Below are 55,658 nucleotides of genomic sequence, written 5' to 3'. Positions count from 1 at the left end.
GCAGCGAATTTCTCGTAATAGAAGTTCGCAGGCGCGACGCCTTGCTCGCGAATGAATTGACTGACCGCTTCGACCATCGGCGGCGGGCCGCACAGGTAGATGTCGACGTCGCCCTCGTTCAAATGTCGTGGCTCGATATGCTGGGTCACGTAGCCTTTGAGCGGATGCTGGCTGTCGGGGTTGGCGACGCAGGCACTGAAGCTGAAATTCGGGATGCGCGCGGCAAACGCTTCGAGCCGGTCCATTTCCACCAAGTCAAAATCGTTGGTCACGCCATAGATCAGATGCAGCGGATGCTCGCTGCCCTGCTCGGCTATTTTCTCCAGCATCGCGGTGAACGGCGCCAGACCGGTTCCACCCGCCAGCAGCAACAACGGCCGGCGAATGTCGCGCAGATAAAAGCTGCCCAACGGCCCGGCCAGACACATGCTATCGCCGGCCTTGGCCATGCCGGTGAGGAAGCTGCTCATCAAGCCGCCGGGCACGTTGCGGATCAGGAAACTCACTTCGCCGTCACGCTGCAACGAGCTGAAGGAGTAAGCGCGGGTCTGCTCGCTGCCGGGAACTCCCAGGTTCACATACTGACCCGGCAGAAACGCCAGTTTGCTCAGCGCTTCGCCCTTGATCGACAGCGCGATGGTGCTGTCGGACAACTGCCGCACGGCGCTGATGGTGGCGTCGTAACTGGCCTGCTGGGTACGGCAAACCTGCGATGAAGTCGGCACGCGCACCACGCAATCGCTCTGGGCGCGCATCTGGCAGGTCAGGACAAAACCCTGCTGCGCTTCATCGGCGCTGAGCGCGTCTTCGATGTATTCCTCGCCCAAGTCATAACGACCGGCCTCGGCGAAACACTTGCAGGTGCCGCACGCGCCGTCGCGGCAATCGAGCGGAATATTGATGCCTTGACGGTACGCGGCATCGGCCACGGTTTCGCCCACGTTGGCGTCGATGAACCGGGTGACGCCGTCTTCAAAATTGAATGCAATGGAATGAGTCATGACGGCCGCCTCAGAGGTGGTAGACATCGATGACCTGGCGAACGTAATCGTTCTTCAGGATCACTTTCTTGGCCTTGATCAGCAGGTTTTCACCGCGCCCATCAAGGATGTAGAAACTGCTGCCGAAATAGCTGTCGACGGTCTTGTAGCGAAAGCTCAGGGTGTGCCAGTTGAAGCGCACCTTGCACAGGCCGTCGGCCTGCTCAAGCAGTTCGATGTTGCTGATGTTGTGCGATGTGCGGGTGTCCGGAACACTGGCGCTGGAGCGCTCGGTCTTGATGCGGAAGATGCGGTCTTCCAGGCCGGTGCGGTTGCCGTACCAGATCAGCGAGATTTCCCGTTGCGGGTCTTCGGTCAACTCGTCGTTGTCGTCCCAGGAAGGCATCCAGAACGAGGCATCGGCGGCGTACATCTCCAGCCAGTCGTCCCATTGCTTGTCGTCGAGGTAGCGTGCTTCGCGGTAGAGGAAATCGCGCACTGCATCATAAGTGAGGGTCATTGCACGGCCTCCACAGCAATCAATTCGGGCTGTTCGGCAGCCAGAGCCTTGAGCATGGTTTGCTGCCAGTACTTGTGTTGCAGCACGAACAAGCCTTCGTCTTCGGTGCGCACGCCGCTGAGCAAGGGATGCAGGTCGATTTCCCTGGCCGCCTCATCGGCGCCCTCGACCCAGTGTTCGGCACCGCGGGACATGTCATTCCACGTCGTGACGCTGCCCTGATAGCTGGTCTGGCACGAGCGAAACTCTTCCAGATCATCCGGGGTGGCCATGCCGCTGACGTTGAAGAAATCCTCGTACTGACGAATCCGGCTCGAACGGGCGTGGTCGCTTTCGCCTTTGGGGGCGATGCAATAGATGGTGATTTCCGTGCGGTCGACCGAGATCGGGCGGGCGATGCGGATCTGCGAGCTGAACTGGTCCATCAGGTAGACGTTCGGGTACAGGCACAGGTTGCGCGAATTCTCGATCATCCAGTCGGCACGGGCCTGGCCGAAGTCCCGGGACAGCTCGTCGCGGCGTTCGTAGAGCGGGCGATCCTCGGGGTTGGACCAGCGGGTCCAGAGCAGCATGTGGCCCTTGTCGAACGAGTAGAACCCCCCGCCCTGCTTGGCCCAGGTCCCGGCGCTCATGGTCGGATTGCTGTCACCGGCTTCACGCTGTTTGCGCTGGTTCTGGGTAGCGGCGTAGTTCCAGTGCACGGAGCTGACGTGGTAGCCGTCGGCGCCGTTTTCGGCGGTGAGTTTCCAGTTGCCTTCATAGATATAACTTGAGGAACCGCGCAGCACTTCGAGGCCATCGGCGGACTGGTCGACGATCATGTCGATGATCTTTGCCGACTCGCCCAGGTGCTCGACCAGCGGCACCACATCGGCGTTGAGGCTGCCGAACAGGAAGCCGCGGTACGACTCGAATCTCGCGACTTTGGTCAGGTCGTGGGAGCCTTCGCAGTTGAAGCTCGCCGGGTAACCCGCAGCCGCCGGGTCTTTGACTTTGAGCAGTTTGCCGGAGTTGTTGAAGGTCCAGCCGTGGAATGGGCAAGTGTAGGAGCTCTTGTTGCCGGTCTTGTGCCGGCACAGCGTCGCGCCGCGATGGCTGCAGGCGTTGATGAAGGCGTTGAGCACACCTTCCTTGTTGCGCGCGATGAAGATCGACTGGCGCCCCATGGTGGTGGTGTAGAAATCGTTGATGTTGGGGATCTGGCTTTCGTGCGCCAGGTACAGCCAGTTGCCTTCGAAGATGTGTTTCATCTCCAGGTCGAACAGCCGTGGATCAGTGAACATCTCGCGCTTGCAGCGGTAGATGCCCTGTTCTTTGTCATCTTCAAGCAGGGAGTGAAGGTATTCGGGTCGCAGGGACATGGCCGCCGCCTCCATTGTTTTTATTCAGGCAGGGCCATGCTAGGACGGGGGGATGCGAGGGACTATCCGATGGGTGCAGACGTGTATCCGTTTACTGCAACGTGCGGTGAATCATTGATGCCCACCCATCAGGACCGACAGGAACCTGTGGCGAGGGAGCTTGCTCCCGCTCGACTGCGCAGCAGTCGCAAACCTGTGCCCCCCGGTTTTGCAGAATAATCGCGGTCGCAGGTTTTGGCGCTGCTTCGCAGCCCGGCGGGAGCAAGCTCCCTCGCCACAAGTTGCATGTCGCCTGGGGTCAGTGCCGGCGCTTGAGGGTGTCGGACGGTAACTCGCCGAACTGTTTGCGGTAGTTGTCGGAGAACCGCCCCAGGTGCAGGAAGCCGTAATCCATGGCCACTTCCGTGACGTTTCGCACGTTGCAGGTCGGGTCGCTCAGGCACTGGTTGATGCGTTCGAGTTTCTTCTGCCGGATGTAGTTTTGCGGCGAAGTCCCTGCGTTGCGTTCGAACAAACCATACAGCGAACGCAGGCTCATCCGCGCCTGACGCGCCAGTTCTTCACTGTCGATGTCCTGCTTGAGGTTGCGCGCGATGTAATCGGCAATCCCCTCGAACGTCGTCGCCGGCGAGCCAAGGCTGCTGCGGATGACGTTGGTTTTCATCAGGCTGAGCATCTTGCTGACGATGATCTGCGCGTAGTGTTCCTGAACCCGGGGAATCTGCTGGATGGCCTCGGCTTCCTGGCAAATCATCGCCAGCAGGCCGACAAAGCCTTCCAGCTCATCAAGCTGATAACGATTCTCCAGAAACCGCACGCCCTGCCCCGGATAGCGCCAGCGCTGCTCCTCACACACCGACTCGAACAGCCGGGTAGGTACTTTGAGGATGAATTTTTCGCAATCGTCGGAGTACGTCAAGTCCACCGGGTCGTCGGGGTTGATCAGCAGCAATTCACCTGGCGCAAAGTAATGCTCCTTACCGTGACCGCGCCACAGGCAGTTGCCACGCAGTAGCACTTGCAGGTGATAGATCGTTTCCAGCGCGCCCGAGGTCACCCGCACGCTGGCGCCGTAGCTGATGCGGCACAGGTCAAGGCTGGCGAATTTGCGATGATCGAGGCTGGCCAGAGGACGGCCGGCCCTGGGCATGAGGATGCAATGATTGCCGACATGCTGATTGACGTAACCCGACACCGCGTAAGGGTCGGCGTGGTCGAATACTCTGCTGCGCGGACTCAACAGTTGCGCCTGCATCATCGGGTTACTCTCGTTGTTGTTATTGATTGCGTCGGGTCATTCTAAGGCCATATTTGCAGCGGTGTGTCAGTGGGCTGACCTGTGGAAGGTTCTGGCCCTATCGCGAGCTGGCTCGCTCCCACAGTTGACCGCGTTCGCCCTGATGTAACTTGGTCAATGTGGGAGCGAACCTGTTCGCGATAGGGCCATCAGTCTCAACATCAACGTTGACGGACACCCCGCATTCGCAAGCAGGCTCGTTCCCACAAAGATTCGACGATCGAGGCGATCAATCCTCGAGCGCGCGAACCCGTTCGTGGCGCTGCTGCTCGTCAGGTTGCGCGGAGGTCTGCAAGGTAAAATCGAAGTCAATCTCGGCAAACCGGCCGCTGACACCATGGGCCGCCGCGCGCTGCGGGTCGTCGCTGAAGGTGATGTGGGCGATCAGCTCGTCGCGGGTGGCGTAGGCAAAATCGTCATGCAGGTACTGATCGCCATCGAGGTTGATCTGGGTGGTCAGGTGACGATGGTCCGGCGCGGAGATAAAGAAGTGAATGTGCGCCGGACGCTGGCCATGACGGCCCAGTTGATCGAGCAATTGCTGGGTCGGACCGTCCGGCGGGCAACCGTAGCCCGACGGCACGATGCTGCGGAAACGGTAGCGGCCCTCGGCATCGGTGACGATGCGGCGGCGCAGGTTGAATTCCGATTGCGTGGTATCGAAGTAGGAATAAGTGCCGCCCGTGTTGGCGTGCCAGACATCCACCACTGCGCCGGCCAAAGGTTCGCCAGCGGTGTTGCGTACCTGGCCCTGCATGAACAGAACCACGCCCGGATCGACGCCATCGTCCAGTCGTGCCTCAGCCTCGGACAACGGCGCGCCCGCCACATACAACGGGCCTTCGATGGTCCGCGGCGTACCGCCCGCCTTCCCCGCCTGCTCGTCTTCGGCGTCCATCAGCAAGTCCAGGTAGTGTTCCAGGCCGAGGCCGGCCACCAGCAAACCGGCCTCCTGGCGCGCGCCCAGCACGTTGAGGTAATTGACCGCTTTCCAGAACTCTTCCGGGGTCACGGCGAGGTCTTCGATGATGTTTACCGAATCACGCAAAATACGGTAAACCAAGGCTTTGACCCGCGGGTCGCCAGCGTCGTTGAGCAAGCCGCTGGCGTCTTCGAGAAACTTCTGGGCACTGGCAGTGTGGGAAATCTTGACGTTCATTTTTTGGGGTTCCTCATCTTGTAATTATGGGCGTAGCGAACTGAACAGGCTGGGTTCAGCGGTCATCCTCGCGAATGGAAGAAGGATGCCGGCACATCGCATCGACCTCGATCGCCATGTACGGAAACAGCGGCAATTGCATCAGCAGGTCGTGCAGTTCCTGAACGCTGTCGACGTCGAAAACGCTGTAATTGGCATAGTGCCCGGCGATGCGCCACAGGTGACGCCATTTGCCTTGCTCTTGCAGGCGCTGGGCCAGGGCTTTTTCATCGGACTTGAGCTGGGTGGCGAGATCCGGGTTGATGTCGACCGGCAGATTCACGGTCATTTTTACGTGAAATAGCATGATGCTCTCCTCAGGCTTGATGAACGGAAGTGGATGTTTTGTCGCGCCGGAAAAACGCCAGGCGTTCCTCATCCAGGCTCAGGCCAAGGCCTGGTGTTTGCGGCACGTGCAGCGCAAAGTCGCGATAGACCAGCGGCTCGCTGAGCACGTCTTCCGTCAGCAGCAACGGGCCGAACAGCTCGGTGTCCCAGGCCAGTTTATTCAGGGTGATAAAGGCATGGGCCGAGGCCAGCGTGCCGACCCCTCCTTCAAGCATAGTGCCGCCGTACAGACCGATACCGGCAGCTTCGGCGATGGCGGCGGTCCGCAGCACGGCCCGTGGCCCGCCGTTCTTGGCGATTTTCAGGGCGAACACCGAAGCGGCCCCTTCGCGTGCCAGATTGAAAGCGTCTTCCACGCACTCGATCGATTCATCGGCCATGATCGGCGCCGGGCTCATGGCGTTCAGTCGCACCATGCCCGCGCGGTTGGTGCGTGAGATCGGCTGTTCGATCAAGTCGATGCCGTTGCTGCCCAGTATCCGGCAGGCGCGCAGTGCGACCGCCTCGTCCCAGGCCTGATTGACATCGACCCGCACGCTGGCGCGATCGCCCAGGGCTTTCTTGATGGCAATAACGTGGGCCAGGTCATGATTGACTTCTCCGGCACCGATTTTCAGTTTGAAGATCCGGTGGCGCCGCAGGTCGAGCATTTTTTCCGCTTCGGCGATGTCCTTGTCGGTGTCGCCGCTGGCCAGGGTCCAGGCCACCGGCAGCGCATCACGAACGCGACCGCCCAGCAACTCACTGACCGGCAGGCCAAGGCGTTTGCCCTGGGCGTCGAGCAAGGCGCTTTCGATACCTGATTTGGCAAACGTGTTACCTCGAATGCTGCGCTCCAGGCGCAACATCGCCGCATTGATGTTGCCGCTGTTCTCACCGATCAGCAGTGGCGCGAAGTGTTTGTCGATATTGGTCTTGATGCTGTCCGGGCTTTCATTGCCATAGGCCAGGCCACCGATGGTGGTGGACTCACCAATGCCTTCGATGCCATCGGCGCAGCGCACGCGGATGATCACCAGAGTCTGGTTCTGCATGGTGTGCATGGCCAGTTTGTGCGGGCGAATGGTCGGCAGATCGACGATGATCGTCTCGATCGATTCAATGGCAGTTGCACGCATGTCGATACCCGTCAGGTTCTTTAAGTTCTGAAATGGATTCTCATACGGCTTTTTGCCGACGGCCAATATAGAATTGGTCTGGATCGATACCTTAAAGGTATTCAGCCGCTCAATGCCTGGAGGCACCATGGAATTGCGTCACCTGCGGTATTTTCAGGTGTTGGCTCAAACCCTCAATTTCACCCGCGCCGCCGAACTGCTGCACATTGCCCAGCCCCCGTTGAGCCGACAGATCCAGCAACTGGAAGATGAACTCGGGGTGTTATTGCTCGAGCGTGGCCGTCCGCTGAAGCTGACCGACGCCGGGCGCTTCTTCCATGAACACTCCACCGCCTTGCTCGAACAGCTGGCCAAGGTCTGCGACAACACCAAGCGCATCGGCCTGGGGGAAAAGACCTGGCTGGGCATCGGTTTTGCGCCATCGACGCTGTATGGCGTGCTGCCGGAACTGATTCGTCGCTTGCGCAGTGGCGAGCCTCTGGAGCTTGAGCTCGGGCTTTCGGAAATGACCACGCTGCAACAGGTGCAGGCGCTCAAGGCCGGGCGCATAGACATCGGTTTCGGGCGGATCCGCATCGACGACCCGGCGATCATCCAGACGGTATTGACCGAAGACCGGCTGGTCGCCGCCCTGCCTGCCGGCCACCCACTGCTGGCCGGGCCGATCAGTCTGCGCCAACTGGCGAAAGAGCCTTTTGTGCTGTACCCCGGCAATCCACGCCCCAGCTACGCCGACCACGTTATTGCGCTGTTCGAATCCTACGGCGTGAGCATCCACGTGGCGCAATGGACCAACGAACTGCAAACAGCAATCGGTCTGGTAGGGGCCGGTATCGGGGTCACACTGGTGCCCGCGTCGGTGCAGTTGCTGCACCGCGACGACATTGGTTTCACCCCGTTGCTGGAAGACAACGCGACGTCACCGATCATTCTCAGTCGGCGCGTGGGCGATGTGACGCCGGGGTTGAACCATTGCTTGAAGATAATTGATGAACTGCTGCCCCGCTAACCGGCGAAGGCCCGGCGCCCGGCACGCAGTTCGGTGCGTAATTCGCCAATAAGGTCGGAGATCGCGCGAACGGTGGTCAGCCTGGCGGGCGTTACACAGGGAATCAGCAAATCGATGCGCCCGGTGGCCCGGTCGTACACCTTGATCCGCAACAATCCATTGGGATTCACTGTGCACTCGCAGGAAAGCGGCTTAAAACCGGACTCTACAATGATGCAAAGGACTGAAATAGAAACCATGACTGACGCCTCCTTGGCGGCTCATCGGATTCGACCCGCTGAGGATAGATCCATTTTCGCCCGTCTGCGCCCGCCGGCCTCACATTAAGTGTTAGCTGTTTCTCATTTTGCTGAAGTTCTAATGAGAATCCCCGTCCCACAACCAATTCCAGATCCCCGGCAACTTCACTGCCTCTGAACCGCTTCTGACGGTGCGCGCCAAAGCCGCCCGTTGCAGCGCCGCCCTGTCGTCGTAAAACGGCTTCTGCGCCAACGTCACCCCCGTGGCACGGGCGCTGTCGAGGAGAATTTGCAGGTATTCGCGGGCATGCCGGGCGGTGTAGCGATTCAGGTCGTGGAAGGTCACCACCACCGGAATCACACCGTCCACCGTCGGCAATTCGCCCAGTGCAATGCGCTCACGCACTTCGGACAGTTGCCGCAACATGTTGGCCCGTCTCCGCGGGCTGGCGTTGAAGCCCCAGATCTTGCCGTCGTTGGCGCTCAGGTCGGTCAGCAGCAGGTGCAGACCATGTCGCTGATAGGCGGCGAACACACGTGTGTCGTAGTTCCAGAACGGCGGACGCACCAGGGTGGGCGGTGCGCCGGTGATTGCGGCAATGTCGGCACTGCCCTTGCTCAATGATTGCTCCAGCTCTTGCGGGCTCAGCGAGCGGTGATTGGTGTGCGAGTGGGTCGCCGTGTGGAAACCCAGCACATGCCCTTCAGCCTGCTCCCGGTGCATGACCCCGCGCCCGATGTCGCTGTCGCCGGCCCGTGGCGCGCCGGTCTGCACGAAGAACACCGCTTTGATCCCCGGTTGCACCGGGTTCTGCGCGAGGCTGTCGAGCACCGTCATGCTCGGGTTCCAGAAACTTGACGCGCTGGGACCGTCGTCGAAGGTCAGCACAAAGCGGATCGGTGGCTGCGCGCGCAGACGCTGTTCGGTCTGCGGGGTCAGCTCGATCGGTGAAGCGATGCAGCCAGCGAGCCCGACAGCGATGGCTAGCGTAGTGAGAGCCTTGAACAACTGTTTCATGGTTTGCCTTGGGCCAGACCGTAATGGTCATCACGTTAAAACGGCAAAAACCCTTCGCCCATTGATCCCTTGTCAGCCCGCAGGTCGCTGCAGGCCGAGGTTGGATCAGGGTACACAGTGTTTGGTTCCAGCGCTCACCCTCGTGGCTTACCGCGCCAACGACTGCTGGAACCATCGCCAGAGCTACATTCGTCAGGAATTGGCCGTTCAACCACAGCATCCTCGCGAAGGACGGTACCCGTGCTCCTACACTAAAAGCTCAAGCCTGAGGATTAACCGATGTGCGGACGACTCTCGCAGTACCGTGGCATTCACGACTTTGTCGCGGTGCTGAGCATTCCCGACGCGCTGATCAACCATGTCGGTAATGAACCGCTGGCCCGCTACAACGCTGCGCCCACCACTCAACTCGCCCTCCTGCACCTTGAGCCTGACGGGTTGCACGCCGATTCGTTGCGCTGGGGATGGCGGCCACACTGGGCGAAGGACCGGTCGGCGCCAATCAATGCCCGGGTCGAGAAAGTCGCTCATGGCCCGTTCTTCCGGGCGATCTGGCCGCACCGTGCGATTGTGCCGATCGACAACTGGTTCGAATGGGTGGATGCCGGCGACACGACGCGGCAGCCGTGGCTGATTCGTCGACGGGATCGGGCGCCGATCTACTGCGCGGCGATCGGCCAGTTCCCTCACGGTGGCAGCGAGCCGCGCGGCGACGACGGTTTCGTCATCATCACGGCGGACAGCGCTGGCGGCATGCTCGACATTCATGACCGGCGGCCAGTGGTGTTGTCTGTGCAACTGGCACATGAATGGCTGGACCCGGCTACGCCTAAAGAGCGTGCCGAGCAGATGGTGCTCATGCAAGGTGAAGTCAGTGAAGTGTTCGAGTGGTACAGGGTCGATAAGGCAGTGGGAAATGTCAGGAACCAGAGTGCAATGTTGATTGATAAGCTGACTTGAATTGGATCCATTTCCGGTTTCTGAATAGCCGAACGGCATAAACGTTACACAGACTGTTTCATCCAAGAAACACTAAAAGGAATGCGGCAAAACGATGCATTAACCGCTTGTCTGACAATTGAATTGTTGTACATACATTTAGTAGTGCTACAGATAGCATGCGCGCCGCATTTCCCCTGGCAGTACCTAATTGACCAAAGAGTCAATAAACAAGGAAATCCCTAAATCCAACGAGCCTTGCAGAGAACTAAGTTGCGCGAAGATCTTGTCATTAATCAAGTCGGCGGTCTGGAGTGCGTGTACCTGTCGCTGACAGAACGCTATCAACTTGACTGTTTTATCGGGCAATACATAAAGACCCGAAACCTGCGTTCCATCCCCAATATCGACGACATCCTGCGCTCAACCCTCGCAGCCTACTCCGGCAAGCCGCCGGTCATGGTCAACGAATTGAATGCCTGGATCGACAAGACGTTGGGCTACCGGGCCTCCCACCCGGATTTTCCGTCACTGGATGATATTTGAAGTGAGGCGCTGCTGAGTTCAGCACAAGACTGAACGAACCGAACATTGTTGCACTCTGAAGAAGAGGCCCATGGAGGCCTCTTTTTTCAGCTCTTTATCCGCACAAGGATTGCACCCCAGACTTTGCGAATTGCCCGTTCGATGCCTGAATCAAAGCCCTGGCGAATTTAAGGAGGAATACATGAGCGAACTCGTTCCCTATGCCGTGCATTATTTGCTCGATGGCGTTCGTCAGCACTTTTTCAAACTGGCTGAACAGTTCTCCGATGTTGACGCAATTCGTTCAGCCTCGGCGCATGCCTTTCCGCAATCCGACGGAAAGATCGCCGCACACGCCTCCCCCGAAACGGCGCGCTTGAGCGCTCAACAACTGGGTATCACGCAGATACGTTGGAATGAGGCGATCTGACGGCCTTACCCGCCCCGCTTGATCGCGAATGACTGTTCAATCAAGCAAAGCACTTCAGACACACCTGCTTTTGTGGCGAGGGCGCTTGCTTGACTGAAGGTCAGCGGTGGGGGATGCGGACCCGTCAGGGCTTCAGCGGACGCTCTTGGTCACGATCTGACAGTTCTTTACCATCGTCGGGGTGCTTCCAGTCCGGTGTCGAACGCCTCTGTCGCTCAAGCTCTTCTTGAGTCGGTTCATCCTCATCTTCATCCAGATCAGGACGTTTTGGTTCATTGGCCATACGCGCCTCGCTTCCTGAAGGAATTCCCTTTAAGCGTAGAACAGTTTCCGAAGCGCGACTCAAAGCCACCAGCGCAGCAAAAAGAAAAACCCCATGCTCAAAAGCATGCTGAGCAAGGTATTGCGGGTGTACAGCACCAATCCCACTGCCACCAGCGAACTGATCAGGTACGGGTTGTCCCACTGCAGATTCAGCTGTTTGTCCGGCATGAACACAATCGGTCCGCAGATCGCGGTCAACATCCCCGGCACGGCAAAACCGAGGAACTGCCGGGCATTGCTGCTCAAGCGCAGCGGCAGTCGTGGTTCGAGGAATACGTAGCGGTTCAGGAAGACGAGCACGCCCATCCCGATAATTACAGCCCAGACCATCATGTGCGCCCCCCATGGAATTTGTTGCAGATGAAGCCTGCAGTCATGCCCGCCAACCCCGACAGCACCAGCGCCGAGCCCCATTGCCAGTAGCTGAACAACACGGAACAAAACAGCGAAACCGCGACGCAGACCACCGTCGGAACGTTGCGTACCACCGGGGTGATCAGGGCAATGAAGGTCGCAGCGATGGAGAAGTCCAGCCCCAAGTGTTCGAGGCCGGGAATGCTGCTGCCGAGGACGATGCCGGCCAGCGTGAACAGGTTCCAGGCGATGTAAAACGTCAGGCCAACGCCCAGGGCGTACCAGCGATTGAACTGCTGTTTGTCATGCTGGCTGGTCAGTGCGAACAGCTCGTCAGTGAGCAAAAACCCAAGCCCCACGCGCCAGCGACCCGGCAGCGGTGAAATCACCGAACGCATACTCATTCCGTACAGCAAATGCTGGGAGGTCAGTAACAGCGTGGTCAGCAAAATCGAAAAGATCCCGGCACCGCCCTTGAGCATGCCGATGGCGACCAATTGCGCGGCACCGGCAAACACGATGCTCGACAACCCTTGACCTTGCAGCGGCGTGAGATTGGCCTCGATGGCCATGGACCCGGCCAGCAGGCCCCAGGGCGCGGTCGCCAAGGACAACGGCATGATCGCTACAGCGCCGCGAAGAAAGGCACTGCGCGGCATGAGTGAGTTCGACATAAAGCTCTACAACCAGGGGAAGACGCCAGACTGTGCCAGCAGTTGCGTTCGATGGCTTGAACAATCTTGCGCACTTGCGGGCAGCGCTTGCCGAATGGCTCTGGGCAGCAGCAAGGAACAGAACCCGAGTACCATGGAGCCATTCGCCTAACGCGTCAGGGAGTCGACATGCTTTACCGGATCGCCGCCGATGGGCTGGTGCTGTTTCATTTGCTGTTCATTCTGTTCGTGCTGTTCGGCGGGCTGCTGGTGCTCAAATGGCGACCGCTGATCTGGTGGCACCTGCCCGCTGCTGTGTGGGGCGTGAGTGTGGAAGTCTTCCACCTGATGTGTCCCCTGACTCAATGGGAAAACGTCATGCGCCAGGCCGCTGGGCAAACCGGTTACGGCGGTGGCTTCATCGAACACTACGTGTGGCCGGTCATTTACCCCGCAGGGCTGACACCGGCGATTCAACTGGCGCTGGGCAGCGTGGTGCTGGTGATCAACGTCATGGTCTATCTTCGGCTGATCAGGTTGTGGAAGTTACGCCGGGCAGCCTGAAATACCCGCCGAGAATCGAAAATGCTGTCGATTGAAGTCCTGACGTTGCTTCAAGCCATCCGCGAAACCGGCAGCCTGTCGCGGGCCTGGGCAAAGCGCCTTCTACCGTGTCCTGCGGTCCAGGGCAGTGACCGCTTCGTTTCAAGTCAGTTGGCGATGACGCTCATGTTCCGCCCACTGGCCTTGGCCACGTACAACGCTTTGTCCGCAGCGGTGACGAGGTCGTCGGGCTGATCCTGCGACGCCGGGTTGTAGGCGCAAACCCCCACGCTGACCGTCACCATACCCTCAGGGCATTCGCTGTGTACGATGCCGGCCTGCTGCACCCCGCGACGAATTTTTTCGGCGACCAGAAACGCCCCCACATAGTCGGTGCCGGGCAGCACCACCGTGAACTCCTCGCCGCCATAGCGGGCGGCCAGATCGCCGGGGCGTTTGATGTTGTCCTTGATAATCGCGCTGATTTTGCGCAGACAGTCATCACCCGCCACGTGCCCATAACGATCATTGAAGCTCTTGAAGTGATCGACATCGATCATCAGCATGGCGAGGTGGGTCACCGTGCGCCGGGCCCGGCCCATTTCCGCGAGGATGAACAGATCGAACTGACGCCGGTTGGAGAGCCCGGTGAGTGCGTCTTCGAGCGCCAGCAGTTCAAGGCTGCGGTTGACCTCGATGAGCTTTTCCCGGGCATCAAGCAGCACGCTCTGAAAATGATTCTGCTGCTTCATGAAGCGAATGAGGCGATAGCCGAGCCCTCCCAGAAACATCAAAAGCAACAGTACGATGCCAGCGCTGAGGATGGACTCCTCGCGCCAGCCGGCCAGGACGTCTCGCTTGTCCAGGCCGGCAAAAACGATCAGCGGATAACCATCAACCCGTCGAAACCCCACCACTCGCTCCACACCATCAACATATGACTTGACGGTGGCCGTGCCGGAATTGCCCTTGGGCAATAGCTGCATGAACAGCGGCCCCTTGGCGACGCTGGTGCCGACGTCTGCTTCGTTGAATGGCCGGCGAACGACGATGCTGCCATCGTCGGCGATCAGGTTGATCACGCCGTTTTGGCCCATGTCGATGCTGTCGTACAGCGCGAGAAAATGGTCGAGGTAGATCGTTGCCAGGGCCACACCGGCGAAACTGCCATCTGGATGATTGATCCTGCGTGACACGGTCATGATCCATTCGCGGGTCGATCTACTCTTGATCGACGGTCCGATATGAGGTCCCCGGTCAGTATGATCACGATGGTAGATGAAGTATTCACGGTCGGAATTGTTCGCACCGGGTATATCCGCACCGTTGGAATTGGCGATCCACCCCCCCTTTTTCGTCAAATACGAACAGACCATGGAGCTGGGTCAGCTCACTGCGTTGGGCGGCGAGCAAACGTCTGAATCTGGGCAGCTGCGCTGAGGCCACGCCCTCGTTTTCGACGCGGTCCACCAAGGCAAACAGCAGCGTATCGGCCTGTTTGATTGACGACTGCGCTTGCGACGTCAGGGTCTGGGCAAGGTTGGACATTGCCACTTCTTTGTCATGCAAATGGTACTGGCGCGAGTTCCAGGCTTCCCAGATCACAATGGCCGTCAAGGACAGGCACACCGCCACGAGCAGGACAACCGCGTAGCGGACCCTGCGCCGGGACTCGATTTGCTCAGCCCCCCAAGGCGCGACGGGCCGGCTGTGTTCAATTCGGTCGTTGATGGACGGATGCCCCATGACGCTCCCTGACTCGTTATGACATGGCGACTTTTCCCGTTCGCCCTTTTAGCGCCATCCAGTCGTGCCTGACACTCGGACCGCTATGCTCCACCAGAAACAAGATAGGCGATTTGCTCGCGTTGTGACGGGTTTGTGTGGGGTGAGGATGCGACCCCACGGGATTTACGTCGGTGTCTGCTTCACTGCTTCAAGCCAGGCGGGGTTCAGTTGTGTTTGTTCGGTGTCGAGGCCCAGCGCTTCCATCCGCGCCTTGTGTTGCTCCACTTCCCGGCTCAATTGCCCATGGTCGCTGGAGTTGCCGTCCAGTTCGTGCATCTGGCTCAAGCCCAGATGGTAGAAACGCAGCAGTTCCATGGCCGTCGGATCACCCGCCTCCACCGCCGCCGTCACTTGATGCATCACATTGGTGATGCTCATCAGGCTGCGCTTGAGCTGCCAGCCGTACACCGCCGGCGCCATCCAGGCCTGAGACCAGAACATGCCGCGCATCAGCGCCACCATCAGCAGCACCGCGACAAACACGCCGCCGACGTTAAATCGCAGATTGTCGCCCCCCGGCTCGCCAAACAACGCCACCGCCGCAGTGGACAGCACCATCGCCAGCGCCAGAAATATCAGCGCAATAATGACCGTGCTGCGCCGCGTCTGCTTTCGAAAGAGTTCGGCGTTCATCGGCTGGATTTCGAACATCGTGACGGGGTTCCTTGCATCAATGGTAAAAGGCTCGGTGAGCGAAAAGACTGCGGGGCATTATCGCCCCTGTGCAGGATTTAGCTATGCTGGGCGCCTCTTCATCTTTTCATCGTCAAACGGGGAACATGGCGATACAGCGCAGTTCGTGCCATCTTCTTTCTTGGATACACACTATTCGGATGCCATTTGCCTGATTGAACGGCATCGTTTTAAGGATCATTGAATGACCCAACGACAAGTAATCAACGCCTCCGTCAGCCCTAAAGGCAGCCTGGAAACCCTTTCTCAACGTGAAGTACAGCAACTGAGCGAAGCCGGATCCGGCAGCACCTACACCTTATTCCGCCAGTGCGCCCTGGCCATCCTCAATACCGGCGCCCATGTTGATAACGCCAAGACCATCCTTGAAGCCTACAAAGATTTCGAAATCCGCATCCACCAGCAGGACCGCGGCGTCCGCCTGGAACTGCTGAATGCCCCCGCTGACGCCTTCGTCGACGGCGAAATGATCGCCAGCACCCGGGAAATGCTGTTCAGCGCCCTGCGTGACATCGTCTACACCGAAAACGAGCTCGACGCCCAGCGCATCGACCTGAGCACCTCCCAGGGCATCAGCGACTACGTCTTCCACCTGCTGCGCAACGCCCGCACCCTGCGCCCCGGTGTCGAGCCGAAGATCGTGGTGTGCTGGGGTGGCCACTCGATCAACACCGAAGAATACAAATACACCAAGAAAGTCGGCCATGAACTGGGCCTGCGCAGCCTCGACATCTGCACCGGTTGCGGCCCCGGCGTGATGAAAGGCCCGATGAAAGGCGCGACCATCGCCCACGCCAAGCAACGCATCCACGGTGGCCGCTACCTCGGTTTGACCGAACCCGGCATCATCGCCGCCGAAGCGCCGAACCCGATCGTCAACGAACTGGTGATCCTGCCGGACATCGAGAAACGCCTGGAAGCCTTCGTGCGCGTGGGCCATGGCATCATCATTTTCCCGGGCGGCGCCGGCACAGCCGAAGAGTTCCTGTACCTGCTCGGCATCCTCATGCACCCGGACAACGCAGGCCTGCCCTTCCCCGTGGTGCTCACCGGGCCGAAACATGCGGCGCCGTATCTGGAGCAACTCGACGCGTTTGTCGGCGCAACGCTGGGTGACGCCGCGAAACAACACTACGAAATCATCATCGACGACCCGGCCGAAGTCGCGCGCCAGATGACCCAAGGCCTCAAAGCAGTCAAACAGTTCCGCCGCGAGCGCAATGACGCGTTCCATTTCAACTGGCTGCTGAAAATCGACGAAGGCTTCCAGCGCCCGTTCGACCCGACCCACGAAAACATGGCCAACCTCAAACTCAGCCGCGACCTGCCACCCCACGAACTGGCGGCCAACCTGCGCCGCGCGTTCTCCGGCATCGTCGCCGGCAACGTCAAGGACAAGGGCATCCGACTGATCGAAGAACACGGCCCTTACCAGATCCGTGGCGATGCGGCGGTCATGCATCCGCTTGATCAATTGCTCAAGGCCTTCGTTGCGCAGCACCGGATGAAACTGCCGGGTGGCGCGGCTTATGTTCCGTGTTATCAGGTGGTTGCATAACGAAGCTTATGTGAGCTGTAACATCGCGAGTCGGCCTTGTGAGAGCGAGGTTGCTCGCGATGAGGCCGGTACATCCAACTGTGTTGTTGCCTGTACGACCGCTATCCGCGAGCAGGCTCGCTCCGACAGGTTGAACGGGTAAATCCGGGGAATCTGTTCGGCCCGAAGGCCGCCAAGATCAGCCACCCTGATTGCCACACGCCGCAAAATTGCTGTAATCCAACACCTTCTGCGTACCGCTCGAATCCAGATACGTCATCCGCGCATTCACAATCCCGCAATTTTCCCCGCCGTCTTCTACAGTGGAAATCACCTTCTTGATATCCCCATTTAAACGGCCGGAGGTATCTTCCATGTGTCGTAAAACCGGGACTACTAAGGCGTAAGGTGTCACACAGGGCAGCCGATACCCGCCCCTGAAAAAAACCGACTTGTATGCCCCTGTATCAAAGTCATCTCCAGATACAGTGAGATACAAAGGCCGGCAGGCAGGTGCGGCGTGGCTCCCTAGAATGCGCGACGTGCGAATAACAAGAGGTTTGAGCAATGGAACACGTGAACCACATCCTGATCGTCGATGACGATCGCGAGATCCGTGAACTGGTCGGTAATTACCTGAAAAAGAACGGCCTGCGCACCACCGTGGTTGCCGATGGCCGGCAGATGCGCAGCTTTCTTGAAACCAACACCGTAGACCTGATCGTGCTCGACATCATGATGCCCGGCGATGACGGCCTGCTGCTGTGCCGCGAGCTGCGCTCAGGCAAACACAAGGCCACGCCGATCCTGATGCTCACCGCCCGCAACGACGAAACCGACCGCATCCTCGGCCTGGAAATGGGCGCGGACGATTACCTGACCAAACCGTTCTCCGCCCGCGAACTGCTGGCGCGGATCAACGCCGTACTGCGCCGCACCCGGATGCTGCCGCCCAACCTGCTCATCACCGAAAGCGGCCGGTTGCTGGGCTTCGGCCGCTGGCGCCTGGACACCACCGCCCGCCACTTGCTGGACGAAGACGACACGATGGTTGCACTCAGTGGCGCCGAGTACCGCTTGCTCCGGGTATTTCTCGATCACCCGCAGCGCGTGCTCAGTCGCGACCAGTTGCTCAACCTCACCCAAGGCCGCGACGCCGACCTGTTCGACCGCTCCATCGACTTGCTGGTGAGCCGTCTGCGCCAACGGCTGATGGATGACTCCCGGGAGTCGACCTACATCAAAACCGTGCGCAGCGAAGGCTACGTGTTCTCCTATCCCGTGGAATTGCTCGGCGCCGAATCATGAAACGCTACCTGCATTGGCCACGGACGCTGTCGGTGCGCAATATGCCTTGGCGTTTACTCGCATCCAAGGTGCGCAACAGCACTTCCAGGCACACCTGAAACTCGCCGACGGCAGCCCGCTGACCATCGACGTCCGGCCATCGGTGATGCCGTTGTCCTCGTGGCTGCCGATGGTGCTGCTGGTGCAACTGACCCTTTTATTGATCCTCGCCCAGGCAGTGGACACCTAGGATCCGAACACCCACGCGGTGCATCTGGACGAAAAAGGCCCGACCGAAGTCGCCCATGCCGCCAAGGCGTTCAACGCCATGCGAAGGCGGCGGCCTGTGCGCTGAGCTCACCCTCGCGGCAAAACCCTTGTCGCAGCTTGGGGCAAGGGTTTTGTATCCGTCTGTATAAGAACCCCGAACGGATACGTATAAGCTGATTTCAGCGCGTTCAAGCACACATCACCGATACACCCGGGCGTTTAACTGTGTTCACCGGATAGCAGCAGCTACCGACCCACACACATTCAAGCGCACGGAGAATCACCCATGTTCAACTTCTCGAAAGTCTCGTCCCTGGTACTCGGTCTGGCATTGGTTGGTGGCCTCGGCCTGTCGAACCTGGCGTCGGCCAATACCGTCAGCGCTGCGTCCCACAGCCAGATCCAGCAACTGTTGGTGGAAGGTGGCTCGGACCGGTTGCAACAGAATCGCGTCGCTGAATATGGCTCTGAAAACCTGCAAAACAACCGTGTTGCTGAAGGTGGTTCCGATCGCCTGATCGAGAACCGCGTTGCCGAAGGCGGTGCTGATCGCCTGCAAGAGCTTCGTGAGCGTGTGGCTGAAGGTGGCGCGGATCGCCTGCAAGAACTGCGCGAACGTGTCGCGTCGATCAGCCCGAAGAATGCCGTACAAGGAGGTGTTGTCGTCGCGGAGAATCGCCCTGAGTTCGGTTCCAAATATCAGCGTTACTGATCAGTCTCTGCAAACTGCCAGAGATCAAATGTGGAAGCGAGCCGGTCCCAGGCGGCGTGGTGGTGGCGCGCTGGCAACAGGCGCTGGATGAAATGAGACGCGACGGACGTCTCGAACGACTCAGGCAGCGTTGGCCCAGCCCCCCCGCTGACAGTGGATCAACGCGCTCGATATCAACTATGCGCAAGGGTGTTTTCTCATCGCGACGCTCCAGCACTACAGTGGCCACATCTTCTCCCCACTCTACTGGAGCAACATCATGAAAAGCATCATTGGTCTTGGTTTCGCCCTGTCGGTTCTTGGCGCTACATCCGCCATCGCCGCCCCACATGCCACCTCGCAAGTCGTTGCGGCAGCCAAAGTCAGCCAACCGGCAACATTGAACGTGAACACTGTCGGCGTTGATCACAAAGACAGTCAGGCCAGCAAACTCTACGTCGCGGAAAACCGCCCTGAGTTTGGTTCGAAGTATCAGCGCTATTGATTAACGGCTTTGGGCCGTTTGAAACAGGAAACCCCGGGTAGATCCGATCTACCCGGGGTTTCTCGTATCCGGGCAGGCGTGTAACCGAATCACTGTAGATCGTAGGCTCCAGCGGCGCAGGCGCAGCCAAAGTCTACGATCGTGTTCGCGCTTCAGGCCGCCAGTTGGCCGCTGGCAATCGCCGCCGACGCGGCCAGCATCGCCCGCAACAACACCGCACACCCTGCCGCCAGATCATCCGGCGCGGCATTTTCGATTTCGTTGTGGCTGATGCCGCCTTCGCACGGCACGAAGATCATCCCGGCCGGGCCGAGTTCAGCGAGGAAGATCGCGTCGTGCCCTGCTCCGCTGACGATGTCCATGTGCGACAGTCCCAGACCTTGCGCAGCCCCGCGTACTGCTTCGACGCAACCCTTGTCGAAGTAGAGCGGCGGGAAGTCGGCGGTGGGCGTCAGTTCGAAGGTCAGGCCGTGCTCCTCGCAGGTGGTTTCGATGACTTCACGGACTTCGGCGATCATCGAGTCCAGGCGCGCCGGTTCCAGATGACGGAAATCCAGGGTCATGCGCACTTCGCCGGGGATGACATTGCGTGAGCCGGGATAGGCTTGCAGGCATCCGACGGTGCCGCAGGCATGAGGTTGATGGCCGAGAGCGGCGCGGTTCACTGCGCCGACAATCACGGCAGCGCCGACCAAGGCGTCCTTGCGCAGGTGCATTGGCGTCGGGCCGGCGTGGGCTTCAACGCCGCGCAGTTTCAGGTCGAACCATTTCTGGCCGAGGGCGCCCATGACGATGCCGATGGTTTTGTGTTCGTCTTCGAGGATCGGGCCTTGCTCGATGTGCGCCTCGAAATAGGCACCGACGGCATGGCCGCTGACCGTGCGTGGGCCGGCGTAACCAATGGCATTCAACGCTTCGCCAACGGTGACGCCATCGGCATCGACCTTGGCCAGGGTTTCTTCGAGGGTGAATTTTTCCGCGAACACGCCGGAGCCCATCATGCACGGGGCGAAGCGCGAGCCTTCTTCGTTGGTCCAGACCACCACTTCCAGCGGTGCCTCGGTTTCCACGCCGAGGTCATTGAGGGTGCGCAGCACCTCGACGCCGGCCAGCACACCGAAGCAGCCATCGAACTTGCCGCCCGTGGGTTGGGTGTCGATGTGGCTGCCGGTCATCACCGGGGGCAGGTTCGGGTTGCGGCCGGGGCGGCGAGCGAAGATGTTGCCGACGGCGTCGACGCTGACGGTGCAACCGGCGTCTTCACACCAGTTGACGAAAATGTCCCGGGCCTGACGGTCGAGGTCGGTCAGGGCGAGGCGACAGACGCCACCCTTGACCGTGGCGCCGAGTTTGGCCAGGTCCATGAGCGACTGCCACAAGCGGTCGCGGTTGATGTGCTGATGGGTGGACTGCAGAACGTCTACAGCAGCGTTCATGGTGATCTCCTCAGGCAGTTCTTATGATGTTTGGTGTTTTTGAGGCCGTCTTCGCGAGCAAGCTTCGCTCCTAAAAGGAATACGCGAACCTGTAGGAGCGAGGCTTGCCCGCGAAGAGGCCAGTGCTCACGCCGCAGATTTCGCGATTGACGCGCTAGGCCGCATCGAGCACAACCCGTAATAAATCAGCCCCCCCAGCGCCGAGCCGGTAAACCAGCCATAACTGTAGAACCAGCTGAACGCGTCGCTGCCCAGGGACAGCAGCGTCAACGCCACCGGCACGCCAAACGCGATAAACCCGAACCAGTTCCACGCCGGGTACACGTCATCGCGATACAGACCGGCCAAGTCCAGTTGCTGTTTCTTGATCAGGAAATAGTCCACCACCATGATCCCGGCGATCGGCCCCAACAGGCTCGAATAGCCCAGCAACCAATTGGAGTAAACCGTCTCCAGGCTCAGGTCCGAAACGATCAATCCAAGCTTCTTCAACAGCTCATGGGCCATCAGCGCCAGGCCGACCAGGCCAGTGAGGATCACCGCCTTCGTGCGGTTGATGAGCTTGGGCGCGACGTTCTGGAAATCGTTGGTCGGCGACACGATGTTGGCCGCCGTGTTGGTGGACAACGTGGCAATGATGATCAGCGCCATGGCCACCGCGACCCAGACCGGGCTCTGAATGTGACCGATCAGGGTGACCGGATCGGAGACGCTGACGCCCACCAGTTTGACCGAGGCCGCCGTCATTACCACGCCCAGCGAGGCGAACAGGAACATGGTCAGGGGCAGTCCGATGATTTGCCCGATGATCTGGTCCTTCTGGCTTTTCGCATAACGACTGAAGTCCGGAATGTTCAGGGACAACGTGGCCCAGAACCCGACCATCGCGGTCAGCCCGGCGGCAAAGTAACTGACCACGCTGGCCCCTTCCGGGCGCTTGGGCGGGATCGCCATCAGCTCGGTCATCGACACGTTCGGCATGGCCCACACCAGCAGGCCTGCGCCCACCAGCACCAACAGCGGCGCCGAAAGGGTTTCCAGCCATTTGATCGAGTCCGCACCGCGAATCACCACCCACAGGTTCAAGGCCCAGAACACCATGAAGCCAATTACCTCGCCGGTGCCGCCCAGGGCTTTCCAGCCGTCGAACACCGAGCCGAGAAACAGGTGAATGGCCAGTCCGCCAAACATTGTCTGAATGCCGAACCAGCCGCACGCCACCAGCGCCCGAATCAGGCAAGGAACGTTGGAGCCGAGGATGCCGAAGGACGAACGCAGCAGCACCGGAAACGGAATGCCGTACTTGGTACCGGGGAAGGCGTTCAGGGTCAGCGGGATCAATACGATGATATTGGCGAACAGAATCGCCAGCAGTGCTTCGCCGACGCTCAGACCGAAATAAGCGGTGAGTACGCCGCCGAGGGTGTAGGTCGGCACGCAAATCGCCATGCCAACCCACAGGGCGGTAATGTGCCATTTGTTCCAGGTTCGTTCACGCACCTTGGTCGGTGCCATGTCGTGGTTGTAACGGGGACTGTCGAGGACGTCGCTGCCGGCTTCGAGCTCAAACAAGCCGTCGCGCTCGGTCACTTGCGATCTGATCTGTTGCATGGCCGCTCCACTGTTCTTTGAATTATTTTTTGCTCATCAGGGGCTGTTGGCATCAATAAGCGTGCCGGGCACCCCGTTTGCGCATCGGGCAGTTCCACAAAAACTTCGCAACCAACTGATGTTTATCAGTTTTTATATACCGCCCAAATAGTCCCTCGGTTACTTGCCTGTTCACTCAGGCCGAATGCCGGGCAAGTTGTCCGAACCGTCAGGGCTCAATCTGGTGCATGGGTCTTTTTTTCAAAGTTGCGCATCAACCATAGACCATCCTCAAGCAGCTGATTTCACATAAGAAATCTCGTTCATTTTGAGAACCTGTCAAGTGCGTCAAAATGGTTCAGGACTACACCATTTTGGTGATTTCTCAATTTAATCGTTATTTATCAATATGTTAAAACAGCAATAAGCTTATAAAAAATATTCTTGCTCATTCCATAAACTCAGACTAGCTTCTATTCCTGACAGCGCTGACAGGAATACACCTGTTTGCGCCGGCTTCATATAAAACATTTAGAACCGACATAAGTCGGTCATTGCCTGCGAGGAACTCGGAATGTCTCTGTTGATCCGTGGCGCCACCGTTATTACCCATGATGAAAGTTATCGCGCCGACGTCTATTGCGCCGACGGCGTGATTAAAGCCATCGGCGACAATCTTGATGTTCCGGCCGGCGCCGAAGTGCTCGACGGCAGCGGCCAATACCTGATGCCCGGCGGCATCGACCCGCACACGCACATGCAACTGCCCTTCATGGGCACCGTGGCCAGTGAAGACTTTTTCAGTGGCACTGCGGCAGGCCTTGCCGGTGGCACCACGTCGATTATCGACTTCGTGATTCCCAACCCACAGCAATCCTTGATGGAGGCGTTTCATCAGTGGCGCGGCTGGGCCGAGAAGTCGGCGTCGGATTACGGTTTCCATGTCGCCATTACCTGGTGGAGCGAACAGGTGCGCGAGGAAATGGCGGAGCTGGTCAGCCAGCACGGGGTCAACAGCTTCAAGCATTTCATGGCGTACAAGAACGCGATCATGGCCGCCGACGACACCCTGGTAGCGAGTTTCGAGCGCTGCCTGGAGTTGGGCGCGGTTCCGACCGTGCACGCGGAAAACGGTGAGCTGGTCTATCACCTGCAACGCAAGTTGATGGCCCAGGGCATCACCGGTCCCGAAGCGCATCCATTGTCGCGACCTTCTCAAGTGGAAGGCGAAGCCGCGAGCAGGGCAATCCGCATTGCTGAAACCCTGGGCACGCCGCTGTACCTGGTGCATGTCTCGACCAAGGAAGCGCTGGACGAAATCACCTACGCCCGCAGCAAGGGCCAGCAGGTCTACGGCGAAGTGTTGGCCGGGCATCTGCTGCTGGACGACAGCGTCTACCAACACCCGGACTGGCAGACCGCCGCCGGTTACGTGATGAGCCCGCCCTTCCGTCCTCGCGGCCACCAGGAAGCGCTTTGGCACGGTTTGCAATCAGGCAACCTGCACACCACCGCCACCGACCACTGCTGCTTCTGTGCCGAACAAAAAGCCGCCGGGCGAGATGACTTCAGCAAAATCCCCAATGGCACTGCCGGTATCGAAGACCGCATGGCTGTGCTCTGGGATGAGGGGGTCAACACCGGCCGTTTGTCGATGCAGCACTTCGTGGCGCTGACCTCCACCAACACCGCGAAGATCTTCAACCTCTACCCGCGTAAAGGTGCGATCCGCGTGGGCGCTGATGCGGACCTGGTGCTGTGGGATCCGGAGGGCACGCGGACCATTTCGGCGAAGACTCACCACCAGCAGGTCGACTTCAACATCTTCGAAGGCAAGACCGTGCGCGGTGTGCCGAGCCATACCGTGAGCCAGGGCCGGGTGGTGTGGGCCGATGGTGATCTGCGCGCTGAGCGTGGTGCCGGGCGGTATGTCGAACGGCCGGCGTATCCGGCGGTGTTTGACTTGCTGAGCAAGCGGGCTGAGCAGAATAAGCCGACTGCCGTGAAACGCTGAAAATCGAGGCCTTCGGCCTTCGCGGGCAAGCCTCGCTCCTACAGTGGCACGCAATCCAAAAAACAGGAGCGAGGCTAGCCCGCAAAGAGGCCGGCAGCGACAACACAAAACCAATGCCCATCAGAGGCAGTACCTCAATAACCGTGAGGCCAACACCGTGATCAAGTCCCTGAACCACCTCCCGCATCCCTATGAGAATGCGGCCGCCCTCGCCGGCCACTTCACCGACCTGGCACCGCCACTCAACGACCGTCAGGCGCATCTGGAAGCTTCGCGCTGCCTGTATTGCTACGACGCGCCGTGCGTGAATGCCTGCCCGAGCGAGATCGATATCCCGTCATTCATCCGCAATATCCATCAGGACAACGTCCAGGGCGCCGCGCAGAAAATCCTCTCGGCGAACATCCTCGGCGGCAGCTGCGCACGGGTGTGCCCGACGGAAATCCTCTGCCAGCAAGCCTGCGTGCGCAACAACGACCACGAGTGCGCACCGGTATTGATCGGCCTGTTGCAACGTTACGCCGTCGACAACGCGCACTTCAGCGAACACCCCTTCCAGCGCGCCGCCACCACCGGCAAACGCATCGCTGTGGTCGGTGCCGGCCCGGCCGGGTTGTCCTGCGCTCACCGCAGTGCGATGCATGGCCACGACGTGGTGATTTTCGAAGCACGGGAAAAGGCTGGCGGCCTCAACGAATACGGGATCGCCAAGTACAAACTGGTGGATGACTATGCGCAGAAGGAGCTTGAGTTCCTGCTGCAGATTGGCGGCATCGAAATCCGTCACGGCCAGAAACTCGGCGAAAACCTGACCCTCAGCGAACTGCATCAGCAATTCGACGCGGTGTTCCTTGGCCTCGGCCTGGCCGCCAGCAAGCAACTCGGTTTGCCTCACGAAGACGCCCCCGGCCTGCTTGCTGCCACCGATTACATCCGCGAACTGCGTCAGGCCGATGACCTGAGCCAACTGCCGCTGGCCGATCATTGCATCGTCCTCGGCGCCGGCAATACGGCCATCGACATGGCCGTGCAAATGGCCCGCCTCGGCGCTCACGACGTGAATCTGGTGTACCGCCGTGGTGTCGAGGAAATGGGCGCCACCGGTCACGAGCAGGACATCGCCAAGGCCAATCAGGTGCGCTTATTGACGTGGGCGCAACCCGAAGAAGTGCTGCTCGATGACCAAGGCAACGTGCGCGGCATGCGCTTCGCCCGCACGCACCTGGTGGACGGTCGTCTGCAAACCACCGGCGAAACCTTCGAGCTGGCCGCCGACGCGATCTTCAAAGCCATCGGCCAGGCCTTCGATGCCAGCGCCCTCGCCGATCCGCTGGCACGCGAACTCAGACGCCAGGGTGATCGAATCCAGGTCGATGAACAACTGCGTACCAGCATTCCCGGCGTGTATGCCGGTGGCGACTGCACCAGCCTCGATCAGGACCTCACCGTGCAAGCCGTGCAGCATGGCAAACGGGCGGCCGAGGCCATCAACGCTCAACTGATGCTCAACGTGGAGGCTGCGTAAATGGCCGATCTTTCGATTGTCTTCGCCGGCATCAAATCGCCGAATCCGTTCTGGCTGGCCTCCGCGCCGCCGACCGACAAGGCCTACAACGTGGTTCGTGCCTTCGAGGCTGGCTGGGGCGGCGTGGTCTGGAAAACCCTGGGTGAAGACCCGGCAGCGGTGAACGTGTCGTCGCGTTACTCCGCGCTCTTCGGTGCCAACCGTGAAGTGGTGGGCTTCAACAATATCGAGCTGATCACCGACCGCTCGCTGGAGATCAACCTGCGGGAAATCACCCAGGTCAAAAAGGACTGGCCGGACCGCGCGCTGATCGTGTCGCTGATGGTGCCCTGCGTCGAAGAGTCGTGGAAGTTCATCCTGCCGCTGGTGGAAGCCACCGGCGCCGACGGCATCGAATTGAACTTCGGTTGTCCCCACGGCATGCCGGAACGCGGCATGGGCGCGGCGGTCGGCCAGGTGCCGGAGTACGTCGAGCAGGTCACCCGTTGGTGCAAGACCTATTGCTCGCTGCCGGTGATCGTCAAGCTCACGCCGAACATCACCGACATCCGCGTCGCCGCCCGTGCGGCCCATCGCGGCGGGGCCGATGCGGTGTCGCTGATCAACACCATCAACTCGATCACCAGCGTCAATCTGGAGCGCATGGTCGCCAATCCCGCCGTGGGCAGCCAAAGCACCCACGGTGGTTATTGCGGTTCGGCAGTGAAGCCGATTGCGCTGAACATGGTCGCCGAAATCGCTCGTGATCCGCAGACTCAGGGTTTGCCGATCTCCGGCATTGGCGGCATTGGCAGCTGGCGTGATGCCGCGGAATTCATCGCCCTGGGCAGCGGCTCGGTCCAGGTGTGCACCGCGGCGATGCTGCATGGCTTCCGGATTGTCGAGGAGATGAAGGACGGTCTGTCACGCTGGATGGACAGTCAGGGTTACGCCAGCATCCCGGAGTTTTCCGGTCGCGCAGTGGGCAATACCACGGACTGGAAGTACCTGGACATCAACTATCAAGTGATTGCGAAGATTGATCAGGACGCGTGCATTGGCTGCGGACGCTGCCACATTGCTTGCGAAGATACCTCGCACCAGGCGGTGGCCAGTTTGAAGCAAGCGGACGGAACGCATAAGTATGAAGTGATTGATGATGAGTGCGTCGGCTGCAACCTGTGCCAGATCACCTGCCCGGTGGAGGATTGCATCGAGATGGTGCCGATGGAGAACGGCAAGCCGTTTCTGGATTGGAATCATGACCCACGAAATCCCTACCATGTTGCCGTTTGAGATCTGCGTCGCCTGAGCCTTCGCCTGCGTCTTCGCGGGCAAGCCTCGCTCCTACAGGTTTTGTGTCGATCCACGATTAATTAATCGACGCTGGCCCTGTAGGCGCGAGGCTTGCCCGCGAAGAGGCTGTCAGCTGCACCGCAAACCTCAAGGCTCCAACCCGATCCCCCGCAAAATCACACTCGTCACCGTCTGCACCGCCCGTTCGAACTGCATGTCCGACAGTGGCTGATGGTCGTTGAGGATATTCACCTGATGATCAAAGTCCGCGTAATGCTGGGTCGACGCCCAGATCATGTACAGCAGGCTTGAAGGCTCCACCGGCAGGATGCGTTTGTCGTCCACCCACTGGCGGATTTTCGCTTCTTTCATCTTGGCCCAGTCGTACAGGCTCGCGTCCAGCGCCACGCCCAGGGTGGGGGCGCCGTGGATGATTTCATTGGCCCAGACTTTTGACCCATAAGGCCGGCTGCGCGAGTGGTTCATCTTGGCGCGGATGTAGCTGCTGAGCACCACGCGCGGATCGTCGAACATCTCGAAGCACAGCGCGTCCTGCTTCCACACTTCCAGCAAACCCAACAGCACGGCGCTGTACAGCTCGCTTTTGGTGCTGAAGTAGTAATGCAGGTTGGAGCGCGGCAGTTGCACTTCGGCGGCAATGTCGGCCATGGCGGTGCCGCCGAAGCCTTTTTCGGCGAAGACCTTTTCGGCCCCCAGCAAAATCTTCTCGACGTTACTGCGACGAATCTCGATCTTGTGATTGCCCATGAGGGCTCCCTGACAACAGCGTTGGCCAAGACTAGCATCCGCTCTACCTCGCGGCGACAAGGGAAAAACGAAACTTCACTCGCAGGTAAACTGGCGCTCCTTTCGACCGGCCTCCGAGGCAGCGGCGGTGCTTCCTCGGCTCCTTGCCCCCGATAATCGTGAGCCGAACCGGATCCCACAGGGATTCGAGCACACCGGCGCAAGTCATCGTATAACTTCTGATTGACAATCCCTGAACGCCCCGCAAATAATCGCCCCAATGTTGTACGACGACGTATGACAAAAAATAAAAACAACAAGAAACAAGGGAGCGTCACTGTGAGCAAACTCGTCCGCAATTCCTTCGCCAGCACCCCTCGCCCGACCTTTGTATGCCGCACCACCCTGAGCCTGATCGGTTGCAGCGGCCTGGCCTTCGCCTTGCCGATGACCAGCTATGCAGAAGGTTTCGTTGATGACGCCAAAGCCACGTTGAACCTGCGTAACGCCTACATCAATCGCAATTACACCAACCCGGCCTATCCCCAGGGCAAGGCTGAGGAATGGACGCAAAACTTCATCCTCGACGCCAGGTCCGGATTCACCCCGGGCCCGGTCGGTTTCGGTGTGGATGTGCTGGGCTTGTACTCGCAAAAACTCGACGGCGGCAAAGGCACAGGCGGCACCCAGCTGCTGCCGATCCACGACGACGGCCGCCCGGCCGACAATTTCGGCCGCATGGGCGTGGCCCTCAAAGGCAAAATCTCCAAAACCGAAGTGAAGGTCGGGGAATGGATGCCGGTGCTGCCGATCCTGCGCTCCGACGACGGCCGCTCTCTGCCGCAAACCTTCCGTGGCGGCCAGGTGACGTCCACCGAGATCAGCGGCCTGACGCTCTACGGCGGCCAGTTCCGCCAGAACAGCCCGCGCAACGATGCGAGCATGGAAGACATGTCCATGAACACCAAGGCCGCATTCACCTCGGACCGCTTCAACTTCGGCGGCGGCGAATACGCGTTCAACGACAAGCGCACCCAGGTCGGCGTCTGGTACTCGGAACTCAGCGACATTTACCAGCAGCAATATTTCAACCTGAGCCACAGCCAGCCCATCGGCGACTGGACCCTGGGCGCCAACCTCGGTTACTTCATCGGCAAGGAAGACGGCAGCGCTTTCGCTGGCGACCTCGACAACAAAACCGCATTCGCCATGCTCTCGGCCAAATATGGCGGCAACACCTTCTACGTCGGCCTGCAAAAACTCAGCGGCGACGATGTCTGGATGCGGGTCAACGGCACCAGCGGCGGCACCCTGGCCAACGACAGCTACAACTCCAGCTACGACAACGCCAAGGAAAAATCCTGGCAGTTGCGTCACGACTATAACTTCGTCGCCCTCGGCGTTCCTGGCCTGACGATGATGAACCGCTACATCAGCGGCGATAACGTGCACACCGGGACGATCACCGATGGCAAGGAGTGGGGCCGCGAGTCGGAACTGGCCTACACCGTGCAAAGCGGCCCGCTGAAGAACCTCAACGTCAAATGGCGCAACGCGACCATCCGCAAGAGCTTCAGCACCAACGAATTCGATGAAAACCGCATTTTCATCAGTTACCCGATTTCGTTGCTGTAAGGCAGACATCCCTTGCAGGCTCACATCAATCCTGTGGTCAGAAGATCCTCTTATCACAGGGATGTGTGAAATGACCCTCCGTCATTTTCAACCAAAGTCGCGTTGACAAGACTCGGAAAGCCTTACGATACTTCAACAAAGTCATACGACAACCTACAACAATAATAGCGCCCCAAGGGACTCCCATGACCACCACTTCCACAGCCCCTTTCAATCGCCTGTTGCTGACCGGTGCCGCCGGTGGCCTCGGTAAAGTGCTTCGCGAAAGCCTGCGCCCTTATGCCAACGTCATTCGCCTGTCGGACATCGCCGACATGTCCCCCGCCACCGATGACCGCGAAGAAGTCGTCAAATGCGACCTGGCGGACAAGCAGGCCGTCCACCAACTGGTCGAAGGGGTGGACGCGATCCTGCACTTTGGCGGCGTCTCGACGGAGCACTCGTTTGAAGAGATCCTCGGTGCCAACATCTGTGGCGTCTTCCACATCTACGAAGCCGCACGCCGCCATGGCGTGAAACGGGTGATTTTCGCCAGTTCCAACCACGTCATCGGCTTCTACAAGCAAGGCGAAATCATCGACGCCCACTGCCCTCGCCGCCCGGACAGCTATTACGGCTTGTCCAAGTCCTACGGCGAAGACATGGCCAGTTTCTATTTCGATCGCTATGGCATCGAGACCGTCAGCATCCGCATCGGCTCCTCGTTCCCGGAACCGCAGAACCGCCGAATGATGAGCACCTGGCTGAGTTTCGGCGACCTGACCCACTTGCTCGAACGCGCGCTGTACGCGCCGAACGTCGGGCACACCGTGGTGTACGGCATGTCCGACAACAAGAACGTCTGGTGGGACAACCGTTTCGCGACCGCCTTGGGCTATGCACCGCAGGACAGCTCTGAAGTGTTCCGCGAAAAAGTCGAAGCGCAGCCGATGCCTGCGGCGGACGACCCGAGCATGGTTTACCAGGGTGGCGCGTTTGTGGCGTCCGGCCCGTTCGGTGACTGAAACCGCTGACTTCACTTGATCCCCACAACAAAAATCCAAGGGAATGAGTTGCCATGCAAGCCGAATTGATTGTTGATGCCCGTAACGCGGTAGGAGAAAGCCCGGTCTGGGTCCCCGAGGAAAACGCCCTGTACTGGGTGGATATTCCTGCCGGTGGATTGCAGCGCTGGAGCGCCGACAGCGGTCATGTCAATGCCTGGAAAGCCCCACAAATGCTCGCCTGCATCGCCCGTCACCGCGATCGCGGTTGGGTGGCCGGGATGGAAAGCGGCTTCTTCCATTTGCAGCCGCACAACGACGGCAGCCTCGACAGCGAACTGCTGGCCCACGTCGATCATGCCCGCGTCGACATGCGCCTGAACGACGGTCGCTGTGATCGTCAGGGCCGTTTCTGGGCCGGCAGCATGGTGCTGAACATGGGCGCCAACGCCGCCGATGGCACGTTGTATCGCTACAGCGCCGGGCAACGCGGACCGCTCGAAGCGCAACTCGGCGGGTTCATTGTGCCCAACGGCCTGGGCTTCAGCCCGGACGGCCGGACGATGTACCTGTCTGATTCCCATCCCCTGGTCCAGCAGATCTGGGCCTTCGATTACGACATCGACAGCGGCACGCCGTCCAATCGGCGGTTGTTCGTCGACATGAATCAATTCCCCGGACGCCCCGACGGCGCCGCCGTTGATGCTGAAGGCGGCTACTGGATCTGCGCCAACGACGCCGGGCTGATTCACCGCTTCACCCCGGACGGTCGACTGGACCGTTCCCTCGCCGTGCCCGTGAAAAAACCCACCATGTGCGCCTTCGGTGGCAGTCGACTGGACACGCTGTTCGTGACCTCGATCCGCCCCGGTGACGACGATGACCCGCGATCACTGGCCGGCGGCGTGTTTGCGCTCAATCCCGGCGTCAAAGGTTTACCGGAACCGCTGTTCAACGATCTGCTTTAACCGCTTCTGCTACACCCTTGCGCCTTGAATACAAAAAAAATAACAAACTGGAGACACCCCCATGGACTTCAAACGCACCTTGCTCGCCGCTGCACTCCCTTTGGCCTTCACCCTCAGCAGTGCCGCTCAGGCGCTGGAAATCAAGTTCGCCGACATCCACCCCACTGGTTATCCGACCGTGGTGGCCGAGGAGCAACTGGGTAAAACTCTGGTGGCCGACAGCAACGGCGCCCTGACCTTCAAGATGTTCGCCGGCGGTGTGCTCGGCTCGGAAAAAGAAGTGGTTGAACAAGCCCAGGTCGGCGCCATTCAGATGGCGCGGGTCAGCCTCGGTATCGTCGGGCCGGTGGTGCCGGACGTGAACGTGTTCAACATGCCGTTCGTGTTCCGCGACCAGGCGCACATGCGCAAGGTCATTGACGGTGAAGTCGGCGACGAGATCCTGGCCAAAATCACCGATTCCGAGTTTGGCCTGGTTGCCCTGGCCTGGATGGATGGCGGTACTCGCAACATCTACACCAAAAAACCGGTCAACAACCCCGAAGATCTCAAAGGCATGAAGATCCGCGTAATGGGCAACCCCATGTTCATCGAAACCATCAACGCCATGGGCGGTAACGGTATCGCGATGGACACTGGCGAAATCTTCAGTGCCTTGCAGACCGGTGTGATCGATGGCGCAGAAAACAACCCGCCAACGCTGCTTGAGCACAACCACTATCAAAACGCCAAGTTCTACAGCCTGACCGGCCACCTGATCCTGCCCGAGCCTATCGTGATGTCGAAAATCACCTGGGAAAAACTCACCCCCGAGCAGCAGACACTGGTGAAGAAAGCCGCCAAAGCCGCACAGGCGCAGGAACGCATCTTGTGGGACGCGAAGACGGCCAGCAGTGAAGAAAAACTCAAGGCCGCCGGGGTCAAGTTCATCACCGTCGACAAGAAACCTTTCTATGAGGCAACCGCCTCGATCCGCGAAAAATACGGCGCACCTTATGCCGACCTGATCAAGCGCATCGAAGCCGTTCAGTAACCCTCCTTGCCCTCATGAAAGGCCCGGCGCCATTGACGTGGGTATATGTCAGTGCGCGCCCGGTTACGGTGAAACCCGATGAAGAATCTACTGCTACGCATCAACGACAAAATTTACATGACCTGCATCTGGGTAGCCGGTCTGTCGGTCCTGACCATTTCCCTGATCATTCCCTGGGGCGTCTTTGCCCGTTACGTCCTCGGCACCGGCTCAAGCTGGCCGGAGCCCACCGCCATCTTGCTGATGATGGTCTTCACCTTCATTGGCGCCGCTGCCAGCTACCGCGCCGGCGCGCACATGGCCGTGGCCATGCTCACCGACCGCATGCCCCCCGGAGTGCGCAATGCGATGGCGATTGTCTCGCAACTGCTGATGGCGACCATCTGCCTGTTCATGACTATCTGGGGCACCAAGCTCTGCCTGTCGACCTGGAACCAGTTCATGAGCGCCATGCCGACGCTGCGCGTGGGCATCACCTACATGCCGATCCCGATTGGCGGGTTGCTGACGCTGATCTTTGTCCTGGAAAAACTCTTGCTCGGTGACCAGAGCAACCGTCGGGTCGTGCGTTTCGACCTGGTTGAAGAAAGCGAAGGGGCTGCCTGAATGGACGCGTTGATTCTGTTGGGCAGTTTTATTGCACTGATCCTGATCGGCATGCCGGTCGCTTACGCACTGGGGCTTTCCGCCCTGATCGGTGCGTGGTGGATCGACATCCCGTTCCAGGCGCTGATGATTCAGGTCGCCGGCGGCGTGAACAAATTCTCGTTGCTGGCGATTCCGTTCTTCGTACTGGCCGGCGCGATCATGGCCGAGGGGGGCATGTCCCGCAGGCTGGTGGCCTTTGCCGGTGTGCTGGTCGGGTTTGTCCGTGGCGGCTTGTCGCTGGTCAACATCATGGCGTCGACCTTCTTCGGCGCAATCTCCGGCTCTTCGGTGGCGGACACCGCCTCGGTCGGCTCGGTGCTGATTCCTGAGATGGAACGCCGCGGCTACCCGCGGGAGTTTGCCACGGCCGTCACGGTCAGCGGCTCGGTGCAAGCGCTACTGACCCCGCCCAGCCACAACTCGGTGCTCTACTCCCTGGCCGCTGGCGGCACGGTGTCGATTGCGTCGCTGTTCATGGCCGGCGTCGTCCCGGGCCTGCTGATGAGCGCGTGCCTGATGGTGCTGTGCCTGATCTTCGCGAAAAAGCGCAACTACCCCAAGGGCGAAGTCATCCCCTTGAAGCAGGCGCTGAAAATCTGCGGCGAAGCCATGTGGGGCCTGATGGCGATGGTCATCATCCTCGGCGGGATTCTCTCGGGTATTTTCACCGCCACCGAATCGGCGGCGATTGCGGTGCTGTGGTCGTTCTTCGTGACCATGTTCATCTACCGCGACTACAAGTGGAGTGAACTGCCGAAGCTGATGCACCGCACCGTGCGGACGATTTCGATCGTGATGATCCTGATCGGCTTCGCTGCGAGCTTCGGCTACATCATGACGCTGATGCAGATTCCGTCGAAGATCACCACGATGTTCCTGACCCTGTCGGACAACCGTTACGTGATTCTGATGTGCATCAACGTCATGCTGCTGTTGCTCGGCACCGTGATGGACATGGCGCCGCTGATCCTGATCCTGACGCCGATCCTGATGCCGGTGATTCTGGGCATTGGCGTTGACCCGGTGCAGTTCGGCATGATCATGCTGGTGAACCTGGGGATCGGATTGATCACGCCGCCGGTGGGCGCGGTATTGTTTGTGGGGTCGGCCGTGGGCAAAGTCAGTATCGAAAAAACCGTGAAGGCACTGCTGCCGTTCTATGCCGTGCTGTTCCTGGTGCTTTTGGCCGTGACCTACATTCCGGCGCTGTCGCTGTGGTTGCCAAATTTGGTGTTGTAAAACCTTTTCTGCAGGAGCCAGGCTTGCCGGCGAAAGCGTCCCTGAGTGCGCCTTCGCCGGCAAGCCTGGCGCCTACAAACAGCCTGTTCACCCCTTACCGAAAAACCTGAATATCGCGGGTCAACATGACGCCAGAAATTCTCGAACTCAAAGACGAACTCACCCACCTCACCCTCGCCCCCGGACTCGGCGGCAGCGTTGTCAACTGGACCGTTCGCAGTACCGGGCAACCGCTGCTGCGTCACAACGACGCCCATGCGCTGAACACCGGTCTGCCGGGCAAACTGGGCTGCTATCCCCTGGTCCCCTGGTCTAACCGCATCGCCGAAGGAGGTTTTGACTGCCCCGAAGGCTGGCTCGCCTTGACGCCCAACAGCCTCACCGATCCGTTACCGATTCACGGCAGCGCCTGGCAACAACCGTGGCAGGTGATGTCGCAGACCCATGACGAAGTCGTCCTGCAACTCAACAGCATTGCCCCCTTCGCCTATCGCGCCCGGCAGCGGTTTCATCTGAAAGAGGGCCGATTGAGTATCGATCTGCACGTCACCCACTTGGCCAAACACCCCGCGTGGCATGGGCTCGGCCTGCACCCGTACTTTCCGCGCACAGCCGGCACACGACTACAGGCTCAAGCGGAAAAAGTCTGGTTATGCGATCAATCGAAACTGCCGACCGAACGGATGGACGTGCCCGACGAGTGGGACTTTCATCAGCTCAAAACCCTGCCGGACACGCTGGTCGACAACGGTTTCTGCGAATGGGACGGTCATTGCCTGATCCAGCAACCCGAGCTCGGTTATGAACTGGAATGCCAGGCCACCGGCAGCGATAACTACCTGCTCTACTGCCCGGTGGGCCTGGGTTTTTTCTGCATCGAACCGGTCAGCCATCCGGTCAACGCCCACCACTTGCCGGGTCGGCCGGGGCTGCGTCTGCTAGAGCAAGGTCAATCCACCGAACTGGGTTTCAGCCTGCACTATCGCCGGCTTGATCAGCCCAACATCTGACTGAGCACTGCACGCAACTTGCCGGGTTTCACCGGCTTGTTCAGCAGCGGCGCGTCGAGTCTCTGCAACGAGCGTCGACATTGGTCGGTGCGGTCGGCGGTGATGATCACCGCTGGAATCGTCCGGTTGAAATGCTCGCGCAAGTGCCGCACCACATCACAGCCCACCACCCCGTGATCGAGGTGGTAGTCCGCCAGAATCAGTTCCGGCGCCCGCCCCTGCAAGGCCGCCAACGCTGAGTGTTCATCCGTGGCAATGACCACCTCACAGCCCCACTGCCCGAGCAACGCGCTCATGCTCTCCAGAATGCTCACTTCGTTGTCCAGCACCAGCAGGCGCCGGCCCGGCAACGGGTTACCCGTACCCGGCTGCGGCGCGGCCAGACTGATCGGTAGCGGAATCTCATGGGAAATCGGCACGTCAATGCTGAACATCGAACCGCGTCCCGGGCGCGAATGTACGCCGATTTTATAGCCGAGGATCTTGGCGATACGCTCGACAATCGCCAGTCCGAGCCCCACGCCCTTACGGTCAGCGGCGCGCCCGACGTCCAGTTGATTGAATTCGAGGAAGATCGAGTCCAGCCGGTCCGCCGCGATCCCGCGCCCGGTGTCCCACACTTCCAGGCGCAGCATGTTGCCGCGCCGTCTGGCCCCCAGCAGAATGCAGCCCTCATCGGTATATCGGCAGGCGTTGCTGAGAAAGTTGCGCAGGATTCGGGTCATCAAGCGCAAGTCGGTGTGAATGGCGTAGTCGCCCATGTGCACCCGCAGGTTCAACCCGGCGGCCTCGGCCACCGACTGGAACTCCGAGACCAGCGGCGCGAGCAATTCGTCGAGGCGGTACAACGCGACGTCCGGCTTGACGGCAGCCTGATCGAGTCGGGAGATGTCGAGCAAATCGGTGAGCAAATCTTCAGCGCCTTCCAGGGCCTGGTGCGTGCGCTCCACCAGCACCTGCTCGACATCCGGCAATTTGCGCTCGCGTAACGTCGAGATCAGCAAACGGGCGGCGTTGAGCGGTTGCAGCAAGTCATGGCTGGCGGCAGCGAGGTATTTGTCCTTGCTGCGGTTGGCGGCTTCGGCGGCGTCCCGGGCGTCGCGCAACGCTTCTGCGATCTGTTTACGCTGGGTGATCTGCTGTTGCAGGTTGCGATTGGCTTCGAGCAGTTCGTCGGTGCGCGCGGTCACCCGCTGCTCCAATTCGTCATTGAGTTGTTGCAGGCGCTGCTGGGCGATTTTGCGTTCGGTGATGTCGGCGACAAAGCCCTCTACCAGCCCTTCCTGATCGGGTTTGAGCAACAGGTTCATCAACACGTCGAGGCTGCTGCCGTCCTTGCGCCGCAATTGGGTTTCATAACCGTGCAGGCTGCCTTGGTGGCGGAGGATTTCGCCGATGTTCTCCAGCTCCCGGGCACCGCCGACAAACAGGTTGCTCGCCAGGTCCGCCAGCGAAAACAACACTTCTTGCGGGTCCTGATAGCCGAGCATTCGTGCCAGCGCCGGGTTGGCGGCGCGCATGCCTTGCAGCAGGCTGGCCTGGAAGATCCCGTGCACGGCGTTTTCGAACAGCCACTTGTAGCGGTTGCGCTCGGCTTCCAACTCGTCCAGCCGTGCGGCGAGTTCCGGGTAATGGCTCTTGCGCGCCGAGTGGCTGCCTAATCCCAGTAGCCCGGCGAGCGCGCGTTGCTGCTCGTCAGAGGGCTTCGCCATAGACGACCTCGACATCACGCTGACTGGATTCGCGCGGGTTGGTGAGGATGCAGGGGTCGTGCATGGCGTGTTGCGACAGGAACGGAATGTCCGCGGTGCTGACCCCGTGCAACCCCAGGGTTTCATGGAAGCCGATCGCGTGTTTCAGGGCTATCAGGTGCTCGACCAGCCGTCCGCTGATCTGCCGGTGATTGAGGCCACGGCAATCGATGCCGAGGGTCTCGGCGATCACCTTGAAGCGATCCGGCGCCGAGCTGTAGTTGAACGCCACCACGTGTTCCACCAATACCGCGTTACACAAGCCGTGGGGCAAATCGAGGAAGCCGCCGAGGCTGTGGGACATCGCGTGCACCGCGCCCAGAATCGCGTTGGAGAACGCCAGTCCGGCCTGCATGCTGCCCAGCATGATTTTTTCGCGCAGGGCGATGTCGCCCGGGTTGGCGATCATCTGCACCAGGTTGCCGTTGATCAGGCGCATCGCTTCCAGGGCGTGCGGGTCGGTCAGTGGCCCGTGGCCGGTGGAGACGAACGCTTCGATGGCATGCACCAGCGCATCAATGCCGGTACAGGCCGACAGGAACGGGTCCATGCTCAGGGTGGTTTCCGGGTCGATCAGCGACACGTCCGGCACCACGGCCTTGCTGACGATGGAGAACTTCATGCGTTCTTGCTGGTTGGAAATGATCACGAATTGCGAGACATCGGCCGAGGTGCCGGCGGTGGTCGGAATCAGGATCAACGGCGGGCTGGGCACACGAATGGTGTCCACGCCTTCAAATTCAAGGATGTTGCGCCCGTGGGCGACGACGATGCCGATGCCTTTGCCGCAATCCATCGGGCTGCCACCGCCGACCGCAACGATCACATCGCAGTGGTTTTCCTTGTACAACTCGGCGCCGAGCATGACTTCCTCGACCCGCGGGTTGGGTGACACGTCGCTATAGAGAAAGTAGTCGATGCCCTGGGCTTGCAGGCTGGCTTCGACATCGGCCACCCAACCGGCGGCAATCACACCGGGGTCGCTGACCACCAGCACCTTGCGCGCACCAAAGGTTTTGGCGCAGTTGCCGACGTTATGCCGGCAACCGGCACCGAAGATGATTTCAGGCGAAACGAATTTACGCAGCTGGCTGAGACTCTGGCTCATTGGAAAGCCTGTTTTTATTGTTTTGAAGGTAGAACCACACTAACCCATCCCGACGCGAATGCAATCAGACCAATGGGTAGCAAGCAGGCCGATATTGTATTCACCGTAAATCCCCTGTGGGAGCGAGCCTGCTCGCGAAAGCGGTGGGTCAGGCAATGTAGATGTTGAATGTGCAGGCCTCTTCGCAAGCAGGCTCACGCCTACAGGGAATTTGTGTCGTCCTTGGTTTATCCGCGATAGATCAGCCGCGATGCTTTCTCGTTACGCAACGTAAGGTGCTCCATGCCCTGCCCCGGCGCGTCCGCTTCGTCGCGGGCCTTGAGGATCACCCCGTGGTGCGCCGACTTGCTGCACACCGGGTCGGCGTTTTCGGCATCACCGGTCAGCATGAACGCCTGGCAGCGACAGCCACCCAAATCCTTGTGCTTCTCATCGCAGGAGCGGCACGGCTCTTTCATCCAGTCATCGCCACGAAAGCGATTGAAGCCGAAGGATTCGGTCCAGATGTGCGAGACGCTATGTTCGCGCACGTTGGGAAACTCCACCGGTAACTGGCGGGCGCTGTGACAAGGCAGTGCCGTGCCGTCCGGGGTGATGTCGAGAAACAGGTTGGCCCAGCCGTTCATGCAGGTCTTGGGGCGCTCTTCGTAGTAGTCCGGGGTGACGAAGATCAGCTTGCAGGGATGCCCTTGGGCCTCGAGCCGCTCGCGGTATTCGTTGGTGATGCGCTCGGCGCGCTGCAATTGCTCGCGGGTCGGCAACAGGCCGACGCGGTTGAGTTCGGCCCAGCCGTAGAACTGACAGGTGGCCAGCTCGACGAAGTCCGCTTCCAGTTCCAGGCAAAGGTCGATGATCTGCGCGATCTGGTCGATGTTGTGCCGGTGGGTGACGAAATTCAGCACCATCGGGTAACCCTGGGCCTTGACTGCTCGGGCCATGGCGAGCTTCTGGGCGAAGGCCTTGCGCGAGCCGGCGAGCATGTTGTTGACCTGCTCGTCGGCGGCCTGAAAGCTGATCTGGATGTGGTCCAGCCCGGCGACCTTGAAGTCGCGGACTTTCTGCTCGGTCAGGCCGATGCCCGAGGTGATGAGGTTGGTGTAATAGCCCATGTCCCGCGCCGCTTTGATCAGCTCGGCCAGGTCCTGTCGCACCAACGGTTCACCGCCAGAAAAACCCAGTTGCGCCGCGCCCATCTCCCGGGCTTCGCGGAACACCCGAATCCATTCTTCGGTACTCAATTCCTCGCCTTGCTGGGCGAAATCCAGCGGGTTGGAGCAATACGGGCATTGCAACGGGCAGCGATAGGTCAGCTCGGCCAATAACCACAAGGGCGGACCGGGTGGCTGTTCGATCAGGTTCACAGGGCGATCCCCCGGTGCCAGACATTCTGCTTGGTGACGGTGTGATACGGCGGCCGACCCAGCTCATAGGCCATGCTCATCGCGTCGAGCATGCTCCACAGCACGTCGAGCTTGAACTGCAGAATCTCCAACATGCGTTGCTGGCCGTCGACCGTGACGTAGTGCGCCAGGGTGATGCGCAAACCATGCTCGACATCGCGCCGCGCCTGGCTCAGGCGCGTGCGGAAATAGTCGTAACCGGCCGGGTCGATCCACGGGTAATGGGTGGGCCAGGCGTCGAGTCGGGACTGATGGATCTGCGGCGCGAACAGTTCGGTGAGCGAACTGCTGGCCGCTTCCTGCCAACAGGCGCGACGGGCGAAATTGACGTAGGCGTCCACCGCGAAGCGCACGCCAGGCAGCACCAATTCCTGAGAAAGGATTTGCTCACGGTCCAACCCCACCGCTTCACCCAGACGCAGCCAGGCTTCAATGCCGCCTTCGCTGCCGGGGACGCCATCGTGGTCGAGGATGCGTTGCAGCCATTCACGGCGCACGTCGCGGTCCGGGCAGTTGGCGAGGATCGCGGCATCCTTGAGCGGGATGTTCACCTGGTAGCAGAAGCGATTGGCGACCCAGCCCTGAATCTGCTCGCGGGTAGCACGGCCGGCGTACATGGCTTGGTGGAACGGGTGGTGGATGTGGTAGTAGGCGCCTTTGGCGCGCAGGGCTTGCTCGAACTCGGCGGGGGACATGGGTTGGTCAGTCATTGCGGTTCTCCGGATTTCTCGGTGTTACGGCTGACACCTTCGCGGGCAAGCCTCGCTCCTACAAGGTCTCGCCGACTGCAGAAGTAGCGCACGACACAAAACTTGCAGGAGCGAGGCTCGCCCGCGAAGAGGCCATGAGCTACAGCTCAATACTCATGCCATCAAAAGCCACCTCAATCCCCCGCCGCGCCAGCAACGCGCGCTCAGCCGAGTCTTCATCGAGGATCGGATTGGTGTTGTTAATGTGGATCAGCACTTTGCGTTGACGGGTAAACCTTTCCAGCACTTCAAGCATCCCGCCAGGACCGCTTTGCGGTAGATGCCCCATTTCACTGCCCAGGCTCTGGCCGACTTCACACACGCGCATCTCGTCGTCGCGCCACAGGGTGCCGTCCAGCAGCAGGCAATCGGCGCGCTGCATCCAGCTCAGCACTTCGTCGTCGATTTGCCCAAGGCCCGGGGCGTAGAACACGCTGGCGCCGCTGCGCCGGTCTTCGATAAACAAACCGATGGTGTCGCCCGGTTGCGGATGGCCGCGATTGGGCGAGTACGGCGGCGCGTTGCTCACCAGCGGAATCGCGCGAAATTGCAGGTGTTCGCAGGCTTTGATGCGGAATGGTTCACGGTCCAGCCCGACCGGTTGCCAGTGCAACCCGCCGTTCCAGTGCTCAAGCATGGTGAATAAGGGAAAACCACTGCTCAGGTCTTGATGCACGCGTTCCGTGCACCAGACCGAATGTGGGCAGCCTTCGCGCAGGCTCAACAGACCAGTGCAATGGTCGATCTGGCTGTCCAGCAGGACGACTGCGGCGATCGCCGTATCGCGCAAGCGGCGGGCCGGTTGTAGTTCCGGGAAACCTTCAAGCTGCGCGCGAATGTCCGGTGACGCATTGCACAGCACCCACTCCACACCGTTGTCGCTCAGGGCAATCGACGACTGCGTGCGCCGTTGCGCCCGCAGGCTGCCATTGCGCATCCCGGCGCATTGGCGGCAGTTGCAGTTCCATTGCGGAAAACCGCCACCAGCGGCGGAACCGAGAACGCGGATGTGCATGGGAGGCTCCAGAAGGCAGGCCCGGCCAACGCGACGGCTGGCCGGGTGGACAATCAACGGTTGGCGAAATACATCGTCACTTCAAAACCAATGCGCAGATCGGTAAACGCGGGTTTATTCCACATGGGTCAATCCTCTTCTTGTGCCGGGACATTCCGGTAAAGCCATTAATGCACGGGGCGCGAGACGACCGAATGCTACTTTCGAACGAGGTCGCGGCGTGCGTTGGTAGGGGGTCTTCAATCGCACAAAAACCAATGTGGGAGCGAGCCTGCTCGCGAAGAGGCCAGCACATTCAACATGGATGTTGACTGTCAGGCCGCCTTCGCGAGCAGGCTCGCTCCCACAGGGGATTGCGGTGTGCCTAGGGGATCAGAAGAAGCCCATCGGGTTGATGTCGTAGCTCACCAGCAGGTTTTTGGTCTGCTGATAATGGTCGAGCATCATCTTGTGGTTTTCACGGCCGACACCGGACTTCTTGTAGCCACCGAACGCCGCATGCGCCGGGTACAGGTGGTAGCAGTTGGTCCAGACCCGCCCGGCCTTGATCGCCCGGCCCATGCGGTAGGCGCGGTTGATGTCGCGGGTCCACAGGCCGGCGCCGAGACCGAACTCGCTGTCGTTGGCGATCGCCAGAGCTTCGGCTTCGTCCTTGAAGGTGGTGATACCCACCACCGGGCCAAAGATTTCTTCCTGGAACACGCGCATTTTGTTGTGGCCCTTGAGCAGGGTCGGCTGGATGTAATAGCCGCTGGACAAGTCGCCCTCCAGACGCTCGGCCGCGCCGCCGGTGAGCAGTTCGGCACCCTCCTCCTGGGCAATTTTCAGGTACGAGAGGATCTTGTCGTATTGCTGCTCGGACGCCTGGGCGCCGACCATGGTTTCGGTGTCCAGCGGGTTGCCGCGCTTGATCTTGACGATCTTCGTCATCACCACTTTCATGAAGTCGTCGTAGATCGACTCCTGCACCAGGGCCCGGGACGGACAGGTGCAGACTTCACCCTGGTTGAAGAACGCCAGCACCAGGCCTTCAGCGGCCTTCTCGATGAACTGCGGCTCGGCTTGCATGATGTCTTCGAAGAAGATGTTCGGCGACTTGCCGCCCAGCTCGACGGTGCTTGGAATGATGTTCTCGGCCGCGCATTTCATGATGTGCGCGCCAATCGGCGTGGAACCGGTGAAGGCAATCTTGGCGATGCGCTTGCTGGTGGCCAGCGCCTCACCCGCTTCACGGCCGAAGCCCTGAACGATGTTCAAAACGCCGGGTGGCAGCAAGTCGGCGATCAGCTCGGCGAAGACCATGATCGACAGCGGCGTCTGTTCGGCGGGTTTGAGCACCACGCAGTTGCCGGCAGCCAGGGCCGGGGCGAGTTTCCAGGCGGCCATCAGCAGCGGGAAGTTCCACGGGATGATCTGCCCGACCACGCCCAGCGGCTCGTGGAAGTGATAGGCGGTGGTCAGCTCATTAATCTCGGCGGCGCCGCCCTCTTGGGCGCGGATGCAGCCAGCGAAGTAGCGAAAATGGTCGGCGGCCAGCGGCACGTCGGCGTTCAAGGTCTCGCGCACGGCCTTGCCGTTGTCCCAGGTTTCGGTGACAGCGAGGATTTCCAGGTTCTGTTCGATACGGTCGGCGATTTTCAGCAGCACCAGCGAGCGATCCTGGGCCGAGGTCTTGCCCCAGGCATCCGCCGCCGCATGGGCAGCGTCGAGGGCTTTTTCGATGTCGGCGGCGTTGGAACGCGGGAATTCGGCGATGACTTCACCGGTGACCGGCGAGGTGTTGGTGAAGTACTCGCCATTGACCGGGGCAACGAACTCGCCGCCGATGAAGTTGCCGTAGCGCGCTTTGAAGGAAACGACGGCGCCGGGTGTTCCGGGTTGTGCGTAGATCATGGTGGGCCTCTGTCTGGGTCGATGCCTGTCGGGCAAACAGGCGATGAACCGATAGTAGAGAGCCCCGCGTGCCAGACGAATGCGCCGTTGGCAGGGGGACTCTCGTTATTTGGTCGTAGAAAACGCCTCGGTTCTTGATCGTTCCCACGCTCCGCGTGGGAATGCCTCAACGGACGCTCCGCGTTCGGCTCTTGGGACGCAGAGCGTCCCGGGCTGCATTCCCACGCAGAGCGTGGGAACGATCAATGCGGTGGATTCAGGGTTAGTGTTTGGCGACGAGGTCTTTGGGCAGCTTGAAGGTCCAGAGCATCCCACCCTGGTTGAAGTCCTTGATGCGCTTGGCTACTTCGCCGCCCCACAACGGCACGGCGCCACCCCAGCCGGACAGCACCGAAACGTATTGTTCGCCGTCCATTTCCCAGGTCACAGGCGAGCCGAGGACGCCGGAGCCGGTCTGGAATTCCCAGACTTTCTCGCCGGTCTTGGCGTTGAACGCCTGGAGGAAACCTTCCGGCGTGCCGGTGAACACCAGGTTGCCCTTGGTGGTCAGCACCCCGCCCCACAGCGGCGCGAAGTTCTTGTGGCGCCAGACTTCCTTGCCGGTCTTCGGATCGATGGCACGCAGCACACCGATGTAGTCTTCATTCAACGGCTTGATGGTGAAGCCTGCACCGAGGAACGCCGCGCCTTTCTTGTAGGCGATGCCTTCGTTCCAGATGTCCATGCCCCACTCGTTGGACGGCACGTAGAACAGTCCGGTGTCCTTGTTGTAGGCCATCGGCATCCAGTTTTTCGCGCCGAGGAACGCCGGGGCGACAAACACCGAACTGCCTTTGGCTTCGGTGCCCGGTGCGCCAGGGCGGCTGGCTTCGTTGTAGATCGGCCGGCCCTCTTTATCCAGGCCAGTGGCCCAGGTGATCTTGTCCACGAACGGGAAGCCGCGAATGAATTTGCCGTTGGTGCGGTCCAGCACGTAGAAGAAACCGTTACGGTCAGCAGTGGCGGCGGCTTTGATTTCTTTGCCGCCTTCGGTGTAGTTGAACGACACCAGCTCGTTCACGCCGTCATAGTCCCAACCGTCGTGCGGCGTGCTCTGGAAGTGCCATTTGATGGTGCCGTCGTCCGGGTTGAGCGCCAGGCGCGACGACGAGTAGAGGTTATCGCCAGGACGCAGGTGCGAGTTCCATGGCGCCGGGTTGCCGGTACCGAACAGCAGCAGATTGGTTTCCGGGTCGTAGTAGCCGCCGAGCCAAGGCGCCGCGCCGCCGGTTTTCCAGAGATCGCCGGGCCAGGTCTTGCCGGCTTCACCGCCGGAGATACCGTTCTCTACCGCTTTGCCGTCCTTGTAGGTGTAACCCATGTGGCCTTCGACGGTAGGTCGGGTCCACAGCAGATCGCCGTTTTTCGGGTCGTAGGCTTCGATCTTGCCGACCACGCCGAATTCGCCACCGGCCACGCCCGTGATCAGTTTGCCGTTGATGACCAGCGGCGCGGCGCTGATCGAATAACCTTCTTTGTGGTCGGCAACTTTCTTGCTCCAGACCACTTTGCCGGTGTCCTTGTTCAGGGCCACAAGCTTGGCGTCGAGGGTGCCGAAGAACACCAGGTCGCCGTACAGCGCGACGCCACGGTTGATCACATCACAGCAAGGACGGATGTCATCGGGCAGGCGCGCATCGTATTGCCAGAGTTTTTTGCCGGTGCGAGCATCCACGGCGAACACCCGCGAGTAGGACCCGGTCATGTACATCACGCCGTCCTTGATCATCGGCTGTGCTTGCTGACCGCGCTGTTTTTCCCCGCCAAAGGAGAACGCCCAGACCGGGCGCAAGTCCTTCACGTTACTGACGTTGAGCGTATCCAGCGGGCTGTAGCGCTGACCCTGGACGCCCAGACCGTTGGTGACGATCTGCTCCGGGTTCTTGGGGTCCTGGAGAATGTCCTGGTCGGTGACGCCGGCCAATGCCTGGCCGGACAACAGCATGGCACTGAGCAACAGGCTCAAGACGAAGGGTTGGCGACGTGCGGGTTGGGTCATGACGGCTGCCTCTGCGGTTTTTGTTATACCCGGGAAATTTTCCCGGTCTGGTGCAGATTCTTGGGCGCCGCCGCCCTCGCAACAATTGCCCGCAGTGTGGAGATTGCTAGTTCCTTAGTAGCGGGTCGGAGCAGATGAACACCGGTTATGTAGGTCGACACCGGCCCCTGTGGGAGCGAGCCTGCTCGCGAAGGCGCCGTGTCAGGCAACATTATTGTCAATCGACACACTGCTTTCGCGAGCAGGCTCGCTCCCACAAAAAAGTTGTGTGGGTCATTTGTTTGCGGTGGAATCGACTCGGGTCATCTGCGCGCGCTCATAACGCGGATACAGATGGCTGACGCTGCGAATCAGCTCATAGCGACTCAGGCTGATGCCAGCAAACCGCTCGGGAATGGGGCTGCGGATCATCTCGCTCATGTCACTGCCATTGGCGGCGCCGTCTCGCATGAGCTGATCGAGCCAGGTGAGGTAGTCGCGCATTTGCTCGAACGGTTTTGTGTCCGTGGCCACCGGTCCATGGCCGGGCACGATCAGCGTCCACGGCAGGCCTTGTAGCGTGGCGATGTCCGCCAGCCACACCGACAGCCCCGGACTGTTGGGCGTGGTCAGCGCCCTTTGATAAAACACCAGGTCCCCGGCAAACAGCACGCCGGTTCTCTGGTCGAGAATAGCCAGATCCGCACCGGTGTGCCCACCCAGGCTCAGCAGGCGCAGATCGTGATTCCCAAAATTCAATACGCCAGGCTCCAGCGTCCGGGTCGGCAGCAGCACTTCGGTGCCGCGCATCCAGTCCCCCACCAGTCGATACATATTTTCGGCCATGGCGTCACCCTGCCGATGCAACAGCTCGGTGGTGCCGGCCAACGCACCGATTGGCACGTCGCTGAAGGCTTGGTTGCCCAGCACATGGTCCGGGTGGTGATGGGTCAGCAACACCTCAATCACCGGTTTATCAGTGGTCGCGGCGATGGCTTTGCGCATCGCTTCGCCGTAGCGCCTGGACGGCCCGGTGTCGATCACCACCACCCCGCGGTCAGTGACGATGAACGCGGTATTGACGATGTTGCCGCCGTTGGCCTTGGCGAAATTGTCGGTGCTGCCTTCGAGCAGCCAGGTGTCTTCGGCGATTTGCCGGGGCTTGAGCACGTAATCGAGGTCCGCCAGGGCCGGCAGGCTCAGGCTCATGAACAACAGCAGCATCCAGCGCATCACGCGCTCCTTGGGGTCAGGGTATGGCCGCATCGAATTGATTGCCGCTGTTGTCGCGCAGCACCAGGCGCGTCTGCCCTGCCCCTTCGATGTCGAAGGCCAGGTTGGGGTTCTCGCTGACGGCGGGAAACAGCTCCAGTCGGGCCAGCAGCTGATCGTTCCCGTCGCGCAGTTCAGCATGGTTGATAAAGAATTCAGGGATGCCGCTGACCATGCCGTTGTCCATCGGATGCGCCACTTGCAAGCGCACCCGGCTGAACTCACCGCGCGGATAACGACCGCCCAGTACTTCGCCGATATGCTCTTCCCAGCCAGGCTCGGTGCGCACGACGCTGGGCGCAGTGCAACCACCGCCCGCCGCATCGATCAGTGTCGAGCCGACATGCCAGAGGCCGTCACGGGTCAGCACCGCCGCGCGCAACGGCGTGGCTTGTTCGATACGGATGCGGATCGACAGCCACGGCAATACACGATCCAGCGGTTGGAAATCGACTATTTTCGGCAACGGATTGAGTTCCGCCCAAGCGAGGATTTTCACCACCTCGCCTTTAAACGCCCGGGCGTCGATTTCCAATGGCACTTGCCGGGCATCTTCGGCGAACGGCGGCGCCAGCAGCTTGACCCGGTCATCGAACACGAACGGTGCATTGCCGAGCATCTGCTTGTGGTAGAAGGCCCACATCACCGAGGGCACCGGGTCTTTGCCCGGTTCGATACCGGCAGCGTGCGCCGCCAGGGGCAACCAGCAGAGCAACAGGCAACTCGCTCGCCAGTTCACGGTTGGTACATCTCGGGCACGTCATAGCGCAGGCCGTAATGACCGTAAATGGTGTTGACCGCCCCTTCACGGATCAAGCCCTCCAGCGCCTCTTCCACGGCATAGGCCAGTTGCCGGTTGCTTTCATGCACCGCCATGCCGATCTCCCAGAGTTGCTTGCCCATGTTCGGGTAAGCGTTTTGCGCCAGCGCCACTTGTGGATCGTTGGCTTGGTGAACTTGCCAGTCGATCTCGCCACGCATGGCCATCACCGCATCGACTTCACCGGCCTTCATCGCGGCGAAGGCTTGCGGTACACCGGGATAGTGGTGGGTTTTGCCGGCGAGCATGCCGTTAAATACCGACGTCAGGTAGAACGACGGCACGCTGTCGACTTCGACGCCAATCGGATGGTGTTCGAACACGGCGACGCTGCCTACCTTGTCGAGACGGCGGCGATCATAGGCGACCTGCCATTGTTCGTTCTGGTACGGCCCGAACATCACCACATGGCCGTTTTCCAGCTCACCCAGTTCGTTGCGTTTTTGTGCGTAATCGCGGTCATACGGCACGCGCATCATCAGGTCGGCGAGTTGCAGATCATGCAGCTGACTGGCCCGCCAGATGTAGTCGCGCAGGTCGTCATCGAGCTTCTCGCCGGCGGGCGCCCAGATCAGCGTCAGGCGCACGCCCAGCGCTTTGGCCAAGGCTCCGGCGAGCTCGACATCAACCCCGCGCGGCTGGCCGGCGTCTTCAAAACTGTAGGGGGCGAAGTCCTTGTAGACCGCCACTTTCAACTCCCCGGCAGCGATCATTTCGTCATAGGTACGGACCTGCGCCTGCACGACCTGGCAGCACAGCAACACAGCGCTGATCAACACAGCGAGGAGGCGCATGGGTTACTCCTCGACGCGAACGGTGTCCAGGTAGGTGCGCACCGCCCACAGAGCTTCCTGGCTCAGGTAATCGGCCATTTTCGGCATGTAGACCCGGCCATCCCGCACAGCGCCGTGACGCACGCGTTCGACGAACCATTCATCACCCGCTTCACCGACGTCGAGCATGCGCAAATCGGGGGCGATGCCGCCGGACTTGGCTTCCAGGCCATGACAGGCGGCGCAGTTCTGGTTATAGGCCGAGGAGCCGATTTCCACGGCTTTCTCATGTTCCGGGGAGGCGCGATACGGATTCACCGCCGCCCAACCGTCGGCATCCACCTGCACGCCGGCATCTTTGATCGGGGTCAGGCCTGGGGTGGCGATCGCCTGCGGTACCACGTTGCCGTGGGCCCAGACGGAGCCTGCACTGATAAAGCCGGCCAGCAGTCCGGCAACGAGCAAGGCGTTGCGTTTTGTTGTCATTGTTATGCCCTCAAGATTGCACGCAAAACCTCTTTGAAGAGGCTATGGCACCCATATTGGTACCGGCCTCGCGCAATCCCCATGCTGCTTTGGTGGTCGCCTTCTAGTCCCTTGGTAGTAGGGCTTGTGACGCACACCCAAATCAGGTGCCGTTCGGGAAGTCTTCCCGGTCACAGCGGGACTTTTTCCGTATCCGGCAACTGGCCGGGCGCACCACCCTGTGCAGGCCAAAACCTCCACTGGGAACCGCAACCATGACAATAAGATCGCTACCCGCCCTTTCCCCTCTGTCTATCGCCGTGCAGGCTTTTCTGCTGGTGGGCAGCCTGTCCCTGAGTGCTGCAAGTCACGCCGCAACCGCACCGGCCACGCCCACCCGCAACGTGACGTGGGAAGACATTGCCAACGATCACCTCACCACCAAGGACGTGCTGCAATACGGCATGGGCACCAACGCTCAACGCTGGAGCCCGTTGGCGCAGGTCAACGACAAGAACGTGTTCAAGCTGACGCCGGCCTGGTCCTATTCGTTCGGCGATGAGAAGCAGCGCGGCCAGGAATCCCAGGCCATCGTCAGCGATGGCGTGGTCTACGTCACCGGTTCCTATTCGCGGGTGTTTGCTCTGGATGCCAAGACCGGCAAACGCTTGTGGACCTACAACCATCGCCTGCCGGACAACATTCGTCCGTGCTGCGATGTGGTCAATCGCGGGGCGGCGATCTTTGGCGACAAGATCTACTTCGGCACCCTCGATGCACGCCTGGTCGCCCTGGACAAGAACACCGGCAAAGTGGTGTGGAACAAGAAGTTCGGCGATCATGCCGCCGGCTACACCATGACCGGCGCCCCGGTGCTGATCAAAGACAAGACCACCGGCAAGGTGCTGCTGATTCACGGCAGCTCCGGCGATGAGTTCGGCGTGGTCGGCCAGCTGTTTGCGCGCGACCCCGATACGGGTGAAGAAGTCTGGATGCGGCCCTTCGTCGAAGGCCACATGGGCCGGCTGAACGGCAAGGACAGCACCACCACCGGCGACGTCAAGGCACCGTCCTGGCCGGATGACCCGACCACCGAAACCGGCAAGGTCGAAGCCTGGAGCCACGGCGGCGGTGCGCCTTGGCAGAGCGCCAGTTTCGATCCGGACACCAACACCATCATCGTCGGCGCCGGCAACCCCGGCCCGTGGAATACCTGGGCGCGCACCGCCAAGGATGGCAACCCCCACGACTATGACAGCCTCTACACTTCTGGCCAGGTCGGCGTCGACCCGAGCACCGGCGAGGTGAAATGGTTCTACCAGCACACGCCAAACGATGCCTGGGATTTCTCCGGCAACAACGAACTGGTGCTGTTCGATTACAAGGACAAGGACGGCAAAACGATCAAGGCCACCGGCCACGCGGACCGCAACGGTTTCTTCTACGTGGTCGATCGCAACAACGGCAAATTGCAGAACGCATTCCCCTTCGTCGACAACATCACCTGGGCCAGCCACATCGACCTCAAGACCGGCAAACCGGTGGAAAATCCAGGCCAGCGTCCGGCCAAACCTTTGCCGGGCGAGACCAAGGGCAAGTCAGTGGAAGTGTCGCCGCCGTTCCTCGGCGGCAAGAACTGGAACCCGATGGCGTACAGCCAGGACACCGGGCTGTTCTACATTCCGGGCAACCAGTGGAAAGAGGAATACTGGACCGAAGAGGTCAACTACAAGAAGGGCTCGGCCTATCTGGGCATGGGTTTCCGCATCAAGCGCATGTACGACGATCACGTCGGCTCCCTGCGCGCCATGAACCCCACCACCGGCAAAGTGATTTGGGAACACAAGGAAGCGCTGCCGCTATGGGCCGGCGTATTGGCCACCAAAGGCAACCTGGTGTTTACCGGCACCGGCGACGGTTTCCTCAAGGCGTTCGACGCGAAAACCGGCGCTGAGCTGTGGAAGTTCCAGACCGGCAGCGGCATCGTCTCGCCGCCGATCACCTGGGAACAGGACGGCGAGCAATACGTCGGCGTGACCGTCGGTTACGGCGGTGCGGTGCCATTGTGGGGCGGTGACATGGCCGAGCTGACCAAGCCGGTGGCTCAGGGCGGGTCGTTCTGGGTGTTCAAGATTCCGAGTTGGGACAACAAGACTGCGCAGAAGTAATCCGCTTGCCCCCTGTGCTCACAGGGGGTTTTCTGGTGCTCAACAAGCTTTTCTGTGGCGAGGGCGCTTGCTCCCGCTGGGCTGCGAAGCGACCCCCTCATTTTTCAGCAACACCGAGTTGCCTGGATTTACGACTGCTGCGCAGCCGGGCGGGAGCAAGCTCCCTCGCCACAGGAACCCACATAACCGTTGTTTTTTGTGTATCCAGCTGCCCTCCACCTTTCGAGGACCTGTCATGAAGTACCTGCCTCTACTGCTATTGCTTGCCGCCCTTCCGGTTTTCGCCGACAACGGCGACGACTCCCCACTCATCATCAACGGCTGCACCATCGCCGATCACAGCCAATGCCCCGGCGCCAATCTCAAAGGCGCAAACCTGAGCAATCAGGACCTGCGCAACATGAACCTCAGCGGCGCCGACCTGCGCGATGCCGACCTGCGGCACGCCCGACTCGACCTCGCCAACCTGGAAAAAGCGCAGCTGCAAGGCGCCAACCTGACCCGCGCCAGCCTGCAACAAAGCAACCTGCGGCTGGCGGATTTCACCGGTTCAACGTTGATGGCGATTCAGGGCTGGGGGATGTTTGCCCAAGGCGCGCAATTCCAGGACGCCAACCTCAGCGGCGCCTACCTGCAATTCGCCCGCCTCTCCGGCGCGAGAATGCACAACACCAATCTGCGGGCCGCGGACCTGGAAATGACCTGGTTGAGCAAGGCTGACCTCAAAGGTGCCAACCTCAGTGACGCCAACCTGCAAGAAGCCAAATTAAGTGAAAGCAATCTGGAACAGGCCAACCTCAGCGGGTCGCGGCAGCATTATGCGAATTTTCAGGATGCGAACATGGAGGGCTGCAGCGGTTGCCCGACGACCTGGAACAAATGAACTGTATGCACACAAAACCATTGTGGGAGTGAGCCTGCTCGCGATAGCGGTGTAACAGTCAACTGAGAGGTTGAATGTGCCGACGTATTCGCGAGCAGGCTCGCTCCCACAGTGGATATGGGTTGCCGGCACTGTCGAGTCAGCCCGCCTTGCGCACCACCCCCATATCAATCCCCAAATGCACCAGTTCGGCATGGGACGTGACCTGCAATTTGCTCTTGAGCAAGGTCAGGTGGTTGGAGACGGTTTTGCTGCTGATGCTCAACTGTTCGGCAATCAACCGCGCTGGCGTGCCTTTGGCGAGCATCACGAAAATCTCCAGCTCGCGCTGGGTCATGCTCTGCAATCGCGGGTCGCTGGCGTCCTGTTGCGGGTGGCACGCCAGTTGGGTGGCCAGGGGCTGTTCGATGTAGGCATGGCCGGCGAGGATCCGCTGCACCGCCTCAATCAGCACTTGCGGCGCCGAGCTCTTGGTCAAGTAACCCGAGGCACCCGCCTCCAGCGCCTGGCGCACCAAGGGCAGTTCATCGTGCATGCTGAAAAACAGCACCCGCAATTGCGGCAGCCGTTGACGCAAACGTCGGGTGGTTTCCAGCCCGCTGATCCCCGGCAAACCGAAATCCATGATCACCAGGTTCGGCACGGCTTCCTGAACCCGGATCAGCGCGTCTTCGCCGGTGGCAGCTTCACGCACTTCCATTGCCGGCAACAACGCCCGCAACAAACTCGCGTAGCCCTGACGGACCACCGCATGGTCATCGACCAGCAGAATATTCATGACACCTCCAAAGGCATGCTCAAGGCCAGCGCCCATCCGGCGCCGGGGTGGCTGATGACCCGCAATTCGCCGCCGACGCTGCGGGCGCGTTCGTACATCGAATACAAACCGACGCCGGGCCGCTGCGGTTGTGTGGCGCCGCGCCCGTTATCGCGAATCAACAGGTGCAGATGCGCGCCTCGATGTTGCAGGCGAACCCGCACCCGGGTGGCCTGCGCATGCCGGGCGACGTTGGTCAGCGCTTCCTGCAACAGGCGATAGAGCTGGGTTTTGTCCGGCGCGGACAAGGGCGGCAACTGCGCGCCGATCCGCAGCTGGCAGTCAATGCCGTGCCGCCCCTGCCATTGCTCCACCAGCAGGCCAAAGGCTTCTGCCAACGGCAGGTGTTGCAGTACCACCGGATAGAGGTCATGCACCAGCGCCCGAAATCCCTGTTGCAGGTGTTCGCAGTTGTGTTCCAGCTCACGCACCGTGCGTTCCATCACCACGGGTTGATCCGTCACCAGCCGCAACAGACAGGCCTGGGCGCGAATCCCTGCCAGGTACTGGCCGAGATCATCGTGCAGGGTCTGCGCCAGATGAGTGCGCTCCTGTTCCTGCACCGCCAATAACGTCTGTGTCAGATGGGCATTATCGGCGCGCGACCGCTCCAGCGCAGTGGTCATGCGATTGAAATGCGCTGCCAGCTGCCGTGCCTCCGGCATACCTTCCGCGCGCAATCGCACCTTGAGCTGGCCGCCCGAGACCTGCTGCAACGCGCGCAACAATTCATCGAGCAAGCCCATGCCACGGCGCACGGCCCAGCGGATGGTGAGCAGGCTCAAGATCAAGGCGAGGCCGCACAGGCCCAGCAATTGCTGCAGCGAATCCCAGACTTCGTCGATCTCATCCCGTGAATCGACCGCAATCTGAACGCGCCGGCCATCGTGCAAATCCAGGACTCGCGCACTGTACCGGGCTTCGGCGAACAACAGCCGCCCGAGCCACGCATCGAGTCCGGCCTGAACCGGCAGCCGTGCCGCTTCGCCGGGCTCCAGCCAGCGCACCCGCACATGCCGCAGGCTGCCCGTCAATCGCGGCTGGAGGCTGGCGGGATCACGCTCGGCGGTTTCGCTCAGGTACTCGACCACCGCCTCGGCGGATTGCAGTTCGCGCTCCACGTCCGCCAGCGCCTGGTGCACCAGCAACCCCATGCACGCCAGGGTGACCAGGACGAAAAACCCGCTGACCCAAAGGTTGATCCGCCACAGGGCCGACACGGTTAGTGCCCCGGTGTCGCGGGCAAGACCAGCAATGGCGCCGGGCGGGGGCTGTGGAGCTTGTCGACGCCGATCAGGGTCAGGATCAACAACAACGGCAGGAGCAGCGCTTTGAGAATACGCATGGTCAATCTCCTCCAGTGTGATGGCCGTGATCACCCATGCTAAAACCGCGCCGCTCCGGGCGAGCTACTACCTTGGTACTGCCTGACTGGTACTTTCTGCATATTTCAATCTGCCTCGCAGGCTTCCTATGCTGGCGCTACCTGTAATGGAGTGCCTTTATGCGCCAGCTTGCCCCTTACGCCCTGATCTACCTGCTGGCGATTGCCTGCGCCTCCGGGGTGGCGACGCAGAGCCAGGCGGCGGATGCGCCGTTGCAGGTGCGGATCGGCTACCTGGGCTACCGGCCTGACCCCGGTCCGCTGCTGTCCAACGTGATTCCCGAACCGGTCGATGCCGGGCTTCGCGGCGCCGAACTGGCGATCACCGACAGCAACAGCACCGGGCGTTTTCTCAACCAGAGTTACAGCCTCGTCACGGCCAATGCCGACAGCCCGGATGCCCTGATTGAAGCGGCCAAGGCCCAACATGCACAGGGTCTGCGCCTGTTTGTGGTGAATGCGCCGGTGGAGAGTCTGCGCCGGCTCAGCGCCGTGCTGCCCGACAGCTTGCTGTTCAACGCCGGCAGCCCGGATGACAGCCTGCGCACCACCGACTGCCTGCCAAACGTGCTGCACAGCCTGCCGAGCCGGGCGATGCTCGCCGATGCTCTGGCGCAGTTTCTGGTGCTACGCAAATGGCAACGGGCGCTGCTGATCGTCGGCCCGACCCCGGACGATCAGGCCTACGCCGCCGCCCTGCGCCGCGCCGCCAAACGATTCGGCCTGACACTGGTGGCGGAAAAAGCCTGGAGCTTCGACAACGATCAGCGTCGCAGCGCCCAGGCCGACATGCCGCTGTTCACCCAGACCGCCGAATACGATGTGGTGCTGGTGGCGGACGAACGTGGCGATTTCGGTGAATACGTGCCCTACCAGACCTGGTACCCACGGCCGGTCGCCGGCACGCAGGGCCTGACCCCCGTGGGCTGGCACAAAACCGTGGAAACCTACGGCGCCGCCCAACTGCAGAAACGCTTCGAAGCCCTGGCCGGGCGCTGGATGAATGACCGCGACTTCGCCGCCTGGATCGCCGTGCGCAGCATCGCCAGTGCGGTGAGCAAACTGCGACAGGTCGATCCCGTGGCGATCCGCACCCTGGAAATCAGCGATCAATTGCCGCTGGACGGTTTCAAGGGGCGCAAGCTCAGTTATCGCCCGTGGAACGGTCAGTTGCGCCAACCGATTCCCATCGTCCAGCCCCGAGCGCTGGTCAGCACGTCGCCGCAAGACGGCTTCCTGCACCCTTTCAACGAAATGGACAGCCTTGGCTACGACAAGCCCGAGGTCAGCTGCCGCTTTCCCTGAGCCAGCGTTCCACAAGAACTACAACAAAAAGGAATCCGCCATGCGTCGCACCCTGCTCTCTTGCGCCCTGCTGCTCGCCGCCGGGCACACCGCTGCCAGCACCGCCTG

55 protein-coding genes and 2 pseudogenes (2 of these 57 only partly in view) are annotated in these 55,658 nt (G+C 60.5%); 24 read left to right on the top strand and 33 right to left on the bottom strand.

Translation table 11 applies throughout. From position 1 onward, the window contains the following. The 7 genes from benC to AB4N91_RS09930 form a co-directional block, all read right to left on the bottom strand. Window positions 1-1,001 carry the 5' portion of a benzoate 1,2-dioxygenase electron transfer component BenC gene (gene benC / locus AB4N91_RS09960; protein ID WP_010455045.1) on the bottom strand. 13 nt of this gene lie to the left of the window's left edge, so 1,001 of the gene's 1,014 nt are visible here — the first part of the coding sequence; it begins with the start codon at window positions 999-1,001; its stop codon lies off the left edge, out of view. A gap of 10 nt (window positions 1,002-1,011) precedes the next feature. Beyond that, window positions 1,012-1,500 (bottom strand): benzoate 1,2-dioxygenase small subunit, encoded by a 489-nt coding sequence (benB, locus tag AB4N91_RS09955; RefSeq protein ID WP_460112376.1) that lies wholly within the window; start codon window positions 1,498-1,500, stop codon window positions 1,012-1,014. Continuing rightward, on the bottom strand, window positions 1,497-2,861 hold the full coding sequence (benA, locus tag AB4N91_RS09950; RefSeq protein WP_083376536.1) for a benzoate 1,2-dioxygenase large subunit: 1,365 nt from the start codon (window positions 2,859-2,861) through the stop codon (window positions 1,497-1,499). Before benA ends, benB begins: the two co-directional genes overlap by 4 nt. Before the next feature lie 298 nt (window positions 2,862-3,159). Continuing rightward, the gene (locus AB4N91_RS09945; RefSeq protein WP_154913411.1) at window positions 3,160-4,119 is read right to left on the bottom strand and encodes an AraC family transcriptional regulator; all 960 of its coding nucleotides are present in this window, start codon (window positions 4,117-4,119) and stop codon (window positions 3,160-3,162) included. Between the two features lie 268 nt (window positions 4,120-4,387). Then, entirely contained in the window at window positions 4,388-5,317 is a 930-nt protein-coding gene (gene catA / locus AB4N91_RS09940) for a catechol 1,2-dioxygenase (RefSeq protein WP_077749268.1), read from the bottom strand. 55 nt (window positions 5,318-5,372) lie between these two features. Further along, window positions 5,373-5,663 carry a muconolactone Delta-isomerase gene (catC, locus tag AB4N91_RS09935; protein WP_010455050.1) on the bottom strand — a complete coding sequence of 97 codons (291 nt, stop codon included), beginning with the start codon at window positions 5,661-5,663 and terminating at the stop codon, window positions 5,373-5,375. A gap of 10 nt (window positions 5,664-5,673) precedes the next feature. Next, a complete protein-coding gene (locus AB4N91_RS09930; protein WP_177346248.1) occupies window positions 5,674-6,822 on the bottom strand; it encodes a muconate cycloisomerase family protein in 1,149 nt (382 codons plus the stop codon). 127 nt (window positions 6,823-6,949) lie between these two features. Here AB4N91_RS09930 and AB4N91_RS09925 point away from each other — a divergent pair, with 127 nt between their 5' ends. Continuing rightward, window positions 6,950-7,831 carry a LysR family transcriptional regulator gene (locus tag AB4N91_RS09925; protein ID WP_010455054.1) on the top strand — a complete coding sequence of 294 codons (882 nt, stop codon included), beginning with the start codon at window positions 6,950-6,952 and terminating at the stop codon, window positions 7,829-7,831. Here the strand turns inward: AB4N91_RS09925 and AB4N91_RS09920 are convergent. After that, a complete protein-coding gene (locus AB4N91_RS09920) occupies window positions 7,828-8,070 on the bottom strand; it encodes a DUF1652 domain-containing protein (RefSeq protein WP_083376532.1) in 243 nt (80 codons plus the stop codon). The two genes, AB4N91_RS09925 and AB4N91_RS09920, sit on opposite strands and share 4 nt — an antisense overlap. Window positions 8,071-8,188: 118 nt before the next feature. Beyond that, window positions 8,189-9,088, bottom strand: a complete 900-nt coding sequence (locus AB4N91_RS09915; RefSeq protein ID WP_172791160.1) for a polysaccharide deacetylase family protein — start codon at window positions 9,086-9,088, stop codon at window positions 8,189-8,191. 279 nt (window positions 9,089-9,367) lie between these two features. On the opposite strand from AB4N91_RS09915, the gene AB4N91_RS09910 reads away from it, so the two are divergent. The 3 genes from AB4N91_RS09910 to AB4N91_RS09900 all read left to right on the top strand — a co-directional run bounded on the left by AB4N91_RS09910 (window position 9,368) and on the right by AB4N91_RS09900 (window position 10,982). Then, window positions 9,368-10,048 (top strand): SOS response-associated peptidase, encoded by a 681-nt coding sequence (locus AB4N91_RS09910; RefSeq protein ID WP_460112374.1) that lies wholly within the window; start codon window positions 9,368-9,370, stop codon window positions 10,046-10,048. Window positions 10,049-10,300: 252 nt separating this feature from the next. Continuing rightward, window positions 10,301-10,573 carry a hypothetical protein gene (locus tag AB4N91_RS09905; RefSeq protein WP_288115313.1) on the top strand — a complete coding sequence of 91 codons (273 nt, stop codon included), beginning with the start codon at window positions 10,301-10,303 and terminating at the stop codon, window positions 10,571-10,573. Window positions 10,574-10,754: 181 nt separating this feature from the next. Continuing rightward, window positions 10,755-10,982 carry a DUF6555 family protein gene (locus tag AB4N91_RS09900; RefSeq protein ID WP_077749272.1) on the top strand — a complete coding sequence of 76 codons (228 nt, stop codon included), beginning with the start codon at window positions 10,755-10,757 and terminating at the stop codon, window positions 10,980-10,982. A 124-nt stretch (window positions 10,983-11,106) separates the two neighbouring features. Here the strand turns inward: AB4N91_RS09900 and AB4N91_RS09895 are convergent, their stop codons facing one another. From AB4N91_RS09895 to AB4N91_RS09885, 3 genes are read right to left on the bottom strand one after another with little or no spacing between them, the layout of a single operon-like run. Further along, window positions 11,107-11,265, bottom strand: coding sequence for a hypothetical protein (locus tag AB4N91_RS09895; RefSeq protein WP_167362281.1), 159 nt, complete (start codon window positions 11,263-11,265; stop codon window positions 11,107-11,109). Between the two features lie 59 nt (window positions 11,266-11,324). Then, window positions 11,325-11,636 carry an AzlD domain-containing protein gene (locus tag AB4N91_RS09890; protein WP_010455066.1) on the bottom strand — a complete coding sequence of 104 codons (312 nt, stop codon included), beginning with the start codon at window positions 11,634-11,636 and terminating at the stop codon, window positions 11,325-11,327. Then, a complete protein-coding gene (locus AB4N91_RS09885) occupies window positions 11,636-12,334 on the bottom strand; it encodes an AzlC family ABC transporter permease (protein WP_042932778.1) in 699 nt (232 codons plus the stop codon). The genes AB4N91_RS09890 and AB4N91_RS09885 overlap by 1 nt, the downstream gene beginning before the upstream one ends. A gap of 168 nt (window positions 12,335-12,502) precedes the next feature. Here AB4N91_RS09885 and AB4N91_RS09880 point away from each other — a divergent pair, with 168 nt between their 5' ends. Continuing rightward, on the top strand, window positions 12,503-12,877 hold the full coding sequence (locus AB4N91_RS09880) for a DUF2784 domain-containing protein (protein WP_010455070.1): 375 nt from the start codon (window positions 12,503-12,505) through the stop codon (window positions 12,875-12,877). Between the two features lie 146 nt (window positions 12,878-13,023). Here AB4N91_RS09880 and AB4N91_RS09875 read toward each other — a convergent pair. Further along, window positions 13,024-14,602 (bottom strand): annotated as a pseudogene (locus AB4N91_RS09875) (sensor domain-containing diguanylate cyclase). Window positions 14,603-14,767: 165 nt separating this feature from the next. Next, entirely contained in the window at window positions 14,768-15,295 is a 528-nt protein-coding gene (locus AB4N91_RS09870) for a DUF3087 domain-containing protein (protein WP_154501114.1), read from the bottom strand. Between the two features lie 226 nt (window positions 15,296-15,521). Between AB4N91_RS09870 and ppnN the strand changes: the two genes are divergently transcribed. Continuing rightward, a complete protein-coding gene (gene ppnN, locus AB4N91_RS09865) occupies window positions 15,522-16,895 on the top strand; it encodes a nucleotide 5'-monophosphate nucleosidase PpnN (protein WP_010455076.1) in 1,374 nt (457 codons plus the stop codon). 178 nt (window positions 16,896-17,073) lie between these two features. Here the strand turns inward: ppnN and AB4N91_RS09860 are convergent, their stop codons facing one another. Then, window positions 17,074-17,250, bottom strand: a complete 177-nt coding sequence (locus AB4N91_RS09860; protein ID WP_460112371.1) for a DUF2790 domain-containing protein — start codon at window positions 17,248-17,250, stop codon at window positions 17,074-17,076. A gap of 191 nt (window positions 17,251-17,441) precedes the next feature. Between AB4N91_RS09860 and AB4N91_RS09855 the strand changes: the two genes are divergently transcribed. The 4 genes and pseudogenes from AB4N91_RS09855 to AB4N91_RS09840 all read left to right on the top strand — a co-directional run bounded on the left by AB4N91_RS09855 (window position 17,442) and on the right by AB4N91_RS09840 (window position 19,627). Further along, a complete protein-coding gene (locus AB4N91_RS09855) occupies window positions 17,442-18,182 on the top strand; it encodes a response regulator (protein WP_077749277.1) in 741 nt (246 codons plus the stop codon). Between the two features lie 22 nt (window positions 18,183-18,204). Continuing rightward, window positions 18,205-18,501: pseudogene (locus tag AB4N91_RS09850) on the top strand (two-component sensor histidine kinase); the annotation flags it as partial. A 216-nt stretch (window positions 18,502-18,717) separates the two neighbouring features. Further along, window positions 18,718-19,143: a hypothetical protein gene (locus tag AB4N91_RS09845; RefSeq protein WP_077749279.1), complete on the top strand. Its 426-nt coding sequence runs from the start codon at window positions 18,718-18,720 to the stop codon at window positions 19,141-19,143. A gap of 259 nt (window positions 19,144-19,402) precedes the next feature. Then, complete coding sequence (locus AB4N91_RS09840) at window positions 19,403-19,627, top strand: hypothetical protein (RefSeq protein ID WP_010455083.1); 225 nt, start codon at window positions 19,403-19,405, stop codon at window positions 19,625-19,627. Between the two features lie 152 nt (window positions 19,628-19,779). On the opposite strand, the gene AB4N91_RS09835 is transcribed toward AB4N91_RS09840, so the two are convergent. Further along, entirely contained in the window at window positions 19,780-21,063 is a 1,284-nt protein-coding gene (locus tag AB4N91_RS09835; protein WP_083376525.1) for a Zn-dependent hydrolase, read from the bottom strand. A gap of 126 nt (window positions 21,064-21,189) precedes the next feature. Further along, entirely contained in the window at window positions 21,190-22,674 is a 1,485-nt protein-coding gene (locus AB4N91_RS09830; protein WP_010455088.1) for an NCS1 family nucleobase:cation symporter-1, read from the bottom strand. A gap of 553 nt (window positions 22,675-23,227) precedes the next feature. On the opposite strand from AB4N91_RS09830, the gene hydA reads away from it, so the two are divergent. From hydA to preA, 3 genes are all read left to right on the top strand, one after another. Then, the gene (hydA, locus tag AB4N91_RS09825; RefSeq protein ID WP_010455090.1) at window positions 23,228-24,667 is read left to right on the top strand and encodes a dihydropyrimidinase; all 1,440 of its coding nucleotides are present in this window, start codon (window positions 23,228-23,230) and stop codon (window positions 24,665-24,667) included. Window positions 24,668-24,824: 157 nt separating this feature from the next. Beyond that, on the top strand, window positions 24,825-26,192 hold the full coding sequence (locus AB4N91_RS09820; protein ID WP_010455093.1) for an NAD(P)-dependent oxidoreductase: 1,368 nt from the start codon (window positions 24,825-24,827) through the stop codon (window positions 26,190-26,192). Beyond that, window positions 26,193-27,467, top strand: a complete 1,275-nt coding sequence (gene preA / locus AB4N91_RS09815; protein WP_010455094.1) for an NAD-dependent dihydropyrimidine dehydrogenase subunit PreA — start codon at window positions 26,193-26,195, stop codon at window positions 27,465-27,467. Window positions 27,468-27,614: 147 nt separating this feature from the next. Here the strand turns inward: preA and AB4N91_RS09810 are convergent, their stop codons facing one another. Further along, window positions 27,615-28,235, bottom strand: a complete 621-nt coding sequence (locus tag AB4N91_RS09810) for a TetR/AcrR family transcriptional regulator (protein WP_010455096.1) — start codon at window positions 28,233-28,235, stop codon at window positions 27,615-27,617. A gap of 318 nt (window positions 28,236-28,553) precedes the next feature. Here AB4N91_RS09810 and AB4N91_RS09805 point away from each other — a divergent pair, with 318 nt between their 5' ends. The 7 genes from AB4N91_RS09805 (at window position 28,554) to AB4N91_RS09775 (ending at window position 35,730) form a co-directional block, all read left to right on the top strand. Further along, complete coding sequence (locus AB4N91_RS09805; RefSeq protein WP_010455098.1) at window positions 28,554-29,849, top strand: OprD family porin; 1,296 nt, start codon at window positions 28,554-28,556, stop codon at window positions 29,847-29,849. A 185-nt stretch (window positions 29,850-30,034) separates the two neighbouring features. Then, the gene (locus AB4N91_RS09800) at window positions 30,035-30,853 is read left to right on the top strand and encodes an NAD-dependent epimerase/dehydratase family protein (protein ID WP_221106245.1); all 819 of its coding nucleotides are present in this window, start codon (window positions 30,035-30,037) and stop codon (window positions 30,851-30,853) included. Between the two features lie 53 nt (window positions 30,854-30,906). Continuing rightward, window positions 30,907-31,800: an SMP-30/gluconolactonase/LRE family protein gene (locus AB4N91_RS09795; RefSeq protein WP_083376523.1), complete on the top strand. Its 894-nt coding sequence runs from the start codon at window positions 30,907-30,909 to the stop codon at window positions 31,798-31,800. A 61-nt stretch (window positions 31,801-31,861) separates the two neighbouring features. Continuing rightward, complete coding sequence (locus AB4N91_RS09790; RefSeq protein ID WP_010455104.1) at window positions 31,862-32,833, top strand: TRAP transporter substrate-binding protein; 972 nt, start codon at window positions 31,862-31,864, stop codon at window positions 32,831-32,833. Between the two features lie 78 nt (window positions 32,834-32,911). After that, the gene (locus AB4N91_RS09785) at window positions 32,912-33,439 is read left to right on the top strand and encodes a TRAP transporter small permease (RefSeq protein WP_010455106.1); all 528 of its coding nucleotides are present in this window, start codon (window positions 32,912-32,914) and stop codon (window positions 33,437-33,439) included. Next, window positions 33,440-34,720: a TRAP transporter large permease gene (locus AB4N91_RS09780; RefSeq protein ID WP_010455107.1), complete on the top strand. Its 1,281-nt coding sequence runs from the start codon at window positions 33,440-33,442 to the stop codon at window positions 34,718-34,720. 125 nt (window positions 34,721-34,845) lie between these two features. Continuing rightward, on the top strand, window positions 34,846-35,730 hold the full coding sequence (locus AB4N91_RS09775; RefSeq protein ID WP_282411853.1) for an aldose 1-epimerase: 885 nt from the start codon (window positions 34,846-34,848) through the stop codon (window positions 35,728-35,730). On the opposite strand, the gene AB4N91_RS09770 is transcribed toward AB4N91_RS09775, so the two are convergent. From AB4N91_RS09770 to pedF, 12 genes are all read right to left on the bottom strand, one after another. Beyond that, window positions 35,715-37,442, bottom strand: coding sequence for a hybrid sensor histidine kinase/response regulator (locus tag AB4N91_RS09770; protein ID WP_010455112.1), 1,728 nt, complete (start codon window positions 37,440-37,442; stop codon window positions 35,715-35,717). The genes AB4N91_RS09775 and AB4N91_RS09770 overlap by 16 nt on opposite strands. After that, entirely contained in the window at window positions 37,426-38,589 is a 1,164-nt protein-coding gene (ercA, locus tag AB4N91_RS09765; protein WP_010455114.1) for an alcohol dehydrogenase-like regulatory protein ErcA, read from the bottom strand. The genes AB4N91_RS09770 and ercA overlap by 17 nt, the downstream gene beginning before the upstream one ends. Window positions 38,590-38,816: 227 nt before the next feature. After that, window positions 38,817-39,950 carry a pyrroloquinoline quinone biosynthesis protein PqqE gene (pqqE, locus tag AB4N91_RS09760; RefSeq protein ID WP_010455116.1) on the bottom strand — a complete coding sequence of 378 codons (1,134 nt, stop codon included), beginning with the start codon at window positions 39,948-39,950 and terminating at the stop codon, window positions 38,817-38,819. After that, entirely contained in the window at window positions 39,947-40,699 is a 753-nt protein-coding gene (pqqC, locus tag AB4N91_RS09755) for a pyrroloquinoline-quinone synthase PqqC (protein ID WP_460112368.1), read from the bottom strand. The genes pqqE and pqqC overlap by 4 nt, the downstream gene beginning before the upstream one ends. A gap of 139 nt (window positions 40,700-40,838) precedes the next feature. Then, window positions 40,839-41,753 carry a pyrroloquinoline quinone biosynthesis protein PqqB gene (gene pqqB, locus AB4N91_RS09750; protein ID WP_304874834.1) on the bottom strand — a complete coding sequence of 305 codons (915 nt, stop codon included), beginning with the start codon at window positions 41,751-41,753 and terminating at the stop codon, window positions 40,839-40,841. 53 nt (window positions 41,754-41,806) lie between these two features. Further along, window positions 41,807-41,878 (bottom strand): pyrroloquinoline quinone precursor peptide PqqA, encoded by a 72-nt coding sequence (gene pqqA, locus AB4N91_RS09745; RefSeq protein ID WP_010455123.1) that lies wholly within the window; start codon window positions 41,876-41,878, stop codon window positions 41,807-41,809. Between the two features lie 247 nt (window positions 41,879-42,125). After that, entirely contained in the window at window positions 42,126-43,646 is a 1,521-nt protein-coding gene (gene exaC / locus AB4N91_RS09740; RefSeq protein WP_077749287.1) for an acetaldehyde dehydrogenase ExaC, read from the bottom strand. 262 nt (window positions 43,647-43,908) lie between these two features. Beyond that, on the bottom strand, window positions 43,909-45,684 hold the full coding sequence (locus tag AB4N91_RS09735; RefSeq protein ID WP_102594346.1) for a PQQ-dependent methanol/ethanol family dehydrogenase: 1,776 nt from the start codon (window positions 45,682-45,684) through the stop codon (window positions 43,909-43,911). Window positions 45,685-45,957: 273 nt separating this feature from the next. Continuing rightward, complete coding sequence (locus AB4N91_RS09730; protein WP_077749289.1) at window positions 45,958-46,896, bottom strand: quinoprotein relay system zinc metallohydrolase 1; 939 nt, start codon at window positions 46,894-46,896, stop codon at window positions 45,958-45,960. Between the two features lie 16 nt (window positions 46,897-46,912). Further along, window positions 46,913-47,674 carry a quinoprotein dehydrogenase-associated SoxYZ-like carrier gene (locus AB4N91_RS09725; protein ID WP_010455133.1) on the bottom strand — a complete coding sequence of 254 codons (762 nt, stop codon included), beginning with the start codon at window positions 47,672-47,674 and terminating at the stop codon, window positions 46,913-46,915. Next, entirely contained in the window at window positions 47,671-48,549 is an 879-nt protein-coding gene (locus AB4N91_RS09720) for a substrate-binding periplasmic protein (RefSeq protein WP_010455135.1), read from the bottom strand. Before AB4N91_RS09720 ends, AB4N91_RS09725 begins: the two co-directional genes overlap by 4 nt. A 3-nt stretch (window positions 48,550-48,552) precedes the next feature. Continuing rightward, the gene (gene pedF, locus AB4N91_RS09715; RefSeq protein ID WP_010455137.1) at window positions 48,553-49,014 is read right to left on the bottom strand and encodes a cytochrome c-550 PedF; all 462 of its coding nucleotides are present in this window, start codon (window positions 49,012-49,014) and stop codon (window positions 48,553-48,555) included. Window positions 49,015-49,268: 254 nt separating this feature from the next. Between pedF and exaA the strand changes: the two genes are divergently transcribed. After that, window positions 49,269-51,161 carry a quinoprotein ethanol dehydrogenase gene (exaA, locus tag AB4N91_RS09710; protein WP_083376516.1) on the top strand — a complete coding sequence of 631 codons (1,893 nt, stop codon included), beginning with the start codon at window positions 49,269-49,271 and terminating at the stop codon, window positions 51,159-51,161. A gap of 235 nt (window positions 51,162-51,396) precedes the next feature. After that, window positions 51,397-52,044, top strand: a complete 648-nt coding sequence (locus AB4N91_RS09705; protein ID WP_077749294.1) for a pentapeptide repeat-containing protein — start codon at window positions 51,397-51,399, stop codon at window positions 52,042-52,044. A gap of 139 nt (window positions 52,045-52,183) precedes the next feature. Here the strand turns inward: AB4N91_RS09705 and AB4N91_RS09700 are convergent, their stop codons facing one another. Genes AB4N91_RS09700 through AB4N91_RS09690 form a run of 3 tightly spaced genes read right to left on the bottom strand, consistent with a single transcriptional unit; the run spans window position 52,184 to window position 54,206 of the window. After that, entirely contained in the window at window positions 52,184-52,822 is a 639-nt protein-coding gene (locus AB4N91_RS09700) for a response regulator (protein ID WP_010455143.1), read from the bottom strand. Then, entirely contained in the window at window positions 52,819-54,081 is a 1,263-nt protein-coding gene (locus tag AB4N91_RS09695; RefSeq protein ID WP_460112367.1) for a sensor histidine kinase, read from the bottom strand. The genes AB4N91_RS09700 and AB4N91_RS09695 overlap by 4 nt, the downstream gene beginning before the upstream one ends. A 2-nt stretch (window positions 54,082-54,083) precedes the next feature. Further along, window positions 54,084-54,206 carry a hypothetical protein gene (locus tag AB4N91_RS09690; RefSeq protein ID WP_424481438.1) on the bottom strand — a complete coding sequence of 41 codons (123 nt, stop codon included), beginning with the start codon at window positions 54,204-54,206 and terminating at the stop codon, window positions 54,084-54,086. Between the two features lie 159 nt (window positions 54,207-54,365). Between AB4N91_RS09690 and AB4N91_RS09685 the strand changes: the two genes are divergently transcribed. After that, complete coding sequence (locus AB4N91_RS09685) at window positions 54,366-55,550, top strand: ABC transporter substrate-binding protein (protein WP_460112366.1); 1,185 nt, start codon at window positions 54,366-54,368, stop codon at window positions 55,548-55,550. 40 nt (window positions 55,551-55,590) lie between these two features. After that, window positions 55,591-55,658 carry the beginning of a YVTN family beta-propeller repeat protein gene (locus tag AB4N91_RS09680; protein WP_010455148.1) on the top strand. It continues 892 nt past the right edge of the window, so 68 of the gene's 960 nt are visible here — the first part of the coding sequence; the start codon lies at window positions 55,591-55,593; its stop codon lies beyond the right edge, outside the window.

This window comes from Pseudomonas sp. H3_D04 (assembly GCF_054669175.1).
Note: the sequence above shows the minus strand (reverse complement) of the source record. Positions and strands in the feature narration are given on the sequence as shown.

What these genes read in the sequence shown, in the direction of transcription:
- AB4N91_RS09685 (WP_460112366.1), top strand. Translation starts at nt 54,366, where the DNA reads ATGCGCCAGCTTGCCCCTTACGCCCTGATCTACCTGCTGGCGATTGCC.
- exaA (WP_083376516.1), top strand. Translation starts at nt 49,269, where the DNA reads ATGACAATAAGATCGCTACCCGCCCTTTCCCCTCTGTCTATCGCCGTG.
- AB4N91_RS09810 (WP_010455096.1), bottom strand. Translation starts at nt 28,235, where the DNA reads ATGGGCAATCACAAGATCGAGATTCGTCGCAGTAACGTCGAGAAGATT.
- benA (WP_083376536.1), bottom strand. Translation starts at nt 2,861, where the DNA reads ATGTCCCTGCGACCCGAATACCTTCACTCCCTGCTTGAAGATGACAAA.
- exaC (WP_077749287.1), bottom strand. Translation starts at nt 43,646, where the DNA reads ATGATCTACGCACAACCCGGAACACCCGGCGCCGTCGTTTCCTTCAAA.
- catC (WP_010455050.1), bottom strand. Translation starts at nt 5,663, where the DNA reads ATGCTATTTCACGTAAAAATGACCGTGAATCTGCCGGTCGACATCAAC.
- AB4N91_RS09700 (WP_010455143.1), bottom strand. Translation starts at nt 52,822, where the DNA reads ATGAATATTCTGCTGGTCGATGACCATGCGGTGGTCCGTCAGGGCTAC.
- AB4N91_RS09845 (WP_077749279.1), top strand. Translation starts at nt 18,718, where the DNA reads ATGTTCAACTTCTCGAAAGTCTCGTCCCTGGTACTCGGTCTGGCATTG.
- AB4N91_RS09910 (WP_460112374.1), top strand. Translation starts at nt 9,368, where the DNA reads ATGTGCGGACGACTCTCGCAGTACCGTGGCATTCACGACTTTGTCGCG.
- AB4N91_RS09780 (WP_010455107.1), top strand. Translation starts at nt 33,440, where the DNA reads ATGGACGCGTTGATTCTGTTGGGCAGTTTTATTGCACTGATCCTGATC.
- pqqC (WP_460112368.1), bottom strand. Translation starts at nt 40,699, where the DNA reads ATGACTGACCAACCCATGTCCCCCGCCGAGTTCGAGCAAGCCCTGCGC.
- AB4N91_RS09790 (WP_010455104.1), top strand. Translation starts at nt 31,862, where the DNA reads ATGGACTTCAAACGCACCTTGCTCGCCGCTGCACTCCCTTTGGCCTTC.
- AB4N91_RS09770 (WP_010455112.1), bottom strand. Translation starts at nt 37,442, where the DNA reads ATGGCGAAGCCCTCTGACGAGCAGCAACGCGCGCTCGCCGGGCTACTG.
- AB4N91_RS09785 (WP_010455106.1), top strand. Translation starts at nt 32,912, where the DNA reads ATGAAGAATCTACTGCTACGCATCAACGACAAAATTTACATGACCTGC.
- AB4N91_RS09795 (WP_083376523.1), top strand. Translation starts at nt 30,907, where the DNA reads ATGCAAGCCGAATTGATTGTTGATGCCCGTAACGCGGTAGGAGAAAGC.
- preA (WP_010455094.1), top strand. Translation starts at nt 26,193, where the DNA reads ATGGCCGATCTTTCGATTGTCTTCGCCGGCATCAAATCGCCGAATCCG.
- AB4N91_RS09840 (WP_010455083.1), top strand. Translation starts at nt 19,403, where the DNA reads ATGAAAAGCATCATTGGTCTTGGTTTCGCCCTGTCGGTTCTTGGCGCT.
- AB4N91_RS09830 (WP_010455088.1), bottom strand. Translation starts at nt 22,674, where the DNA reads ATGCAACAGATCAGATCGCAAGTGACCGAGCGCGACGGCTTGTTTGAG.
- ercA (WP_010455114.1), bottom strand. Translation starts at nt 38,589, where the DNA reads ATGAGCCAGAGTCTCAGCCAGCTGCGTAAATTCGTTTCGCCTGAAATC.
- AB4N91_RS09885 (WP_042932778.1), bottom strand. Translation starts at nt 12,334, where the DNA reads ATGTCGAACTCACTCATGCCGCGCAGTGCCTTTCTTCGCGGCGCTGTA.
- AB4N91_RS09945 (WP_154913411.1), bottom strand. Translation starts at nt 4,119, where the DNA reads ATGATGCAGGCGCAACTGTTGAGTCCGCGCAGCAGAGTATTCGACCAC.
- AB4N91_RS09735 (WP_102594346.1), bottom strand. Translation starts at nt 45,684, where the DNA reads ATGACCCAACCCGCACGTCGCCAACCCTTCGTCTTGAGCCTGTTGCTC.
- AB4N91_RS09920 (WP_083376532.1), bottom strand. Translation starts at nt 8,070, where the DNA reads ATGGTTTCTATTTCAGTCCTTTGCATCATTGTAGAGTCCGGTTTTAAG.
- AB4N91_RS09880 (WP_010455070.1), top strand. Translation starts at nt 12,503, where the DNA reads ATGCTTTACCGGATCGCCGCCGATGGGCTGGTGCTGTTTCATTTGCTG.
- benB (WP_460112376.1), bottom strand. Translation starts at nt 1,500, where the DNA reads ATGACCCTCACTTATGATGCAGTGCGCGATTTCCTCTACCGCGAAGCA.
- ppnN (WP_010455076.1), top strand. Translation starts at nt 15,522, where the DNA reads ATGACCCAACGACAAGTAATCAACGCCTCCGTCAGCCCTAAAGGCAGC.
- AB4N91_RS09860 (WP_460112371.1), bottom strand. Translation starts at nt 17,250, where the DNA reads ATGGAAGATACCTCCGGCCGTTTAAATGGGGATATCAAGAAGGTGATT.
- AB4N91_RS09930 (WP_177346248.1), bottom strand. Translation starts at nt 6,822, where the DNA reads ATGCGTGCAACTGCCATTGAATCGATCGAGACGATCATCGTCGATCTG.
- AB4N91_RS09925 (WP_010455054.1), top strand. Translation starts at nt 6,950, where the DNA reads ATGGAATTGCGTCACCTGCGGTATTTTCAGGTGTTGGCTCAAACCCTC.
- AB4N91_RS09870 (WP_154501114.1), bottom strand. Translation starts at nt 15,295, where the DNA reads ATGTTCGAAATCCAGCCGATGAACGCCGAACTCTTTCGAAAGCAGACG.
- catA (WP_077749268.1), bottom strand. Translation starts at nt 5,317, where the DNA reads ATGAACGTCAAGATTTCCCACACTGCCAGTGCCCAGAAGTTTCTCGAA.
- AB4N91_RS09690 (WP_424481438.1), bottom strand. Translation starts at nt 54,206, where the DNA reads ATGCGTATTCTCAAAGCGCTGCTCCTGCCGTTGTTGTTGATCCTGACC.
- AB4N91_RS09890 (WP_010455066.1), bottom strand. Translation starts at nt 11,636, where the DNA reads ATGGTCTGGGCTGTAATTATCGGGATGGGCGTGCTCGTCTTCCTGAAC.
- AB4N91_RS09855 (WP_077749277.1), top strand. Translation starts at nt 17,442, where the DNA reads ATGGAACACGTGAACCACATCCTGATCGTCGATGACGATCGCGAGATC.
- AB4N91_RS09720 (WP_010455135.1), bottom strand. Translation starts at nt 48,549, where the DNA reads ATGCGCCTCCTCGCTGTGTTGATCAGCGCTGTGTTGCTGTGCTGCCAG.
- hydA (WP_010455090.1), top strand. Translation starts at nt 23,228, where the DNA reads ATGTCTCTGTTGATCCGTGGCGCCACCGTTATTACCCATGATGAAAGT.
- AB4N91_RS09835 (WP_083376525.1), bottom strand. Translation starts at nt 21,063, where the DNA reads ATGAACGCTGCTGTAGACGTTCTGCAGTCCACCCATCAGCACATCAAC.
- AB4N91_RS09895 (WP_167362281.1), bottom strand. Translation starts at nt 11,265, where the DNA reads ATGGCCAATGAACCAAAACGTCCTGATCTGGATGAAGATGAGGATGAA.
- pqqB (WP_304874834.1), bottom strand. Translation starts at nt 41,753, where the DNA reads ATGCACATCCGCGTTCTCGGTTCCGCCGCTGGTGGCGGTTTTCCGCAA.
- AB4N91_RS09800 (WP_221106245.1), top strand. Translation starts at nt 30,035, where the DNA reads ATGACCACCACTTCCACAGCCCCTTTCAATCGCCTGTTGCTGACCGGT.
- AB4N91_RS09705 (WP_077749294.1), top strand. Translation starts at nt 51,397, where the DNA reads ATGAAGTACCTGCCTCTACTGCTATTGCTTGCCGCCCTTCCGGTTTTC.
- AB4N91_RS09730 (WP_077749289.1), bottom strand. Translation starts at nt 46,896, where the DNA reads ATGCGCTGGATGCTGCTGTTGTTCATGAGCCTGAGCCTGCCGGCCCTG.
- pedF (WP_010455137.1), bottom strand. Translation starts at nt 49,014, where the DNA reads ATGACAACAAAACGCAACGCCTTGCTCGTTGCCGGACTGCTGGCCGGC.
- AB4N91_RS09775 (WP_282411853.1), top strand. Translation starts at nt 34,846, where the DNA reads ATGACGCCAGAAATTCTCGAACTCAAAGACGAACTCACCCACCTCACC.
- AB4N91_RS09900 (WP_077749272.1), top strand. Translation starts at nt 10,755, where the DNA reads ATGAGCGAACTCGTTCCCTATGCCGTGCATTATTTGCTCGATGGCGTT.
- AB4N91_RS09915 (WP_172791160.1), bottom strand. Translation starts at nt 9,088, where the DNA reads ATGAAACAGTTGTTCAAGGCTCTCACTACGCTAGCCATCGCTGTCGGG.